52 protein-coding genes and 1 pseudogene (2 of these 53 cut by a window edge) are annotated in these 57,671 nt (G+C 52.9%); 32 read left to right on the forward strand and 21 right to left on the reverse strand.

Translation table 11 applies throughout. The features are described 5' to 3' along the window. The 11 genes from HP555_RS08535 to HP555_RS08585 form a co-directional block, all read left to right on the forward strand. On the forward strand, window positions 1–1,279 hold the 3' portion of the coding sequence (locus HP555_RS08535; RefSeq protein ID WP_199261524.1) for a sigma-54-dependent transcriptional regulator. It extends 101 nt beyond the left edge of the window; the window shows 1,279 of its 1,380 coding nt (coding positions 102–1,380); its start codon lies beyond the left edge, outside the window; the stop codon is at window positions 1,277–1,279. A 243-nt stretch (window positions 1,280–1,522) separates the two neighbouring features. Continuing rightward, on the forward strand, window positions 1,523–1,933 hold the full coding sequence (locus HP555_RS08540) for a type IV pilus modification PilV family protein (protein WP_199261526.1): 411 nt from the start codon (window positions 1,523–1,525) through the stop codon (window positions 1,931–1,933). Then, a complete protein-coding gene (locus tag HP555_RS08545; protein WP_199261528.1) occupies window positions 1,930–2,574 on the forward strand; it encodes a PilW family protein in 645 nt (214 codons plus the stop codon). Before HP555_RS08540 ends, HP555_RS08545 begins: the two co-directional genes overlap by 4 nt. Before the next feature lie 15 nt (window positions 2,575–2,589). After that, entirely contained in the window at window positions 2,590–3,237 is a 648-nt protein-coding gene (locus tag HP555_RS08550; RefSeq protein WP_199261530.1) for a hypothetical protein, read from the forward strand. A gap of 36 nt (window positions 3,238–3,273) precedes the next feature. Next, on the forward strand, window positions 3,274–10,656 hold the full coding sequence (locus HP555_RS08555) for a PilC/PilY family type IV pilus protein (RefSeq protein ID WP_199261531.1): 7,383 nt from the start codon (window positions 3,274–3,276) through the stop codon (window positions 10,654–10,656). A 15-nt stretch (window positions 10,657–10,671) separates the two neighbouring features. Then, window positions 10,672–11,109, forward strand: coding sequence for a hypothetical protein (locus tag HP555_RS08560; protein WP_199261533.1), 438 nt, complete (start codon window positions 10,672–10,674; stop codon window positions 11,107–11,109). A gap of 51 nt (window positions 11,110–11,160) precedes the next feature. Next, entirely contained in the window at window positions 11,161–11,622 is a 462-nt protein-coding gene (locus HP555_RS08565) for a GspH/FimT family pseudopilin (protein ID WP_199261535.1), read from the forward strand. 9 nt (window positions 11,623–11,631) lie between these two features. Next, window positions 11,632–11,823, forward strand: a complete 192-nt coding sequence (locus HP555_RS08570) for a hypothetical protein (protein ID WP_199261537.1) — start codon at window positions 11,632–11,634, stop codon at window positions 11,821–11,823. A 100-nt stretch (window positions 11,824–11,923) separates the two neighbouring features. After that, window positions 11,924–13,204, forward strand: a complete 1,281-nt coding sequence (gene sat, locus HP555_RS08575) for a sulfate adenylyltransferase (RefSeq protein ID WP_199261539.1) — start codon at window positions 11,924–11,926, stop codon at window positions 13,202–13,204. 132 nt (window positions 13,205–13,336) lie between these two features. After that, the gene (gene aroB / locus HP555_RS08580; protein WP_199261541.1) at window positions 13,337–14,416 is read left to right on the forward strand and encodes a 3-dehydroquinate synthase; all 1,080 of its coding nucleotides are present in this window, start codon (window positions 13,337–13,339) and stop codon (window positions 14,414–14,416) included. 243 nt (window positions 14,417–14,659) lie between these two features. Beyond that, window positions 14,660–15,901: a bifunctional nucleoside/nucleotide kinase/histidine phosphatase family protein gene (locus HP555_RS08585; RefSeq protein ID WP_199261543.1), complete on the forward strand. Its 1,242-nt coding sequence runs from the start codon at window positions 14,660–14,662 to the stop codon at window positions 15,899–15,901. Between the two features lie 31 nt (window positions 15,902–15,932). Here HP555_RS08585 and HP555_RS08590 read toward each other — a convergent pair whose 3' ends face one another. Continuing rightward, window positions 15,933–16,283 (reverse strand): hypothetical protein, encoded by a 351-nt coding sequence (locus HP555_RS08590; protein WP_199261545.1) that lies wholly within the window; start codon window positions 16,281–16,283, stop codon window positions 15,933–15,935. Between the two features lie 179 nt (window positions 16,284–16,462). Here HP555_RS08590 and HP555_RS08595 point away from each other — a divergent pair, with 179 nt between their 5' ends. From HP555_RS08595 to HP555_RS08610, 4 genes are all read left to right on the forward strand, one after another. Then, entirely contained in the window at window positions 16,463–17,593 is a 1,131-nt protein-coding gene (locus HP555_RS08595) for an SPFH domain-containing protein (RefSeq protein ID WP_199261546.1), read from the forward strand. 43 nt (window positions 17,594–17,636) lie between these two features. Continuing rightward, entirely contained in the window at window positions 17,637–18,875 is a 1,239-nt protein-coding gene (locus HP555_RS08600) for a hypothetical protein (RefSeq protein WP_199261548.1), read from the forward strand. Window positions 18,876–18,966: 91 nt separating this feature from the next. Beyond that, on the forward strand, window positions 18,967–19,488 hold the full coding sequence (locus HP555_RS08605; RefSeq protein ID WP_199261550.1) for a nucleoside deaminase: 522 nt from the start codon (window positions 18,967–18,969) through the stop codon (window positions 19,486–19,488). Continuing rightward, window positions 19,485–20,516, forward strand: coding sequence for a radical SAM protein (locus HP555_RS08610; protein ID WP_199261552.1), 1,032 nt, complete (start codon window positions 19,485–19,487; stop codon window positions 20,514–20,516). The genes HP555_RS08605 and HP555_RS08610 overlap by 4 nt, the downstream gene beginning before the upstream one ends. 282 nt (window positions 20,517–20,798) lie before the next feature. Here HP555_RS08610 and HP555_RS08615 read toward each other — a convergent pair whose 3' ends face one another. The 4 genes from HP555_RS08615 to HP555_RS08630 all read right to left on the reverse strand — a co-directional run bounded on the left by HP555_RS08615 (window position 20,799) and on the right by HP555_RS08630 (window position 23,405). After that, the gene (locus HP555_RS08615) at window positions 20,799–21,698 is read right to left on the reverse strand and encodes a DMT family transporter (RefSeq protein WP_199261554.1); all 900 of its coding nucleotides are present in this window, start codon (window positions 21,696–21,698) and stop codon (window positions 20,799–20,801) included. 37 nt (window positions 21,699–21,735) lie between these two features. Then, complete coding sequence (gene tatC / locus HP555_RS08620) at window positions 21,736–22,482, reverse strand: twin-arginine translocase subunit TatC (RefSeq protein WP_199261556.1); 747 nt, start codon at window positions 22,480–22,482, stop codon at window positions 21,736–21,738. Further along, entirely contained in the window at window positions 22,479–22,943 is a 465-nt protein-coding gene (locus HP555_RS08625; protein WP_199261558.1) for a twin-arginine translocase TatA/TatE family subunit, read from the reverse strand. Before HP555_RS08625 ends, tatC begins: the two co-directional genes overlap by 4 nt. Before the next feature lie 90 nt (window positions 22,944–23,033). Continuing rightward, window positions 23,034–23,405 carry a nitrous oxide-stimulated promoter family protein gene (locus HP555_RS08630; protein WP_199261559.1) on the reverse strand — a complete coding sequence of 124 codons (372 nt, stop codon included), beginning with the start codon at window positions 23,403–23,405 and terminating at the stop codon, window positions 23,034–23,036. 407 nt (window positions 23,406–23,812) lie between these two features. Here HP555_RS08630 and nrfH point away from each other — a divergent pair, with 407 nt between their 5' ends. The 3 genes and pseudogenes from nrfH to HP555_RS08645 all read left to right on the forward strand — a co-directional run bounded on the left by nrfH (window position 23,813) and on the right by HP555_RS08645 (window position 27,418). Next, on the forward strand, window positions 23,813–24,325 hold the full coding sequence (gene nrfH / locus HP555_RS08635; RefSeq protein WP_199261561.1) for a cytochrome c nitrite reductase small subunit: 513 nt from the start codon (window positions 23,813–23,815) through the stop codon (window positions 24,323–24,325). A 23-nt stretch (window positions 24,326–24,348) separates the two neighbouring features. Further along, window positions 24,349–25,873, forward strand: a pseudogene (gene nrfA, locus HP555_RS14390) (ammonia-forming cytochrome c nitrite reductase). A 231-nt stretch (window positions 25,874–26,104) separates the two neighbouring features. After that, window positions 26,105–27,418, forward strand: a complete 1,314-nt coding sequence (locus HP555_RS08645) for an adenylosuccinate synthase (protein ID WP_199261563.1) — start codon at window positions 26,105–26,107, stop codon at window positions 27,416–27,418. 3 nt (window positions 27,419–27,421) lie between these two features. Here the strand turns inward: HP555_RS08645 and HP555_RS08650 are convergent, their stop codons facing one another. Next, on the reverse strand, window positions 27,422–27,586 hold the full coding sequence (locus HP555_RS08650; RefSeq protein ID WP_199261565.1) for a hypothetical protein: 165 nt from the start codon (window positions 27,584–27,586) through the stop codon (window positions 27,422–27,424). Here HP555_RS08650 and rpoZ point away from each other — a divergent pair. The 8 genes from rpoZ to glyS all read left to right on the forward strand — a co-directional run bounded on the left by rpoZ (window position 27,585) and on the right by glyS (window position 34,247). Continuing rightward, complete coding sequence (rpoZ, locus tag HP555_RS08655; protein ID WP_199261567.1) at window positions 27,585–27,851, forward strand: DNA-directed RNA polymerase subunit omega; 267 nt, start codon at window positions 27,585–27,587, stop codon at window positions 27,849–27,851. The genes HP555_RS08650 and rpoZ overlap by 2 nt on opposite strands. A gap of 22 nt (window positions 27,852–27,873) precedes the next feature. Next, complete coding sequence (dnaJ, locus tag HP555_RS08660) at window positions 27,874–29,028, forward strand: molecular chaperone DnaJ (protein ID WP_199261569.1); 1,155 nt, start codon at window positions 27,874–27,876, stop codon at window positions 29,026–29,028. Then, on the forward strand, window positions 29,021–29,518 hold the full coding sequence (gene moaC / locus HP555_RS08665) for a cyclic pyranopterin monophosphate synthase MoaC (protein ID WP_199261571.1): 498 nt from the start codon (window positions 29,021–29,023) through the stop codon (window positions 29,516–29,518). Before dnaJ ends, moaC begins: the two co-directional genes overlap by 8 nt. Window positions 29,519–29,554: 36 nt before the next feature. Then, window positions 29,555–29,917: an RNA polymerase-binding protein DksA gene (dksA, locus tag HP555_RS08670; protein ID WP_199261578.1), complete on the forward strand. Its 363-nt coding sequence runs from the start codon at window positions 29,555–29,557 to the stop codon at window positions 29,915–29,917. A gap of 9 nt (window positions 29,918–29,926) precedes the next feature. Further along, window positions 29,927–30,925 carry a galactose-1-phosphate uridylyltransferase gene (galT, locus tag HP555_RS08675; protein ID WP_199261580.1) on the forward strand — a complete coding sequence of 333 codons (999 nt, stop codon included), beginning with the start codon at window positions 29,927–29,929 and terminating at the stop codon, window positions 30,923–30,925. A gap of 9 nt (window positions 30,926–30,934) precedes the next feature. Further along, entirely contained in the window at window positions 30,935–31,291 is a 357-nt protein-coding gene (locus tag HP555_RS08680; protein WP_199261582.1) for a response regulator, read from the forward strand. 67 nt (window positions 31,292–31,358) lie between these two features. After that, window positions 31,359–32,162, forward strand: a complete 804-nt coding sequence (locus HP555_RS08685; protein WP_199261584.1) for a GTP cyclohydrolase, FolE2/MptA family — start codon at window positions 31,359–31,361, stop codon at window positions 32,160–32,162. Between the two features lie 12 nt (window positions 32,163–32,174). Next, a complete protein-coding gene (gene glyS, locus HP555_RS08690) occupies window positions 32,175–34,247 on the forward strand; it encodes a glycine--tRNA ligase subunit beta (RefSeq protein WP_199261585.1) in 2,073 nt (690 codons plus the stop codon). Between the two features lie 357 nt (window positions 34,248–34,604). Here the strand turns inward: glyS and ccsB are convergent, their stop codons facing one another. The 7 genes from ccsB to HP555_RS08725 all read right to left on the reverse strand — a co-directional run bounded on the left by ccsB (window position 34,605) and on the right by HP555_RS08725 (window position 43,325). After that, a complete protein-coding gene (ccsB, locus tag HP555_RS08695) occupies window positions 34,605–35,453 on the reverse strand; it encodes a c-type cytochrome biogenesis protein CcsB (protein WP_199261587.1) in 849 nt (282 codons plus the stop codon). Window positions 35,454–35,498: 45 nt separating this feature from the next. Next, window positions 35,499–36,851 (reverse strand): cytochrome c biogenesis protein ResB, encoded by a 1,353-nt coding sequence (locus tag HP555_RS08700; protein WP_199261589.1) that lies wholly within the window; start codon window positions 36,849–36,851, stop codon window positions 35,499–35,501. 258 nt (window positions 36,852–37,109) lie between these two features. Further along, a complete protein-coding gene (locus HP555_RS08705) occupies window positions 37,110–38,369 on the reverse strand; it encodes a (Fe-S)-binding protein (protein WP_199261591.1) in 1,260 nt (419 codons plus the stop codon). A gap of 6 nt (window positions 38,370–38,375) precedes the next feature. Then, complete coding sequence (locus tag HP555_RS08710) at window positions 38,376–39,812, reverse strand: FAD-binding oxidoreductase (protein ID WP_199261593.1); 1,437 nt, start codon at window positions 39,810–39,812, stop codon at window positions 38,376–38,378. After that, on the reverse strand, window positions 39,809–41,686 hold the full coding sequence (locus HP555_RS08715; protein WP_199261595.1) for a synaptonemal complex protein 1: 1,878 nt from the start codon (window positions 41,684–41,686) through the stop codon (window positions 39,809–39,811). Before HP555_RS08715 ends, HP555_RS08710 begins: the two co-directional genes overlap by 4 nt. Before the next feature lie 49 nt (window positions 41,687–41,735). Continuing rightward, window positions 41,736–42,371: a pyridoxamine 5'-phosphate oxidase gene (pdxH, locus tag HP555_RS08720; protein WP_199261597.1), complete on the reverse strand. Its 636-nt coding sequence runs from the start codon at window positions 42,369–42,371 to the stop codon at window positions 41,736–41,738. A 90-nt stretch (window positions 42,372–42,461) separates the two neighbouring features. Next, on the reverse strand, window positions 42,462–43,325 hold the full coding sequence (locus tag HP555_RS08725) for an SIR2 family NAD-dependent protein deacylase (RefSeq protein ID WP_233249119.1): 864 nt from the start codon (window positions 43,323–43,325) through the stop codon (window positions 42,462–42,464). A 193-nt stretch (window positions 43,326–43,518) separates the two neighbouring features. On the opposite strand from HP555_RS08725, the gene HP555_RS08730 reads away from it, so the two are divergent. Beyond that, complete coding sequence (locus HP555_RS08730) at window positions 43,519–43,833, forward strand: hypothetical protein (RefSeq protein ID WP_199261599.1); 315 nt, start codon at window positions 43,519–43,521, stop codon at window positions 43,831–43,833. Between the two features lie 100 nt (window positions 43,834–43,933). Further along, window positions 43,934–44,128, forward strand: a complete 195-nt coding sequence (locus HP555_RS08735) for a hypothetical protein (RefSeq protein WP_199261600.1) — start codon at window positions 43,934–43,936, stop codon at window positions 44,126–44,128. A 5-nt stretch (window positions 44,129–44,133) separates the two neighbouring features. Here HP555_RS08735 and HP555_RS08740 read toward each other — a convergent pair whose 3' ends face one another. The 7 genes from HP555_RS08740 to cutA all read right to left on the reverse strand — a co-directional run bounded on the left by HP555_RS08740 (window position 44,134) and on the right by cutA (window position 51,842). After that, complete coding sequence (locus HP555_RS08740) at window positions 44,134–44,898, reverse strand: TerC family protein (protein WP_199261602.1); 765 nt, start codon at window positions 44,896–44,898, stop codon at window positions 44,134–44,136. A gap of 88 nt (window positions 44,899–44,986) precedes the next feature. Beyond that, on the reverse strand, window positions 44,987–46,198 hold the full coding sequence (locus HP555_RS08745) for an AI-2E family transporter (RefSeq protein WP_199261604.1): 1,212 nt from the start codon (window positions 46,196–46,198) through the stop codon (window positions 44,987–44,989). Continuing rightward, window positions 46,195–46,725, reverse strand: coding sequence for a pantetheine-phosphate adenylyltransferase (gene coaD, locus HP555_RS08750; RefSeq protein WP_199261606.1), 531 nt, complete (start codon window positions 46,723–46,725; stop codon window positions 46,195–46,197). The genes HP555_RS08745 and coaD overlap by 4 nt, the downstream gene beginning before the upstream one ends. A 576-nt stretch (window positions 46,726–47,301) precedes the next feature. Beyond that, on the reverse strand, window positions 47,302–49,326 hold the full coding sequence (locus HP555_RS08755) for a DNA topoisomerase IV subunit A (protein ID WP_199261608.1): 2,025 nt from the start codon (window positions 49,324–49,326) through the stop codon (window positions 47,302–47,304). Then, the gene (locus tag HP555_RS08760; protein WP_199261610.1) at window positions 49,323–51,155 is read right to left on the reverse strand and encodes a DNA topoisomerase IV subunit B; all 1,833 of its coding nucleotides are present in this window, start codon (window positions 51,153–51,155) and stop codon (window positions 49,323–49,325) included. The genes HP555_RS08755 and HP555_RS08760 overlap by 4 nt, the downstream gene beginning before the upstream one ends. An 11-nt stretch (window positions 51,156–51,166) precedes the next feature. Beyond that, window positions 51,167–51,442: a hypothetical protein gene (locus HP555_RS14290; protein ID WP_199261612.1), complete on the reverse strand. Its 276-nt coding sequence runs from the start codon at window positions 51,440–51,442 to the stop codon at window positions 51,167–51,169. A 61-nt stretch (window positions 51,443–51,503) separates the two neighbouring features. Then, on the reverse strand, window positions 51,504–51,842 hold the full coding sequence (gene cutA / locus HP555_RS08770) for a divalent-cation tolerance protein CutA (RefSeq protein ID WP_233249121.1): 339 nt from the start codon (window positions 51,840–51,842) through the stop codon (window positions 51,504–51,506). A 125-nt stretch (window positions 51,843–51,967) separates the two neighbouring features. Here cutA and HP555_RS08775 point away from each other — a divergent pair, with 125 nt between their 5' ends. The 4 genes from HP555_RS08775 to HP555_RS08790 are packed head-to-tail and all read left to right on the forward strand — an operon-like array spanning window position 51,968 to window position 57,287. After that, a complete protein-coding gene (locus HP555_RS08775) occupies window positions 51,968–52,768 on the forward strand; it encodes a type III pantothenate kinase (RefSeq protein WP_199261614.1) in 801 nt (266 codons plus the stop codon). Next, entirely contained in the window at window positions 52,761–53,696 is a 936-nt protein-coding gene (locus HP555_RS08780) for a S66 peptidase family protein (protein WP_199261615.1), read from the forward strand. The genes HP555_RS08775 and HP555_RS08780 overlap by 8 nt, the downstream gene beginning before the upstream one ends. Window positions 53,697–53,711: 15 nt before the next feature. After that, the gene (locus HP555_RS08785) at window positions 53,712–54,368 is read left to right on the forward strand and encodes a hypothetical protein (RefSeq protein ID WP_199261617.1); all 657 of its coding nucleotides are present in this window, start codon (window positions 53,712–53,714) and stop codon (window positions 54,366–54,368) included. Window positions 54,369–54,398: 30 nt separating this feature from the next. Then, window positions 54,399–57,287 carry a hybrid sensor histidine kinase/response regulator gene (locus HP555_RS08790; RefSeq protein ID WP_199261619.1) on the forward strand — a complete coding sequence of 963 codons (2,889 nt, stop codon included), beginning with the start codon at window positions 54,399–54,401 and terminating at the stop codon, window positions 57,285–57,287. A 19-nt stretch (window positions 57,288–57,306) separates the two neighbouring features. On the opposite strand, the gene HP555_RS08795 is transcribed toward HP555_RS08790, so the two are convergent. Continuing rightward, on the reverse strand, window positions 57,307–57,671 hold the 3' end of the coding sequence (locus tag HP555_RS08795; protein ID WP_199261621.1) for a YifB family Mg chelatase-like AAA ATPase. Its footprint extends 1,165 nt past the window's final position; only the last 365 of its 1,530 coding nucleotides appear in the window; its start codon lies beyond the right edge, outside the window; it ends in the stop codon at window positions 57,307–57,309.

A 57,671-nucleotide genomic window follows, 5' to 3' on the forward strand; every position in this document is an offset into this window, starting at 1 on the left:
GGAAAACGGGCAGGCCGGGTTGGAGGCATTGCAGCAGCAGGACTTTGATGTGGTGCTGTGCGATATTCGCATGCCGGAGATGGATGGTATGGAATTTCTGCGCCGGGCCAATGATAAGGGCATAACCGCCACCATTATCATGATGTCGGCCTTTGGGTCTATGGATACAGCGCTGGCTGCCATACGGCTTGGTGCCTATGACTACATCTCCAAACCATTCAAGCCCGATGAGATAGAGCTGACCCTGCGCAAGGCTGAAGAGCGGGAGAAACTGCGCCAGGACAATAAGGCTCTGCGTCAGGAGCTTGCCACCCTGGCCGGAGAGTGCAGTTTTGGTAAGATGGTCGGCCGCAGCAAACCCATGCAGGAGGTCTTTGCCCTGGCAACCAAGGTGGCACCGCACAGCACCACTGTACTGGTCACCGGTGAGAGCGGTACCGGCAAGGAGCTGATCGCCCAGGGGATTCATGCTCTAAGCGGCAGAAAGGGCCGGTTTGTACCGGTCAACTGCGGCGGTCTGCCGGAAAACCTGATTGAAAGCGAGTTGTTCGGCTATAAGAAAGGGGCCTTTACCGGCGCAGACCGCGACAGGCAGGGGTTGTTTCCGGCTGCGGACAAGGGCACCCTGTTTCTGGATGAGATCGGTGAGTTGCCCATTGCCCTGCAGGTGAAGCTTTTGCGGGTGCTGCAGGAAGAGGAGGTGCAGCCCATCGGTGCTGCCGTGCCGCAGAAGATCGATGTGCGCATCATTGCCGCCACAGCCAGAGACCTTGCCCGCGAGGTTGAGAAAGGGAGCTTTCGTCAGGATCTGTACTACCGGTTAAATGTTGTTCATATCCATGTGCCGCCCCTGCGCGAACGGGTGGGCGACATTCCCATGCTGAGCGAGTTTTTTCTTAAGCGATATATCCATCGGCTTAACTCGCCGGTGCAGTCCATTGCACCTGCGGCCCTGTCCTTACTTGTGCAGTACGCATGGCCGGGCAATGTACGCGAGCTGGAAAACGCCATTGAGCGGGCTGTGGTGGTGGCGGACAAGAACGTGGTGCTGCCCGAGAACCTGCCTGCTGTATTCGGCATCCATCGTCAGGATCGACGGCTGGATGACGTGTTGGGCACCTTTTCCATCAAACAGGCGCAGAGGATCATGGAACGATCGTTGATTACAAGGGCTCTGGAGGCCACCGGCGGCAATAAGTCCAGAGCGGCCGGGCTTTTAGAGATCAGTTATCCATCGTTATTGAGTAAGATAAAAGAGTTTGCAGACCCTGATGAGTGAATAAAAATTTGACAAATGTCTGTCTGCTTGCCGTATAATTATAAAAACATTTAATAGTTCGTTGTTGACGTATTGGGTCTACATCTGGTCGTGACAGAAGTGCAGTCGCGCAATGGTCACGTAAAATTAACATGTTGCGTTATTTACGAGGGGTAAGACGAAGCTGGTCTGCTTTTTGATAGAGGATCGGTGGAGGAGAGTCTTATGCGTACACTGTTTACACAACCTGCCCGGAGAACCCCTATGCCTCTGTCATCACAACAGGGCTTCAGCCTGATTGAGGTGATGGTGGCCATGGTGATTTTAGCGGTGGGTATTCTGTCGATTATCGGTATCCAGTATCACGTGGTCAACGGCAACACCCGGGGCAATGTGATGACCGAGCAGATCAACCTGGCCCAACGGGTGCTGGAGCGGTACAAGAATACCGTCAACGTTGATAAGCTGGGGAATGAGGACATGGTCGGGGTTGATGAAACCGGGGCTCCCGGCGGCCCGTACACGGTGCAGGTGCGGGTGGAGCATATGCCTGGGGTCAAGGAAACAGATGCGCAGAAGATAACGCTGACCGTGACCAAGAGCGGCGGAATAGGTGCACGCCCTGCAGGCAGTGAGCTGAAGGTGGTCACGTTGACCCGGGGGCACGGTATATGAAAGGTAGAACATCATCTTGCCACAGTGCTGGTTTTACACTGGTTGAGGTGCTGGTATCCATGGCCATTGTCGGCATCCTTGTAGCCTCTCTTGCCGGTGTGTTTGAGCGTTCGAGCAAGCTCTACACCACGCAGAATGCAGCTGCTGCCCTGCAGCAGGAGGTGCGCGCCGCCCTGGACGCCATGGCCTCTGAAGTGCGTATGGCCACCTATGATCCGAGAAAAACTAAAAAATTTGTCATTAAAAAGAACTCGGCCACAGAGTTTTCCTTTCTGACTGACTGGGATGAAGACGGCGTTCTGGGCCGGCCAGGCGATAACAGCGCCTACACGGATAACGGTGAGTGCGAGGCCCGTTCGATTCGTTTTTCCCTGAACTCCGAGTCTGTGCAGTTCAGATGCGGTGATGGCACACCCTATGTCAAGGACAGTGAAACCCTGATCGGCGAGACTGACCACCTCAAGGTGACTGCGCTGGATTTCAGCTATCGCGATAAGGACAACAACTCCACTTCCCAGCGTAAGGAGATCCGCAGCGTGGTCATCACCATCCGGGCCCAGGCGCCTGCCGGACGGGCCGGGATGATCGAACGCACGTACTCGACCATTGTCGATATCCGCAACACCGGCCCCAATGCCTGAGCCAGCGAGATAACAATGAACAGAACACAGCATGTTATTACTCAATCCCAACATATAATCCGTAACGAACAGGGGTATGTCCTGGTGATGTCCCTGCTCATGCTGGTGGTGTTGTCGATCATGGGCACTGCTGCAATGACCGTTCGCAACACCGAGGTGGCCATTGCCACCAACTCCGAAGTCATCCAGCATAACTTCTATGCCCTTGAAGCGGTCACCCTGGAAGGCAGCACCCGGTTTGAACGAACCGATATGGAGGAGTTCCTGGCAGACCTGTTAAGCGGTGCAGCAGTGGTGTGGAACAACTTTCCCTGGCTTAAGGCCAATGATCCGGATTTGCCGCCGGTTATTGATCTAAGCCGGGCAAGTAAGTGGTCGTCGGTCAGTGCAGAGCAAACGCACATCAACGACCTTAAACCTCCGGGTTTTGATGCTGCTGCCGATGATCGCATCCAGTATGCGGCACTGCAAGGCAACCTGCACTCAGACAGCAATGATTACGAGGTCTGTTCCGGTTCCGATCTCTCTGATCCGAACAAGCGCGAGGCCTGCTTCAGTGTGTACGGCAGGTATGATGTGCAGTCCGGCGCTGGTAAGGCATTCAGCGGTCGCCGGATGATGATGGTCGGTTACAAGAAAATGGTGTACCTCAACAACCTATAACAGCTGTGCAAAATGCTGATTTCAGAGGATTTTTCAATGAACTCATTAAGTAACGGGACAAAAACCATGAAGAACGCACTGCGCATGCTGCTGTTGACCACTGCCCTGTTGTTCGGGCTGACCGGTCAGCAGGCCCTGGCCCATGATTATACTATCAGTGCCAATGAACCAACGGTGGAGGAGGGTGGTACTCTGACCTTTACTGTGACCGTGCAGGATGCTGTTGATCCAAGCTTAGGTGTCAGAGATGGTGATAGAGTTGCGGTCAGCTATGGGGTCAGTGGCGGAACCGCCACCGGTGGTATTGATTTTATCTCGGTATCCGGTGGTATCCTGACCTTCGATGACATCTCTCCCACCACACAATCGTTCACGGTGACCACCAGCGACGATACCACCGTGGAAGTTGACGAGACCGTCAGGGTGGACTTCACCGTCACCCCGAGCAATGACGGCAATTTTCCCACTAACCCCACCTGCACCACCAACTGGGACGGCATTACAACCACGGTCAACGGCACCATCACTGATAACGACAGCTATCGGGTGACGTTGTTTACCGCATCTCCCCAGCCGGTTGTTGAAGGCAACGATGTGACTCTGACCGTTACCCTGAATCAGCCTGTCCTTGCCGGTCATACTGTAACCTTCACCACCGGTACTGCCCCAGGATCGGCAGAAAGTGCTGATTATGGCAGCCCTTCAGTCCCCACTTTGCAGTTTGGGCCGGATGAGCAGACAAAAACCTTTACCATCCCCATTATCCGTGATCATTTGATTGAGGGTGATGAAACATTTCAGGCAACCCTGACACCCACGAGTGACAACGTGGATGAAAATGCATTGACCCTGAGTGCATCGGTCACCATCAGAAGCCCGGATGTTGAGTACACCATCACCTTTGATACTCCCTCACTTGCAGAACCGTCTGGCACACCAGCCGCAATGGTCTTTTCCCCAACGATCACGCCGATTCCAGTGGGAGCTGATATCGGCGAGACCATCGACTGGACAACCAGTGACGGTACAGCGACGGCCGGAAGTGATTATGAGGCAGCCAGCGGTACCTTAACCCTTACCGATGCCGGGGTAAGCGGCACTGTGTCGGTGACCATCAATCCTGATCAAGAGGTTGAAGGTGATGAGACCTTCACTATTGTTCCGGCATCCAGCGGGACCCTGCCGGTGTCACTGGTTCAGTTCGCCGGTAATACCGGCACCATCACTGATAACGACAGGAGTTTTCGTGCCTCATGGAACAGTCCCGGCGGAGCAGTAACGATGACAAGTCCGTCAGAGCCCATCACCAGCGGACAGGCGGTGGTTGTCCCTGATGCGCAGGACGTGGTCTTTACAGTGAAGGCCGACCACCGGATCCAGGAGGTGAAAATTAACGGTCAGGATACATTGCCTGACTATGTCACTCCAACCATCAGCAGTGATACCGAACATACCTACACCTTCACCGCTGCCACACCGCAGCAGACAGCCCCGCATACCATTGAGGTGGTGTTTGCGCATCAGGTTGAGACAACTGCTTCAACAGGCGGCAGTGTCACTCACACTGACAGTGGGCAGTCGGTGAGTAACAGCGGCCCGGTTTCCGTGATTGCCAATCATGGGGAAGATGCGGTCTTTACATTTGCACCGGGCTCTGGTTCCTGTGTTACCCAGGTGGAGGTGGATAGTACTGCCATCGGGCCGTTTGACGGTGACAGTAACCGCACCGGGCACACCTTTCCCAGTGTGACTGCAGATCATGCCTTGGATGTTAAGTTTGGGAGCGCAACCATCACCGTGTTGCTTGGCGCGGATGATGGTGCCGACAACACAGAAGGTGATCAGGAAGTGCAGCAGCGTGGTGAATGGCGGGCCTATGTGACTGATTCGAATTACACCTACGCCACCACTGCCGTACCTTTTAAGTCCGGCGGCCGCCATGGGGAGAGCTTTTCCGTGCCCGGAGATACCGGTTCGGGCTGTGACACCCGCTATCTTGTGATTGAGTTTATCGCCGTTGACGGCTGGCGGACACCGAATCGTATCGAGTTGGATCTGAATGAGGACTTCAGTGATCAGCAGGTGACCGGCCTGTACGATAAAGACAGCTATGTGCTGACCATTGTTTCAACCAACGGCTCGGTTGTCCGCGACCCATTGGGGGTGACTGCCATTGGAGATCAACGCTACATCTATCAAGAGGGCGAAAAGGTGGATCTGAATGCAGTTGCTGATGCAGGCTGGTTTTTCCACCGTTGGAACGGAGATATTGATGGAGCAGACCCCGTGGACGCCTTCATCACGGTAACCATGGACAGGGATCGAACTGTACATGCGGTTTTTGCCATGCCCTGCCAGGATGCTGATGGAGATGGCTTTACCGCGGCCAGTGACGGCACCTGTGAGGCCAGTGCACAGGTAGACTGTGACGATGCCAACCCCAACATCTATCCCGGTGCACCGGAGATCTGCGGTGACGGCATTGACCAGGACTGTGATGGGAAAGACCTGGTCTGTGGTCCTGAAGATCAGGATAAGGATGGTGATGGGTATACTCCCCGCCAGGGCGACTGTAATGATAATGACCCCAAGGTGCATCCCGGTGCCTACGACGACCCTAACACAGCAGCTGATGAAGACTGTTTTGACGGGCCCAAGGTGAAAGGAGCTGAGGTCACCTGTGTCACTGCTTCCGACGTGCCGGCCAATGCGGCAGTCAAGCCTGCACCACCGCTTATCATGTATCTGATCGATGACTCGGGCAGTATGGACTGGGAGTTCATGACCGGCGATGACAACGGTCTGTTCCACACACCGACCACACGCGGTTATGTTTTTAGTTACAATGCAATTCAAAGGACGTATACCAGCTCCTCATACCAGCCCCTGGCTACTAAGGAGCGGAAGATGTGGCGCAGCCAGTACCATGGGTACAATAAGATCTACTTTAATCCAAATGTTACCTATACACCCTGGCCAATGTGGGAGAAGATCGTGTCGGTTCGTGCCGGCGAAACCGCCTACAATCCGCTGGCTACCGGTGCAACCTTTCCCCACACTGCCTATGCTGCCGGCTACACCCACGCCCATATGGACTATCCACGGTTTAACTCGAATATGAGCGGGTCGAACGGTTCCATGCATCATCCAGGTGGTAGTGGTGGGAATATGAGCTATGATTTTAAATTAGACGACGAGTACTTTTCGGTTTATGCAGAAGGAACGCATCAGGTAAAGGTTGAACGCCACAATCAAAGTACAGGGGAAAGCACCTATGCCGATGCCATTGGATTGTCAACGAAATCGAGCTTGTCGGGATCAGCGATTCCGGACCTGATCTTTGATAACTCAAACTCTTCTCTGTATTCTGAGCAAGGCGTCTGGTGGGATACTAGCAGAACAGACACCGTTCATGGTAACAGTGGCCGTTACACCAATGGAGTGGGAAGTGCTGCTTACTGGGATATTACAGTACCTGCCACCAAGAATTACTATGTGTATGCCTGGGTCAACGGTGACGAGGGACATGACTCAAAGGCCAGGTACACGGTTACCAGATACAACACCAGTGGTGTCATACAGACCAACACGAATACTTTTAATCAGAGAGGCACAGCCCGTTGGGTGCGCGTAAGCGATTCGCTCAGCTTCGCCGCCAATCCGGTTTCGCCGGAGAAGATAAAAGTACCCAATGCCCACTACTACACCCAGGACACAAACGGTAACACCTATCTGGTGACCATTCCCGGCTCCACCGGTAGTTACTCTCTACGCTACTACCTGTTTACGGATAAAAACAACAATAATACGGTTGATGATGGCGAGTTGAAGGAGCTGGTTGGAGATGCGATTCCAGGCAGCATTGTTCCTAAGCGGAAGGACGTGTTGGGTAACGACATCACCAATCCTGCCCAACTTGCCTACATGGTACGTCAGGACTTTGCCGACTGGTTTTCATTTTACCGCAAGCGCATCCTCACCACTAAGGCAGCCATTGGTCTGAGTGTTGAGGATATGAAGGGTGTGGAGTTGGGGTTGCACACCATTAACCGAAGCTCAAGCAAGCATCTTGTTCTGATGGAGACCGCGGACGGCGGCGACAAACTCACCTACCTGACCACAGTCTACAATCTGCGTGCTACAGGCAGCACACCGTTGCGTCGTGGTTTGTGGGAGGTGGGCAAGTACTTGCAGAAAGGTGATGATACGAAAAATGGTAGTGAATATTCCAGTTTAAAGACCAGTGATCGTCAAAAGCAGAAGAAAGATTCACAGTGTTTTTCAGCCGAGGATTCTGTCTTTGCCTGTACCGAGGCCGGCGGTGAATGTCAACGAGCCTATGTGATAGCCATGACCGATGGTTATGACAACATTACATTTACTATACCTACGGCCATAGGCGGGAACGTTGATAACAACAGCACGTATAATGCCTATTCGATTTTTCAGGATAAATCCTTTAATACTTTGGCGGATGCGGCCATGTACTTCTATGCCGCGGATCTTGATTCAGGGTTGGCTGACAGTGTGCCGGCCAAGGGCTATGACAATAACCCACGGCAGCACCTGGTAACCTATGCGGTTGCCTTTGGAGTATCCGGCACCTGGGATCCCAACCGGTTTCCTGATTGTTTGTCCTCCTGCAAGACCCCGGGTGTTGACGGGTGCCCACGACTCGATGATCTGAGAAAAGTTGACTGGACAGAGTACACCTCAACATCAGGCAGCTTTACAAACGCCTGTCCGGAGTGGCGGCAGTTTAATCCTAACTCACTAACAGCAAACCAGGCACGTTATCCGGTTGATGACCTCTACCATGCTGCAGTCAACAGTCGCGGCTCTTTTCTCAATGCCTCTGACCCGCAGGAGCTGGTGTCTGCCATGCAGACCATCAAGGATCTGATCGAAGATCAGACCGGTACCGCCTCCTCGGTATCGATCAATGCCAACAAGGTGGAGGAAGACACCCTGCTTTTCCAGACCACCTATGATTCCAGCGACTGGAGCGGTGATACCCTGGCCAAGTGCCTGGACAGCTCGGGGCTGGTGGCAAGCTGTAGCTTTGTGAGCTGTGAGCTGGGGTGCAGTACTGCCTATACCGGCTGTGTTGCCGCCTGTCCGGAGGGTGGTGGCGACTGTTTGACCACCTGCAAGGAAAACCGAGCCACCTGCATGGCAAGCTGCACCGGGCAGACCTGTGCACAGAGCCATGCCACCTGTTTGGCAGGTTGTACAGACTCCAGCTGTCAGGTTGCCTGCAACAATGCCAACAGGGTGTGCGAGCAGCATCCGCCGGAGGTGAAGTGGTCGGCTGCTCAGAAGCTGAACTCCATGAGCCCGGCAAGCCGTCAGATTATCACGGCAACAGAGGCTGGTGTGGGTGTGGCCTTCCAGTGGGATGAACTGACACCGCTGATGAAAACGCAGCTGAAAGGGAAAAACCAGCAGGCTGATGAGTATGTTCTCAACTATCTACGCGGTGATGCCACCTATGAGCGACGAAACGACAGCAGTAATTTTCGCAACTTCCGTAACCGGACAGGTAAGCTCGGTGACTTCATCAGTTCAGAACCCTATCACTACGCCAACAAGACCCTGGGAATTGACTGGGTGATCGTTGGCGGCAATGACGGCATGTTGCACGTTTTTGACGGGGAGACCGGGGTTGAAGTGTTTGCCTACGCGCCGCAGGCGGTCTTTGAAAACCTGCATCTGCTTGCCCAGGAAACCTATATGGACAACCACAAGTTTTTTGTGGATGGGTATGTCACCGTACAGGATTTGGGGAGCCGGGTGATACTGGTCGGTGGTTTAGGCAAAGGCGGTAAAGGGTACTTTGCCCTTGATCTGACCGCGGCCGCAGCCCATAAGAACGACATTGAAACCAATGCCGAGGACATTGTCCTCTGGGAGTATACCCCGGCATCGTTTCCGTCGACCGACACCATCAGAGACAACCTGGGGTACAGTTTCTCCAGGCCGCAGATTGTCAAGTCCAATGCCACTGATGCCGGGTGGATTCTGGTGTTCGGCAACGGTTATGAGAGTGAAAATATGCGGGCCGTACTCTTTACGGTTGGTTTAAGCACCGACGGTAAAATCCAGTGGACCCGGACAATCGATACAGGTGCCGGTAGTAACAATGCAGGTTTAAAGCAGTGTAACGGCCTGGCATCTCCGGCCCTGATTCATCCACAGGGCGACCGTAAAAATGATTTTGCCTATGCCGGTGATCTGCTTGGCAACCTGTGGAAGTTTGATCTGAATGCAACAGATAAAGAGGCTTGGGGTATTTATTTTGAAGACGCCTCCGGAATAAAACAGCCCCTGTTTCGGGCCCGGAGTGAGACCGGTTATAAGCAACCGATCACCATGCAACCGGTGATCACCTCGGCCTGTCCGTTAAATGCCAAGGGCTATATGATTCTGTTCGGTACCGGCCGTATCCTGGATCCGGTCACAGACTTCCCGGACCAGAGCGTTCAGACAGTGTACGGTATCTGGGACTGGTCTGCTGAATGGGCGGACAACCCGCAGCAGAAGTACCTTGGCCAGTTTGGCGCATACAACACGACGATGGGCGAGTCATGTCTGGCCGCCTGCAGCAGTACCCGTGGTGAGGAGGCCAGCCCCGGCCCTGGCAGCTGCATCTACCGGTGTGCCGGTGACGCTGACTGTATTGTCGAGTGTCAGCAGGAGCACAGCTCCTGTGTGACAAACTGCGGGGCTGTGCGCACTCTTTCCAACATGTCGAACATTGTCGGGAGTGATACCGCCAACTATGTGACCTTGCTGCGCCAGACCCAGGTATGGGCCGGTGGTATCAATTATAACAGCGATGGGAGTGTGAAAGAGACGGTTTACGGTTCCCTGAACCTGGATGTGTATGACCAGATCGCCCGGGTGATGTCTGACAACCAGATCAACTGGTACCTGCCCAAGGAAAAAGATGCTTTTGCCGGCAGCACGAACAAGACAGCCAGGCATGTGGGATGGTTTTTTGATTTGCCGGCCAACGGGGAACGGGTGGTGCGTGATATGACTGTGGCCAATGGCAAGCTGATCTTCACCAGTACCATCCCGTCGGATTCTCCCTGTGAGAGCGGAGGGATCTCCTTTCACTGGTCGGTTGATGCCTGTACCGGCAGCAGGCTGGACTCAGCTTTCTTTGATATCAACAGAGACGAGCGCATCAACAGTCATGATTACATCAACATCGGTACCGAGGCCATACCCATCTGGGTTGCTGTGTCAGCCATCGGTGTGCACGGCATCAGCCCGGCAGTGACCGTGGTGGATGTGGTAAAAAATGCCTATGAACGGCTCTATTATCCCGATCAGGATGAACTGGAGGCCATGCTTGGTAATGTGCACGGCACACCGATCATCTACTGGCGGGATTTGGAGTGGAAAGACTGATTGACCAGGAGAAGAATGATGAGACCACAACAGTGGATAGTTACAATAGTTGCCTGTGTCCTGTTGTTGGGACAGGTTGTCCTGGCACAGGCGGAGATGCGCCGGGATGGACACGGCGACACGGTGTATCCGGGTGCTGATGAGTATGAGGGGGTTTTTGTACATACTCACGGGCAATCCGATGACAGCCCGCGGACAGTTGTCATTGATGACAGCATTTTTATGGTGCACAGTGGGGCAATCTTCCGGAATGCCCACGGCGGGCCCATCTCCCTGGAGGACTTTAAGCCGCAAACCCCGGTCGGATTTTTTGCACTCGGCACTCTTTTGACAAAGATGTGGGTGCTGGGTGAACCGGCGGTGGAAAAGAAAGCTGATGACACCGCCGGTGGGACAGGCCGGAAAGAAGATGCTTCGTTTTTTCGCGATGACAAAGGTGTCTGGAGAAATTAGCAGGTTGGGCAGGAAGGCTCGAAACCTCTTTACCCGCAAAGGAAGGCAGGTATGAAACAGTCAACCAGCCGGGGCTTCACCCTGGTGGAGCTCATGGTGACCATGGCCATCATCGGCATTCTGAGTGCCATTGCCATCCCCAACATGATCGGTTGGCGGACCGAACGGATGTTGCGCGGTGCGATCAACAACCTCCAGGCCGATATGCAGCTGGCACGAATGCGGGCTATCCGGGAAGGCGAGGTGGTGGCGGTGCTCTTTGAATCGGCTACCCGTTCGTACCGGATCTTTGTGGACAAGAACAATAACTGGCTTGTGGATGCAGATGAACCGGAGCTGCGGCATGTGACATTGCCGACCAATGTGACAATATCCAAGTGTACCTTTGCCTCGAACCGTACCCGGTTTAGGCCGAACGGCATGCCGTCGGTGATCGGCACTGTTACGCTGAAGAACAAGGCCGGTGAACTTGCTCTTGTTGTCAACCGTGTGGGGAGGTTGCGTACAGAGTAGGAGAATACCGTGGTCGCCCCTGAAATATGGCATGGAAAATCAACTTTTTCACCCCTGATCACCGCTGTGACAGGGGTGTTTTTGTCTATAAATATATGGGTATCTATGCAAACGATGGGTCTCATCATTTTTGCTGATTATTTTCATGAGTTTTTTTTCTTGACTTCCGGGGTACTTCCTTATAAATATCTTGTAAACTGAATGAAGGTTCAGTTTTTTGCCCAGGGAGTAATCCGGTTTTTAACCGGAATTAAAGTAGGTTTAATATTCTCACCAGAATACAACCAGAGAGGAAAAAAGAATGAGTTCAAAATTGGTAGCACCCCACGGTGGTAAAGGTCTTGTGTGTGCCTTGCTTGAAGGTGCCGAGCGTGAAGCGGAGTTGAAAAAAGCTGCAGGCCTGAAGCAGGTAGAAGTGACTGATCGCGCCAAAGGCGACCTGATCATGATGGGTATCGGCGGTTTTTCTCCGCTCTCTGGATTTATGACCAAAGCTGACTGGAAGGGTGTTTGTGAGAATTTCCAGATGGCAGACGGTACGTTCTGGCCGGTACCGATCACCCTGGATGTTTCCACAGAAGATGCTGCCGGTATCAATGTCGGCGATGAGATTGCCCTTGTCAACAAAGGCAAGACATACGCCACCATGAAGATCACCGAGAAGTTCGAGATGACTGAAGCTGATAAACGCTGGGAGTGCGAGAAGGTCTTTAAGGGCCAGGGCGAAGAGTCAGCGGATGATAAATTCTGGGAGATCGCACCTGAAGACCACCCCGGCGTTATCATGGTAATGAACCAGAAGGAATTCAACCTGGCAGGCCCGGTTAAAGTACTGTCCGAAGGTGAGTATCCTGCCGAGTATCCCGGCATCTACCTGAAACCTGTTGAGGTTCGCGCCATGTTTGACGAGCGTGGCTGGGCAAACGTTGCCGCCCTGCAGCTGCGTAACCCCATGCACCGTTCCCATGAGTTTCTTGCCAAGATCGCCATTGAGGTGTGTGACGGTGTGCTGATTCACAGCCTGATCGGTAACCTGAAGCCTGGTGACATTCCTGCTGACACCCGTATCGAGGCCATCAAAATTCTGATTGACCACTACTTTGTGAAAGAGCATGTCATCAATGCCGGTTATCCGCTGGATATGCGCTATGCCGGTCCGCGTGAAGGTCTGCTCCATGCTACCTTCCGTCAGAACTACGGTGTCAACAACATGCTGATCGGTCGTGACCATGCCGGCGTGGGTGACTTTTACGGCCTGTTCGAAGCACAGGAGATCTTTGATCGCATTCCCAAAACCGGTGATCCCGGCAAGGATCTGCAGTGCAAGCCGATGAAGATCGACTGGACATTCTACTGCCATAAGTGCGATGGTATGGCCTCTCTGCGTACCTGCCCGCACAGTAAGGAAGATCGTGTTATCCTGTCCGGAACAAAACTCCGCAAGGCCCTGTCCGAAGGCGCCCCGGTAGTTGACCACTTTGGTCGTGACGAGGTTCTTGTTCTGCTTCGCAAGTACTACGCCGGTCTCACCGAGAAGGTTGAAGTGAAGATGCAGAGCCACGCTGCAGGTAGCGCAATGTAAGTTCTGATCGTATTGACTCCGGTTCTGAAAGGAGATGTCGCATTGGCGGCATCTCCTTTTTTTGTTACAGTAAAGGGGCTGTGAGCAGGACCGATACAGGACGATACTCGATATCAGAGGAAGGAAAAAGATATGGTGAAGCAGACGATAGAGGTTGGACTTGGTGAGCGGAGTTATCCGATCGCCATTGGTCCCGGAGTTTTGAGTCAAATCGGCGGTCTGCTGAAAACAGCGGGCATTGCCGGACGATACGGAATAATCAGTGACGATCGGGTGGCTGCACTCTATGGCAACACTGTGCTGGCGGCCCTTGTAGAAAACGGTGTGCGCGCTGATCTTTTTACCTTTCCTCACGGAGAGGCGAGCAAGTGTTTACAGACAGTGGAGGAGTTGGCCGGCAGACTTGCAGCCTCTGGTTTTGATCGTACCTCCGGACTTATTGCCCTTGGTGGTGGTGTTGTCGGCGATATCACCGGATTTCTGGCATCCATTTACATGCGCGGCATTCCCTTTGTACAGATTCCAACCAGCCTGCTCGCCCAGGTCGACAGTTCGGTGGGCGGAAAAACCGGTGTTGATCTTACTCAGGGAAAGAACCTGATCGGCACCTTTTACCAGCCGCGTGCGGTCTATATTGACACCGAGGTCTTGCAGACCCTGCCGGAAGAGGAGTTTCTGGGGGGGATGGCCGAGGTCATTAAGTACGGGGCCTCAATCGATGCTGATTTTTTCCATTGGCTGCGTGAACAGCGTGATGCGATTGTGGCGCTTGATCCTGCGGTGATTGTCCCGATGATCCGGCGTTGCTGTGAAATGAAGGCGGCAGTGGTGGAACAGGATGAACAGGAGAGCGGTCTGCGCCGGATCCTGAATTTCGGGCATACCATCGGTCATGCTGTTGAAGCGGTTTCCGGCTACGCGTTGAACCATGGTTTTGCCGTTGCCATCGGCATGCGTGCGGTTGCCGAGCTGGCGGTTCGCAGCGGCCGTGCCTCGTCAGCAACGGCTGAGCAGATTGAGGCACTGTTGCATCTCTACGGCCTGCCGGTGGCAATACCTGCTCAATACGATCGTGCAGCACTGCGGCAGTTCATGCGTGCAGACAAAAAGGCCAGCAATGGCCGCCTTGTCTTTGTACTGCCTGTTGCCCTTGGCAAGGTCGATATAACCGACCGGATCGATGAAGCAGCACTTGATGCCGTGTTGGCATAGAACCGTATCCAGCGGTCAACGGTCCTGCATACACTGGTTGGCGGCACGGTTATTGTGGAGTTGTCCTGTGCTGTCGGGCCGGTTATCGGCACGTAAGCATCCATGTTGCTCTGCTGTCTGTGACGCATCTTTTATTGTAAGAAAAGAAACGATGTCCGCAGTGCATCACCTGTTTGTGCCCAAAAGCAAAGAAGAACATTCCATTGATCTGCTGACGAACAATCCGCCGGTGAGGGAGGGGATATGAAACGAAAGCTGGTGATTGTGATGATGGGATTACCGGCCCGCGGTAAATCAACCATGGCGCGCAAACTCGGGCGCACGCTTGAACTTGACGGGGTCCGCGTACGGATCTTCAACAATGGTGAATTGCGGCGGCGTCTTGACAGCGGTACTGATACCTCTTCTGCTGCATTCTTTTCACCTGCCAACATCCAGGGGGTTGAGATGCGGGAGCGGATCGCCCAGATGAATATCGAGGCGGCACAGACGTTCTTCAGTGAAGGCGGCGAGGTTGCGATCATGGATGCCAGCAACGTGACCAGACGCCGTCGGCAGCATGTTGCCGACTCGTTTCCCGGGGTGCCGCTGTGTTATATCGAATGCCTCAACGCCGACGAAGAGGCGCTGGAGGCTAATCTGGAACGTAAGGTCCGCTTGAAGGAATTTCAGCACCTGACCCATGATCAGGCTCTGGAGAGCTTTATTCAGCGCATCCGCTCTTATGAATCGATTTACGAACCCCTTGACGCTGAGACCAACCGTATTGTTGTTGACTCCTTTGAATCCTGTATCCTGCAGGAGCACATCACCGATGTGTTGCCGTATTACGACCGGATCCGTGATATTCTCACCACCCGGGTCGTTCGCAACCTCTTTCTGGTCCGACACGGTGAAACCCTGTTTAATCAGGAGGATCGCATTGGTGGCGATTCGGATCTGACCGGCAAGGGACGTGAACAGGCAAATGCCCTGGCCGAACATTTTGCCACGGTGCGTATCCCTATTATTTTTACCAGCAACTATAAGCGGACACTGCAGACCGCCACACCGATAGCCGAGCGACAGCACCCCTGTTCAATTATTGCTCTGCCGGAATTCAATGAGATTTACGCCGGGCAGTGTGAAGGCATGACCTATGAGGAGGTTCGGCAACAGATGCCGGATGTGGCGAAAGAACGGGGCCGCAACAAGTACAGCTATGTCTATCCGGATGGAGAGGGGTACATGACCATGGAGGAACGGGTGCTGCGCGGCCTGAAAAAGGTATTTTTCCTGAACAACTACAGTGAAAATATCATGATCGTCGGTCACCGTGCGGTCAACCGGGTGATCTTATCCTGTTTTTTATCCCGCCAGGAAGAGGAGATCCCGTACATCTATATGCCGCAGGACCGTTATTATCATATCCAGATAGATCCGCATAAACGGATCTTTGAGCTCATTGCGTACCGAAGTATCGTTTCAGGCGGTATCAGCTGGTAAGGGTATTGATAAGCCGGCCGAGACGGCCGTGTCACTGCAGGGTGATGGTGTCATCCTGTGTGTACCCGTGACGAACACCGTGTTTCCTTTCCTTTTCAAGGAGATGGTTTCTGGCCTCTTCTTCAGAGATACCCATGTGTTTCGCCAGATCGTAAAGGGTATAGCAGGGATCACCGTCCGGACTGAATCCGCGCGGTTTAAGATCTGGAAACTGTTCGCTGGTTGCGTGCCCGCCGGCCTGTTGAAGGAGTTCTTTGATTTCCGGCGGTCCGTAAATCAACAGCCATTCCACTGCAGAAGCCCATATTTCACTGTCCACAGTCGGATGCGCCAGGATTGCCATGGCCGATTCCACTGTCCATTCTGACTGAAATGTCGTCATCTTGTTGTCCCTCTCTGCTTGAGAATAGCAGCGCCGGTTGTTTCAGCAGCTGTGGAGCACTGTTTCCTGCCGGATGTGCTTTTTGGCTGCAAAGATCTCTTTGTCTTTGGTACTTGGCGCTGTCTTCACTATAATACAAACAATTATGACAACAACCTCTTCTCGGCAGGAGCATCTTTATGGGGGCAGATAATGTTATTTTGCTGGAAGCCCTGGAATGGTTCGATGAGAGCGGTGAGGAGCTGCTGCATCGTGTACCGGAACAGGGATCCGGTGAAATTAAATTCGGCGCGCAACTCACCGTACGTGAGAGTCAGGCTGCGGTCCTTTTTTATAAAGGTCGGGCCTGTACTGTTTTCGGGCCGGGCCGGCATACGCTCAAAACCGGCAACATCCCTCTTCTGACCAAGATCCTCTCCGCACCTTGGGGAATGGTCAGTCCGCTCAGAGCCGAGGTGTTTTTTGTTAATCTCAAGGTATTTACCGATCTGAAATGGGGGACCCGCGACCCCATCGCCTTTCGCGACGCTGAGCTGGGTCTGGTCCGACTGCGCGCCCACGGTGTGTTTAACCTTCGCGTTGTGCAGCCGCTTTTGCTGATCAACAATCTGGCCGGAACCATGGGACGGTATACCACTGATCAGATAGAAGACTATCTGCGCGAGGTGATTGTTTCCCGGTTCAACGATTACCTGGGAAAACATCTCCACTCGCTGTTTGACCTGCCGGGTAGATTTGACGATATTGCAGACGGTTTGCAGAAGCGACTGGTACAGGACTTTACCCGTTTCGGGCTGTCTTTAGCCGGTTTTTATATTACCTCCATAACCCCGCCGACGGAAGTGCAGCAGGCCATTGACGATCGATCCAGATTGAGTGTTATTACAGATATGGACGCCTTTGTCCGGATGAAGGCCGCCATGGCCATGGAAAAGGCGGCAACAGGCGGCGGTGAGGCCGGGGCTGGTTTAGGGCTGGGATTGGGAATGATGATGCCTGCGATGCTTGGCGGCATGCAGACCGGCGGAGGTGCTGTTGCAGCCGGTGGCTCAAGGGTACAGGAGACTGTTTGTGAAGGTTGTGATAACAGAGTTCCGGCTGATGCCCGTTTTTGTCCTTACTGCGGTCATCAGCAGGTCCGCAGACACTACTGTCGCAACTGCGGCAATGATCTGAGTGCAGGAGCACAGTTTTGCCCCCGGTGCGGTTATCCTGTGGATGAGGATAGGGAGCTCATCTGCTCGCAATGTCAGAAAGTCAATGTGGCCCGGGCAAGTTTTTGCAACGGGTGCGGCGGCAAACTGGCCTGATTGGTATGGCCTGTTTTTTCATGCCGACTGAACGGTTGCTGCAATGAAATTGCTGGTTAAACAGGATTGCCCGCAGTGCGGGGCCCCGGTTGAACTGACCGAAGCAGAGTCTGTACTGTACTGCGGATCGTGCGGGATACGGAGCATGGTGCAGAGTAACAGTCCACCCCGTTATGTCCTGCCAATGGCGGGAGATGCCTCATCAGCCGGGCTGCTGCTGGCTCCCTATGTGCGGTTTAAAGGAACCATCTATCTGGTGACCGAGTCCGGAATCGATCACCGGGTGATTGATACAACCCGGGTGGCCAGCTCGGCACTGGGGTTGCCGCCGTCTTTAGGGGTGCGTCCACAGGCTATGCGCCTGCAGAGGATCGATCCTGCCGCAGAGAACCTGTTTCTCACGCAGACACTCAAGGCAAGTGCCATTTTAGAAAAAGCCGCTGCCGTGGGCAACCTCGTTCCCCAGATCGGCCAACAGTTTCTGCACCGTGCCTATATCGGCGAACATCTCAGTTATATTTACCTGCCGCTTGTTATTAAGCACTGTGGTCTGCACGACGGGGTGACAGGGGATAGACTGTGTGATCTGGTTGACTTCATCAGCGGTGATCTGGCCAATCGACGATATGATGATGGCTGGCAGGTTCGTTTTGTGGCGACACTCTGTCCGCAGTGCGGGGCCGGGCTTGAGGGAAGTAGTGACTGTCAGGTTATGACCTGTCCCAACTGTCATTCAGCCTGGGGAGTGACCCCGAAGCAGCTGGTGCGTCTTGATTGGCAGATGCAGGCCGGTGACAGCGCCACGAAACTCTTTTTACCATTCTGGAAGATATCCACCCATATTCCGGTACTTAATATTTACAGCTTTGCCGACTTTGTTGAGCGCACTAACCAGCCGTTTCTCCCCAGACCGCAATGGCGGAGCAGGGTGATGAGTGTGTGGGTGCCGGCGATTCGTTTACGACCGAAAGTGTTTCTTCTGGCCGGACGACAGGCAACACTCGGCCAGTGGCGGCTCAGACCAGTGACAGCAAAACTGCAACCGAACTTTTTTCCTGCAACCTTACCGTTTTCCGAAGCCCGGCAGGCGGTTAAGCTGATGTTGGCCGCATCCACTGCAAGCCCCAGACGCATCTTTCCGATGCTGCCCTACACCCGGCTGACAGAGATGACAGCACAACTGATCTATCTTCCCTTTACCGAACTGGGCTGTGACTGGGTGCAACCGCACACCGGCGTGACCATCGGCAAGAATATTCTGAAATTCGGTCGGACTCTCTAGTTTTGACAGCGGTCTGTTCCGGTGGTATAGGTATACCTCTGTATCACGTCTCTGGGAGCATTCTTCTCTTTTTTGCTGTCAACACCTTGTTATGATGAGCGAACACGAACAGTTCATGCGGGTTGCCCTGGATGAGGCCCGGCACGCCCTTGCTGCCGGCGAGTTTCCCGTCGGTTGTGTCATGACCATTGACAGGCGTATTGTTGCCCAGGGCAGGCGACATCACAGTCAGGGTGAGCGTTGCAATGAAATCGATCATGCGGAGATGCTGACTTTACGACAGCTGATTGCCGGGCATCCTGAACTCGACCTCAGCACCGTGACAGTCTACACAACCCTGGAGCCCTGTCTCATGTGCTATACCACCATGCTGCTGTCGGGAATCCGTACCTTTGTGTGGGCGTATGAGGATGTTATGGGAGGAGGCGTCAATCTGCCGCTCTACATGCTGAACAGCCTGTATGCACAGATGAAGGTGTATCTGTATGATCGGGTGTTGCGCCGGGAAAGTGTCCGACTTTTTCAGGAATTTTTTCGAACCGGTTCGTACTGGCAGGACAGTCTCCTGGCGAGATACACCCTGGCCCAGGATGTGGAGGCCGAACAGCCATGAACGTTGCATCGCCTGCAACGGCGCGTACAGTCGGGTTTAAACATGGGGAGCGCAACGTATTTTTTCATCTCCTCACAGCCTGTAATCTGAGCTGCCGTCACTGTTACATCAACCCTGATCAGCATGGTACCCAGACGCTTTCCTTGGAAACGGTGCGGCAGTGGTTACGACTTTTTGCCAGGTCGGAACAGGAGACAAACCTTATACTTCTGGGCGGTGAACCCACCCTGCACCCGGAGCTGCCGGCGATCATCAGGGCTGCCAAGAACCTGCGCTATGCGGTAACCGTTGATACGAACGGTTATCTTTTTCACGACCTGCTCAACCGGGTGACCCCTGATGAACTGGATTACTTGAGCTTCAGCCTTGACGGACCGGATGCGGCAACCAACGACCCGATCCGGGGAGAGGGTGTTTTTGACCGGTGTACGGCGAATATCCGCAGGGCGGTGGCTGCCGGTTTCAACACCAGCCTTATTTACACGGTTTCCAGCCTCAATGTTGAACAACTGCCCCAGATGCCGGCGTTACTGTCCGATTTGGGCGTCCACCGTTTTTTCATCCAGGTGATCGGTCTGCGAGGCAGTTCAGCAACACCGCAGTCCGAGGCAGCGACACACTGGCAGGTCGAACCGCAGCAGTGGCTGGAGATTATTCCTCAGGTAGCCGCAGAAGCAGCACAGCGGGGAATTCATGTGGTCTTTCCCAAGGTATTTCTTGACCCTGGTGAACAGTTTCAATGTGCAGGGATTGTGTCTGAAAATTATTTTATTTTCCCCAACGGTCGCGTGTATCGTTGCCCCCTGTGTGAAGATTATCCAATCCACAGTGCCGTCATCGAAAACAATCGTCTGGTCCCCTGCGATGGTCTGACTGAGGAGCGTTTCTTCCAGCTGACTATTCCAGAGGGTTGTGTCATGAACAGGCTGCTGCAACCGGGAAATATCAGTTACCATAGTGACGGTACCCCGGTGCATTGTATCTCCTGTTGTTTGCTCAAACAGGAGATATTGCCTGTCTCTTCCTGAATGCCCCAGTCGGATCGTCAAGGCAGCTTGCCGAGTAAAGCCGGTCAGGCCGATCTGTACGTTTTCTGCTCTATTCCCATCAGACACCTCGCAAGGCACAGTCCGTATCAGCGTCAATGGTTTTGAGCTGATATATTAGGCAGTTATGGACCAGTCCCCGTCCACAGAGGAGGTGCGTCCGCTCACCCCGAAGATCGCATCAGCATCCGCTTGCCCTGGATTATGGACCCTTTGCTTCGGCAAGGATAAAGGTGCGAGCCATCGGCCTGAGAGGGATTGGTGTTACCGGGACGGTTTTTTTCGGACAGCCAGCGCAACATTTGCAGCAAAGAGCAGGGCGGCGCCCAGCCATCCGGTTGCGGTAAGTGGTGGATCGGCAACCAGAAACGGACCGAGAAAGGCGGCAATGAGAATACGGCTTGAGGAGATGACCGCGCCTTCGACTGCGGTGACGTAGAGAAAACCGTAGGTTAACAGGTACTGTCCAAGAATTCCCGCAATCGAACAGGTCAGCAGAAAGAAGAGATCCAGCGGTCTGGGCAGAAAGATCGTCCCGTGGAGAAAGGGAAGAATACAGAGAGCTCCCAAACCGAACATGTAGAAGAGAATGGTCTGCGCATCGTGGAATTGTCGGCTGAGATTGAGATAGATGATCGAGACCCCGGCAAACAGACCGGAAAGAAGTCCCCAGTAGTTGTTCCAGTCCAGTGTTGTGCCTGCTGGATCGAGAATGAGCCAGATGCCCAGAGAGGCAAGGCCGACGATACCCAGCGCCACGGTATCGCGTTGATCCCGGAGTGTGATCCATGAAAAGATCGCGACAAAAACAGGATAGGTCATGTTGAGGATATTGGCACTGGCAAGCGAGGAGACATCAACTGCTTTGTAAAAACAGAGGACTGCCAGAGCATTGGTCACAGTACGGCCGAAAATATAATGGACATGGTTGCAGCTTGGCCGATGCCCCTTGAGGACAAACACTGTTCCTACCAGCACAAAGCCGAGAACAAAGCGGGCAAAGGTGTAGTAGGTGGCGCTTATGGTTACATAAGAGCGACCCCAGCTGATAATGGCTGTGGCCAGATAAAAGAAGACGGCAGAGCCGAAAACAGCCAGCCAGCCAAGGAGTTGCCGGTGTCGAGCCAGATCGGCCTGTCGGGTTTGGGAAGCGGGCACAGCCATAAAACAGAGGCAATCCTTGCAAAGAGCGGGCAGTTCTTCAGGCGGTTGAGGATGAGTTGTGCTGCTGCTTCTTCCCGCCGAAGACACGACCGGCAAGGATGCCCATCTCGTAGAGCCCGAACAGTGGAAAGGAGAGCAGCGCGGTGGCGGTTACTTCGCCGGTGGTCAGCAGAAAAGAAAGAATGACAATGGCTAAGTAAAAGGGGAGCCGTTTAGTGCGGAAATGATCGGGCTGCAGAAGGCCGGCTCGAATCGCCATGACCATGAGAAAGGGGATCTGGAAGGCAATGCCGAAGGCCAGCATCATCCTGATGGTGAAGGTCAGGTACATGCCGATCTTCAGCATGGGAACAAGGTTGGTGGAAGTGTAACTCATAAAGTAGTGCAGCATGCGCGGCAGGGCGACAAAAAAGGCAAAGAGAGTGCCCCCGGCAAACAGCAGGGTTGCCCAGAGAGTGATTGTTCGCACCATGCGTTTTTCATTGTCCAGAAGTCCGGGTGAGATGAAGAGCCAGAGTTCATACAGTAAAAAAGGAAAACTGACAGCCAGACCTGTCAGTAAAGAGAGTTTCAGATAGCTGAGAAAGGCATCGGTCAGCTTTGTGTACACCAGCTTGCCGAGCTGCGGATATGCCTCATACAGCGGCCGCATACACCAGGAGGCAATGGTATCTTTAAACAGATAGGCGATAATACTGGCCAGTGTAAGGATAAGACAGGAGCGGATAAGCCGTTTGCGCAGCTCTTGATGGTGAGGCCGGAATTGATCCAGAATGCCGATCATTGCCGATTGTCCGGCTCAGGAGCCGGTTGTTCGTCAGGTGAGTCTGAGGAGGTGGGGTCGGCTTCACTGACTTCCGGAGTGGTTTGGTCTGTTGCAGCTGTGTCGTTAAGGATCTGACTGTCAGTATGAAACTCGGCTTCGATGGCGCGCGCTTCAGGTTCCGGATCAATATCCAGAGGCTCATCGTTCGGATCAGAAGAGGTGTCTGGCTGCCATACTGAAGGATCAACACCGATCATCTTTCCTCGCAGTTCGTCGGCGGTCTTGCGCAGTTCATCCTGTACCGAGTTCAGTGACTCACTTTCTTTGGTCAGTTCTTCCCGAACCTGATGCAGTGTCTTTTTTAAATCCATCAGGCCCTTGGCCATTGATTTGGCCAGCCCGGGTAACTTGTCCGGACCAACCACAATCAGGGCAACAGCAAAGATCACAATCATTTCCGGGAGGCCGATACCAAACATGGACGATTACCGGGGGTGAGTTAAGGGAGTAGCATGTTTCAGGGAAGTAGCAACTCTACGAGATTTGCCGTAAGGTGTCAAGACGCTGCGCTATTCTCTTGACTGCGGTTTATAGAGTCCGTCGAGGAAATGACGCAGTGTTAAAAGTGGATGCAACAGGAGCATGCGTGGCCCGGAAAAGCGCATAACTTCTCTGATCTGTCTGCCCTGAGCCGGTGCATAGCAGTGGATCCGGCACTTGCCGCAGGTGGGCTTGCATTTCTGGAAAGGGCAGTGTTGCAACCGTCTGTATGCATAGTTCAGAAGGGCCTGACATTGCGGACATAACTGTGATGAGCCGCCATGATGCGCTGTACAGAATAACGAAAGCATGGCCTTTACTGTTGTGGCTTCACGTTGTAATCGTCGGGAAGAAAAATGTGTGGCTGTCGGCTGGTTGTCCGGCACTGGATGTTGTTTCATTGTTTTTCAGGAAGACGGGATAGAGATTGTAAAGTTTGCGGTGCTGAGAGACTGTAGTAGTGTTGTACTTGCATCACGTTGGTCCTGTATTTTTTTAAGGCATGCAGCAGAATAGCTGTCTGCAGCCGGCATTGACCATGACAGAAGAGGGCCAAAATCAGTCCGGGTCTGGTTAAAGTTTCTGTCTGCCACTGCTTTTAGTCCCTTTGCTCTTTATGGAAAATAGTGTAAAGAATCAGAAAATAAGAGCTAAAAGTTTTATTTCAAGGGAGCCGGATCGTTCGGCGCTAAATAGCAGAAGGAGGTGAGCAAACAGACAGACAGTGCGAGGAGGAGTGCAGGAGCACCTGCACAGAACCGGAAACACGGCAACAAGGTGAACGTTGCCGGTAAAAACAGGGTGGCCTATGAAATATCTCGCTATTTTTGCTGTGATTGTGGCTGTTGGCGTGTTTGCCAACCTTGTCCATGAGTCACAAGCACTCTCCTATCTATCGAGTGATCCTCAGGTTTGCATCAACTGCCATCCCATGAACATCCACTACGATACCTGGCAACACAGTTCCCACCGAGACAAAGCCATCTGCGTGGATTGCCACCTGCCCCGTGATAGTTTTATCAACAAGATGATCGCCAAGGCCAGAGACGGGTACAATCACTCCGTGGCCATGACCTTCAAAACGTACGGTTATAACCTGCGTGTCAGCGATGATGCGGCCAGGAGAATTCAAGAAAACTGTATCTCCTGCCACAGTGAAGTCGTCTCTGAGATGATGGCCAACAGTGCGCTCTATGATAAGGTCGCGGACAGCAGTGTGCAGATGGGGCGAAGGTGTTGGGAGTGTCATCGGGAGACACCCCATGGTAGAATGCGCAACATTACAGGATCACAGAACAATTTCACTGCCCAGGTATTTTAAGGATTTAAATCAGGAGAAAATGCATGAAAAAGTCATCAATTGTCTTCACCCTGAGTGTGTTGGCCATTGTGCCGATGGTGCTGCTGACATTGTCCATCCGGGAAAACAAGGCTGATCAGCAGGTGATAGACGCTGTGCCGGTTATTAAGGATGGTGAGACACGAGCTTCCGAGTGGGGAAAACATTATCCCCGTGAGTACGACAGCTACATGCAGACCAGAAAAAGTGATGAGATCGCCGACGTGCTTGAAGAAGATTCCGCCCTGGTGGTGATGTGGGCCGGGTATGCCTTTTCCAAGGACTATAATAAGCCGCGGGGGCATTACTATGCTATTGAAGATAACATCAACACCCTGCGGACCGGGGCACCGGTTGACGATAAAACCGGACCTCAGCCAACTGCCTGCTGGACCTGTAAGTCGCCGGATGTACCCCGTCTGATGAAGAGGGACGGTGAGCTGGAGTACTTTACAGGCAAATGGGCAAAGTATGGAGATGAGGTTGTCAACACCGTCGGTTGTGGTGATTGCCATGACAACAAAACCATGAAGTTGACCCTGACCCGTGATTACCTGAAGCGGGCACTTGATGCAGAAGGTCGGCTGAAGGTTGCCGATGTCACCCATCAGGATATGCGTTCATTAGTCTGTGCCCAGTGTCATTCCGAATACTACTTCAAGAAAACCGAATGGGAAGACAAGGGTGAGCAGAAAACAGCACTGGTTGTGACCTTTCCCTGGAACAAGGGGATCAGTGCTGAAAAAATTGAGGAGTACTATGACAGCTATGGTTTCAGCGACTGGACCCATCAGTTGAGTAAAACACCCATGCTGAAAGCGCAGCATCCGGATTATGAAACATTCACGACAGGTATCCATTACCGGAACGGGTTGAGTTGTGCTGACTGCCATATGCCCTATGTTCGGGAAGGTGGTGTTAAGTACACCAGCGGAAGGTGGTGTTAAGTACACCAGCCATAACGTCAGAAGCCCCCTTGAGACCATTGCCAACACCTGTCTGAACTGCCACAAGGGGACGGAACAGGAGTTTCGGGAACTGGTGGAGTTGAAGCTGGATCGTAAAAACGAACTCGCCAGGGCGGCAACCGATGTGCTGGCCAAGGCGCACCTTGAAGCGGCTAAGGCTTTGAGCCTTGGAGCAACCGAAGAGGAAATGAAGGCTGCACAGCAGGATATCCGTCATGGTCAGTGGCGATGGGATTTTGCTGTTGCCAGTCATGGCGGCTTTTTCCACGCTCCGGAAGAAACACTGCGGGTGCTGGCTGGAGCAATCAACAAGGGACAGAATGCTCGTTTGAAACTACGGGTTGTTCTGGCCAAGTATGGTGCTGCAGACTATGAGGCTCCGGATTTCTCCACAAAGGAAAAGGCACAGGAGCTCATCGGCTTGGATTTAAAGAAGATGGCGGAGGAAAAAAATACCTTTTTGAATACCCTGAAACAGGAGTGGTTTAAGAAGGCGGAAGAGAAAGGATTGTTTGATCCGGACTCCCGTAAAGATATGGTACTGAAAACCTCCTATAATTAATTTCAGATAACCCGTTGTTCATACCGGCTCCTCAAAGCTGCTTTTCCGGCAGTTTTGGGGAGCTCTTTTTTTAGTAGCCGCGTAGGGTTGTCACAGCGGTTCCCGAGCATCTCGTTTGACTTTCTTGTTTGTTTCTGCTACACTAAAAAGGTTGTGTGCCGGTAAAAAAGACTGAGGATTGTCGGGCTGTACCGTGGTGCCCGGAGACGCTATTTTTGAAAAGGAGAGAACATGGCCAGTGTAGTCGTGGTCGGAGCCCAGTGGGGTGATGAGGGCAAGGGGAAAATTGTTGATCTTCTCACCCAGTACGCTGATTATGTTGTCCGTTTTCAGGGCGGTAACAATGCCGGCCATACGTTGGTTGTCGATGGCAAGAAGTATGTCTTTCACATCATACCTTCAGGTATTTTGTACGAGAAGAAAACCTGTGCCATTGGTAACGGCGTTATCATCGATCCGGGTGTTTTGCTCACCGAGATGGCTGAACTTGCCGAAAAGGGGATTGTTGTTACGCCGAAACAACTGTTGATCAGTGCTAATGCGCATCTGATTATGCCCTATCACCAGCGCCTGGACGTGGCCCGCGAAAAAACTCTGGCAACCGGGAAGAAAATAGGTACCACGGGTCGAGGCATCGGGCCCTGCTATATGGACAAGATCGGGCGTGTAGGGATGAAAGTTGGTGATCTGCTTGATATGGCCCTGTTTACTGATAAGCTGCAGGCAGCTGTGGAGGAGAAAAATTTTATCCTTACCCGGCAATTTGATGCGCAACCCGTTGATTTTGACAAAATACTCTCTCAGTTTGAGGTCTATTCAGCACAGCTTGCACCGTTTATCGGGAATGTTTCCGTGGAGCTGGATCAGGCCCGTAAAAAAGGCAAGCATATCCTGTTTGAAGGAGCGCAGGGAACACAGCTTGATGTTGACCATGGCACCTATCCTTTTGTCACCTCCTCAAACACGACTGCCGGTAATGCCTGTATCGGTTCCGGTTTCGGGCCCGGCCACATCAACGAGGTCATCGGGATACTCAAGGCATATACCACCCGGGTGGGAGAAGGACCTTTTCCCACCGAACTGCCGGAAGGAGACGTGATAGGTGATGCTTTGCAGCAAAAAGGGCATGAGTATGGGGCAACGACAGGTCGACGTCGACGTTGTGGCTGGTTTGATGCTGTCGTTGCAAGTGACGCTGTCCGCTTAAACGGTTTGACCGGATTTGCAGTCACCAAACTTGATGTACTTTCCGGCCTGCAAAAAATAAAGATAGCTACTCAATATCGGGTAGATGGTGAATCATATACCTTTATGCCTGAAAATATTCGCAAGGCACAGTCAGCCAAACCTGTGTACGAGGAGATGGCAGGCTGGGAGGTTGAACTGTCCGATATTCGATCCTATGAAGATCTGCCGGAACAGGCAAAGTCTTATCTGAAGCGGGTTGAGGACCTGACAGGCGTGGCTCCGATGATTGTTTCCGTCGGACCCGATCGAGAAGAAACACTGCTGTTGCGCAATCCTTTTGCTGTTCCCGGTCAGTGATACTCACTCCAGGGACTTGTCAAATTCAGGATCATGATTATGTAAATTACCGGTCGGGTTTTTGTTGTGACTCTTGATGGTTACCTGCATCAAGGCGACAAAACGGTGCCCGGCGTTCTGCTCCCGGAGACAAATTGCTCCGGGATTTTTCATGGAGATAAACAGCATGGCTCGCATTACTGTAGAAGATTGTTTGGAAAAAGTCGGTGATGACAACAGGTTTGCTCTTATTCATCTGGCGGTGGAGCGCATTCGCCAGCATCGCAAGGGGGAACCTTTTCTGGTTACCGGTAAAAACAAAGAGGTTGTCATGACGCTTCGGGAGATTGCCGCCGGCAAGGTGACATTTGATAATATTCATGAACTCTCCAGAAAGCCCAAGGCCGAACAGGTGATTGAGCCGGAAGCCGTGGATGAAGAGGATGAAGAATAGCCTTAAGAGATTGTAACTGATCATGAGTAAAAGCTACTATGAAATTTTAGGCGTCAGTAAGGACGCGTCTGCAGAAGCGATAAAAAAGGCATATCGCAAGTTGGCGATGAAACATCATCCTGATCGTAACCAGGGTGACAGCAATAGCGAAGAGAAGTTCAAAGAAGCTGCCGAGGCCTACGAGGTGCTCAGCGATCTGCAAAAACGGCGTATTTACGATACCTATGGTAAAGAAGGGCTGCTGAACAGCGGGTATAGCGGACCCGGCAGTAGTGAAGATATCTTTTCCCATATCAACGACCTGTTCGGTGACCTGTTCGGTTTCGGAGGCGGGCGGGGAAGACGTCGCGATCCTTCTGCACCTGTGCACGGCGAAGACCTTCGTTACGATATTCGCATTTCTTTCATGGAAGCTGTGCACGGGATACATCGACAGGTTGAACTCACCAAAAAAGAAACCTGCTGGACCTGCGAAGGCAGTGGATCACGGCCCGGACACAAACCTCAGACCTGTCCCACCTGTCAGGGGCATGGTCAGGTGATGCGTTCTCAGGGGTTTTTCCAGGTGACAACCACTTGTCCTCAGTGTCACGGGCAAGGACAGATCATCACGGATCCCTGTACTGACTGCCAGGGGGAGGGTTTGATCAACCGCAGTAAAAAGGTCAGTATCCGAATTCCGGCCGGGGTTGACACCGGTTCCCGTATGCGCCTTGCCGGAGAAGGCGAGGGAGGGCGTCGTGGTGGACAGTCAGGTGATCTCTATGTGGTGATTCATGTTGATGGTCACGAACATTTTCAACGGGACGGCCAGACCATCTATCTTCGTTTTCCAGTTTCCATGGTGCAGGCTGCGCTGGGGTGTGAGGCGGAAGTACCCACCATTCATGGCAGTACAATGTTGAAGATTCCCGCTGGAACCCAATCCGGCACACGGTTTACCCTGCGCGGCGATGGAGTCGCCAGTTTGCGTGGCGGTGCTAAAGGTGACATGGTGGTTGAGGCACAGGTGAAAACCCCGACCAAACTGACCAAAGAACAAAAAGAACTGCTTCGCGAGTTTGAGAAACTGAGTAAAGAACACGAAGGGGATGGCTTTTTTTCACGGCTTTTCCATGGCCATGTCGGCAAGCAGAAAAAAAAGAACGTTGATCAGGAAAAGGTGGCAAATGCCTGAACAGTTGACCCATTTTGACGGTCATGGTAACGCTCGGATGGTTAATGTGGGTGACAAGGCGGCAACTGTTCGACGCGCGACTGCTGCAGGGGCTGTCACCATGTCACGACAGGTCTATGACATGGTTCGGCAGGGAACGGCCAAGAAAGGAGATGTTCTGGGAGTGGCTCGTATTGCCGGGATAATGGCGGCTAAAAAAGTTGACCAGTTGGTGCCTCTTTGCCACCCGCTGAACATCACCGGAGTGGATATTGCCTTCTCGTTCAGTGATGCGGATACGGCTGTTGCAATCGAGGCAACGGTATCCGTCAACGGCACGACAGGCGTGGAAATGGAAGCACTGACAGCGGTGTCAGTCGCGGCGCTCACCATCTATGACATGTGCAAAGCGGTTGATAAAACCATGGTCATCACTGACATCCGTTTACTGCACAAGAGCGGCGGCAAGAGTGGGGATTTCGTCAGGTCTTTCACCTCTGTACCACTATGAGCCGGAACACGAGAACCACCTCGTTGGAGAGTGAATATGGATGAACAAAATCTGTTGCGTTTTAAAGAGCTGCTTGAAGGGATGAAGGTCGAGATCAGCTCTGATGTGGAACAGACCTTGAATGAGATGACAAGCCAGCTGGGAAATATACCTGATCCTACTGATCGTGCCAGTATTGAGTCCGACCGCAATTTTGAATTGCGTATACGAGGGCGGGAGCTCAGACTCATGGATAAGATTGAAGAGGCACTTGCCAGGATCGATGATGGGACGTACGGGATTTGCGCCAGTTGCGGTTGTGAAATTGCCTTGAAAAGGTTGGAGGCAAGACCGGTGGCCAAGTTTTGCATTGATTGCAAGTCCCGGCAGGAACAGCAAGAAAAAGAACAGGGAAGATAGGCCGATTTTATGCCTGAATTACGAAAAGACCCGATCCTCGGTCGATGGATCATTATTGCAGAAGAGCGAGGAAAACGTCCCACCGACTTCCTGGTAGAAGAGTCCAAGGTCAAGGGGGGCTTTTGTCCCCTCTGTCCCGGGAACGAAAAAACCACTCCTGATGAGGTGCTGGTGTATGGAAGGCAGTGGGGGGACCCTAACTCTTCAGGGTGGAAACTGCGGGTGGTTCCCAACAAGTATCCGGCCCTGATTATCGAAGGTAATCTCGACAAACAGGGAGAGGGTCTTTACGACCGCATGAACGGTATCGGCGCCCATGAAGTCATCATCGAAACACCGAATCATGACGATCGTTTTACCTACTTGCCGCCGCAGGATATGCTGCTGACGTTTCTGGCTTTTCGCGATCGAATTCTTGATCTGGCGAAAGACAGTCGTTTTAACTATGTTGTGGCGTTTAAAAACTATGGGAAGGCGGCCGGAGCATCACTTGAGCATTCGCACTCCCAGTTAGTGGCCCTGCCTATTTTACCGCGGATGGTGACTGCTGAACTTGAGGGCAGTCTTTCCTATTACAAGTACAAGGACAGGTGTATTTTCTGTGATATCATTCGTCAGGAGATGCAACAGAACATTCGCCTGGTCTGTGAAAATGACCACTTTGTAACGCTGACTCCTTTTGCGCCACGTTCACCCTTTGAAATGTGGATTCTGCCCAAACGTCACCACTCCTCATTTGTGGCACAGGACGACCGTTCCCTGATCGCCCTGGCGGAAATTTTTTCTGAAACCCTGCGTCGGCTGGATGCATGTATTCCCCATGCACCCTATAACTTTGTGCTCCATACCCAACCGTTACGTTCCGGTTCGCTCGACTATTATCACTGGCATTTTGAAATTGTTCCCAAATTGACGTCCATTGCCGGTTTTGAATGGGGTACCGGATTTTATATTAATCCCATGCCACCGGAGGACACCTGCCGATTTCTTCGGGAAGTTACACTGTGAGTGATTACCATGGAAAAGAAACGAATTCTGTTGGTCGATGATGAAGAGAGTATACAGCTTCTCTACCGTGAGGAGTTTGAAGAGGAGGGATATATTGTAGACTCTGCCTTGAACGGCACTGAGGCACTGGAAAAATTCCGAGCCAATCTGCCTGATCTGGTGGTGCTGGATATCAATATGCCCGGGATGAACGGGATTGAAGTTCTGCGACAGATGAAAGAGATAAAAGCTGATATGCCCGTTATTCTGAACTCCGCCTATCAGGAGTACAAACAGGATTTCGGTAGTTGGGCTTCAGAGGCCTATGTTGTCAAATCCGCCAATATGGATGAGTTGAAGGCAACCGTTCGTAAATATCTCTCCTGAAGATGATCGGTCCGATGGCCACCGGAAGTGCCGTTTTCTGCTCATTTTTCCCACCCCGCCACTCTGCATGAAAGATATCCAGAGCCTTCACGATTCACGTCGGATTGATATCCGCAAGGTGGGCGTGAAGTCGGTCACCTATCCGATAATAGTCCTTGATAAGGCCTGCACCACACAGTCTACGCTTGCGCGGATGAACATGTATGTGAACCTGCCTCATCATTTCAAGGGGACGCACATGAGTCGTTTTATTGAGATTCTCAATCGATTTCATGGTCGATTCAATCTGAAGATGTTCCGTTCTATTCTTGAAGAGATGAAAAACAGGCTTGATGCCGAGGCTGCGCATCTGGAAATGGCTTTTCCTTACTTCTGTACAGCTGGAACAATGCAGTCGGCACCTGGCATGGAACGTTATGATTGCCGGTTGCATGGTTCGCTGGCTTCGGATTTTGATCTTGTCGTGGAGGTTGAAGTACCGGTTCGTCTTTCCTCGCAGGGATGTCATGAGAACACAGCAGATATAGCGGGTGTCTGGGGTGATGTGACGGTTGCGGTCCGAATGAAGCATTTTCTTTGGATCGAGGATCTTATTGCCCTGGTGGGTCAGGGGGTGGACTCTCAGATGGCACAGACCAGAACAGTCGAATCCATGTGCCGGTGTGTAAGCGCGGTTTTACAGAGGACGGACTCGTTTCAATGGTACAAAGTTGTTGTGAAAAATCGAACCACCGGTTATTCAACATTTGCCTCCTATGAGTGGCCGGAACAGACGCTGTCACGGTTTGATGCCGTCGAAGAGACGTGCTGCCGTGGTGAGTTTTCACCGGCAGGGTTTTTCTGCCCGCATACTCTCCCAATTAACCTCTAAAAGTTGACTGCCATGAGCGAACTTCTTTTTGAAATCGGAACAGAAGAAATTCCAGCGGGGTACATTCAACCAGCCCTTGATACGCTGGCCACTGCCGCGGCCGATAAACTGTCTGACCTGGGCCTTGCCTTTGGCACCATTCAGACCTTCGGTACCCCCAGAAGATTGACGCTTACGGTGACCGGCCTGCAGTCTCGTCAACCTGATCGTTCTGTCGAACATCTTGGTCCGTCGAAGAAGGCAGCCGTCGACGCAGAGGGGAGATGGACCCGGGCTGCGGAAGGTTTTGCCCGTTCACATGGTGTTGAACCGGATCAGTTACAGATCGTTATCACACCCAAGGGTGAGTATTTGCAGGTGGTGGAGGATGTGCAGGGACAGGAGACCGCTGTCTTGTTACCGGCACTGCTGGAATCGCTCGTTCACGGGTTGGTCTTTCCCAAGTCCATGCGTTGGGCCGATTACAATCTCACCTTTGCCCGGCCTATCCAGTGGCTGCTGGCTCTGCATGATGGAGTGGTGTTGCCGATGACCATCGGCGGTGTGACCAGCGGCAATACGACCCGTGGCCATCGGTTCATGGCTCCGCAGGCAGTTCCTGTCACTGGTATTGAGAACTACCTTCGTACGCTGGCTGAATGCTTTGTGATTGCCGAGCCGGCTGAACGTAAGGCCATGGTTGTGGAAGCGGTTAAAAAGGTTGTTGTCGCTACAGCCGGAACCAGTGCACAACCGGTTTTGCATGAGGGATTGCTGGACACAGTGACAAATCTGGTGGAGCTGCCCTGTGCTGTTTGCGGCCGTTTTGATCAGAAGTTTTTACAGCTGCCCGAAGAAGCCCTGATCACTTCCATGCGTGAGCATCAGAAGTACTTTCCGGTGGTCGATCAGGACGGCAAATTGCTTCCCCTTTTTGTGGCAGTGAATAACACCAGAGTGACAGACCAGGAACTAGCCACCAGTGGTCATGAACGGGTACTGCGAGCACGTCTTGAAGATGGCCTGTTCTTTTTTAATGAAGATCGCAAACGACCGCTGATTGATCGGTGTGCAGAGTTACACGGTATTGTTTTCCAGAATAAACTCGGGACAATGCAGGATAAAAGTGAACGTATCAGCCGCATGGCGGGTTTGCTGGCCGCTCAAATCGCACCGGAGCTCTATGACGATGCGGTGCGCGCCGCTACCTTGGCCAAGGCGGACCTGCTGACTGCCATGGTTGGAGAGTTTCCTACCTTGCAGGGGATTATGGGACGAGTTTATGCGTTGCATGATGGAGAAAAACCAACAGTTGCCCTGGCAGTTGAAGAGCATTATCTACCGCTTCGTGCCGGAGGCAAGGTTCCCCATTCTCTGCTTGGAGCCATTGTCGGTATTGCCGATCGTCTGGACACACTTGCAGGGTATTTTGCCATTGGTGAGAAGCCGACCGGCAATAAAGATGTCTTTGGTCTGAGAAGGCAGGCGATCGGCCTTATCGGCATTGTGCGTGAACGCAATCTCACCATCTCTTTACACGAGTTTGTCACCGCCGCTTTACTCGGTTATGGTGATCTTGTCAGTCAGGATGTGCAGATTGTTGATGAGGTGATTTCTTTTATTCAGCATCGTTTTGAAAATGACCTCATCGCTTCGGATTGTGCGCAGGAGGTGGTTGAGGCGGCAACTGTTGCCGGATTTGATGAACTGACCGACTGTTTAAAGCGCATCGATGCGTTAAATGAAATTTACAGACAAGGCAGTTTTCGGGTCCTGGCCGGTTCTTTTAAGCGTATTAACAATATTATCAAGGACAACAGGCAAACAGCCGTTGATGAGGCGCTGTTGACAGAGCCTGCTGAACGGGCACTGTATGCGGCCCTTGTAACTGCGCATGAAAAAGCATCACCTCTTCTTGAGCAACAGCTGTACTATCAGGCCTTGCTGGAAATGCTGATCATAAAGGAGCCTGTTGATCAGTTTTTTGATAGCGTGATGGTGATGGTTGAGGATATTGATGTCCGTCAGAACCGTTTGAATCTGCTCAGTGCTTTAAGAGCACTGGTGCTCCGGGTGGGGGATATTTCTAGGATGCATGTGGAGTAATATCTTAGTCCTTTTTTGTATCGTTAGTAAAAAACAGAAGAGAAACATCAAAGGCCGTCCATTGGACGGCCTTTGATGTTTCTCCGGTGTTTTTCACCTGTTTGTTGTGACCATCAATGCCGCCCCGGACTCTTTCGTTCCCAGGGAGAAAGGGGAGGCGGCGCGTGACAAAAACGAATGGCCGGTGGAGGTGAATCAGCACATTTTATGCAAAGTACATTTTTTTATGCAGGCACTCATCATTGGGAAAAGATTTTTAAGGCCCGCACCTCTGCCGCATGAGCCTCTGTTCAGCAAGTGCAGACTTTCATCTTTTTCCCTGTCAGGTATCAGCTGTAACCAGAAAGGTCGTGCCGATCATACAGAACCGTAACTGTGCAGTCCTGAGAGAAGAAAGTTGACACCAAAATAGGTGAAGCCGACTGCAAAGAGCCCCAGGATTGCGAGCCACGCTATTCGTTGCCCCCGCCAGCCCCGAGTAAAGCGTGCATGCAGTGTCAGAGCATAGAGAAACCAGGTGATGATCGACCAGGTTTCTTTCGGATCCCAGCTCCAATAGGTACCCCAGGCCTCATTTGCCCAGATGGCTCCGGTAATAATGCCGGCCGACAACCACAGAAAACCGAAGACGATATTTTTGTACGTGAGGGTATCGAGCACCTGTAAATTCGGCAGGGAGCTTGCTGCATTTTTCGATTGCTGTTTTGCCTCTGCAGCTGCCCTGAACAAGTACAGGACACCAAGTCCGCCGGCCACGGTGAACGCCGCATAGCCCACAAAACAGGTGACCACGTGGGCAATCAGCCAGTTTGATTGCAGAGCAGGGATCAGGGGGGTGATCTGGTCATCGATACGATTGGATAAAGAGGCATAGGCCATGGCCAGGGCTGCAAAGGGAATGACAAAGGCACCGACAACACGCGTTTTGAACCGGTATTCCAGGACTAAGTATAAACCGGCGATACACCAGGCAAAAAAGACCAGTGATTCATACATATTGGTCAGAGGGGCGTGACCGATACCCATCTGATACGATTCATGCCAGCGCAGAGCGAGTGCTGCGGTTTGAGTGGTCACACCGGCCAAGGTGACCAGCATGCCGATTTGCCCGAGTCGTTCTGTGCGAAAGATGAGTAAACCCAGATAAAAAACAGCGGCCAGAAGATAGGCGATCATGGTGATGCCGAAAAGAAGAGAACTGTCCATAATGATTTAAACGAGCATAATTTCCAGGAGAGATACGTCTTGCATTTATTTCTTTGACTCTTCAATCAGTTCAAAGAGTTTTGCTTCAAAACCCACCTTGTTTTTATTGGCCTCACCAGCGAAAAGAATACGGCTTGCCTGTCCATCTTCTTGAATGAAGACATAAATTTTCCTATGGGATAGAAAAAAAGCAACGTAGAGGCCGACAAGCATCAACAGACAACCGCTGTAGACCAGCCAGACTCCCGGGTCTTTGGTTGCCTGGAGGCCGGAGGCGTAGCGTTGACTGATCGTCAGCAGGTAGGTTCCGGAAGGCCGTTGGATGACGGTTTCCTGATCGGTGTCAACCCAGAAAACAGCAGGGTCACCCTGATTGTCAGTAAACCAGATTTTCAGCCGCCGGGTGATCTCACCCTGGCTTTCCCTGTTAATAATACCGTAGCTGACACCGGCTTCGGACCATTCCAGTTGAGTGGCAGGGACAATGACAGCGGCTGTTGCCATGTTACTCTCTTTTTTCTGCAGGATCACCCGATAATTCTGATAGGGTTGGTAGTTTGACTGATAAAATGTAACGCCTTTATAGGTTAAAGGTTTGTTCACCTCTATGTCGGCTGTCTGCACGACCTGCCCATTTTCTGCAATTGAAGCACGAGTACGGTAGGTTTTCGGCATCCCGTTGGGATAGTGTTCGATGGTGAAGGTGTCGCATCGCAGCTGAAAACCTAAACCCACCTGTTTCCCGGTTTTGAAGGTCGTGACATGATCGGTACTTTCACCCTCAGGAAGCATGATGGAGCCTTTGAAGGCAAACTGCGGGTCTCGCAGCAGTTTGCGTGCGACAACCGATGAGCCGAACAGGGCACCGACAAGAATAAGCAGAATTGAACCGTGGACGATATACACACCAAAACGCGTCCAGCCGCCTCGATCGGCAACGGTGAGATAGGATGCGCCGATGTTTTTGCTGCGAGGCTGCCAGCCCTTGTTTTTTAAGATGGTCAGGACACGACTGTTTGCGGCTTCCGGTGAGATGGGTAGCTGTATCTCTTTTTTTATCGGGAGATGCTGGAGTCGATCCGGCGAAACAGTCAGACTGTCCCGGCGGAGAATGCGGAAAACCTGGGGGATGCGTTCCATGCTGCAGACGATCAGGTTAACAGCAAAGAGGGATAAAAGGAAAAGAAACCACCAGGAATTGTACATATCGGTAATATCAAGAAGTTGGAAAAACTGGGCGGTTTTTTGTCCATACCTCTCAATATAGAAGGCGCGGGGACTGTTCTGCGGAATCAGAGTACCGATGATCGAGGTTGATGCCAGTAAAAAGAGCAGAAACAGGGCAAGCTGTACGGAGGCGAACAGGCTGGTAAAGGAATTTTTTTTAAGGGAGTTCATGAAAAAATGGTGTGCAAAGAGAGCTTAACATAGTCGCAAGGTTAGTGACAGGTTCTCCTGTGCAGGAGGGCATTCCTTCTTATCATGCCCCTGTGCATCTGGCAACCGTCAAAAGGATCCGACAGGAAAAGATGACACGATGTGGTGTTTTGGGAAAACGGGTGTCCCGGATCAGCACGGAGGTTCCTGGGGGCATCGGTGCTGAATCAGTTGCCGGCCTTCTCTGATCAGAACAGATGGCGATGGAACACAGCGTATTCATTTTGGTTGCTCGGTTAAGGCCTGGTGGATGAGCTCCAGGGTGTGTACGACCTGAATGGACAGACCTGCACGGTTGACAATATCCTGCAGTTGCAGGATGCATCCGGGACAGCTGCTGGCAATAAGGGATGCACCACTTGTTTTGATGCCGTTTAGCTTACGGTCGCCGATTGCTCGACTTACATCCGGATGGGTCACGGCAAATGTACCGCCAAGACCGCAACAGAGTCCGGCGTCTTCCATGTCAACGAACTCCACCTGGGGCAACGCCTGCAGCAGTTCGCGTGGTTCGCGGGTTACACCGGCACTGCGAAGATGACACGGGTCGTGATAGGTGACCCGGGGACGCTGTGGCCATCGCGGCAGGGCGGCAAGCCGGTCTGTGAGCCCCTGCTGGTGGAGGAATACATGGATGTCGACCAGCTCGGCGGCTGATGGCGAAAAGTCGCCGGCCGGATGTGCATGCAGCATTCCATGACAGGAGGCACAGGCAGTGAGAATGAGTTTGGTTGTATGATCGGTAAAAGCGGCAGTATTGGTCTGGTGCAGGGTTGTCAGGAGATGACTGTTGCCCGAAGAACAGGCCGGCATCCCGCAGCACCCCTGTGCTTTGGGTGTGAAGACAGAATAACCCAGGTGATGAGGCAATCTGACAAGCAGTTCTCCTACCTCAGGGTACAGGTAGGTGAGGGCACATCCGGCAAAAATACCCACCGTGTCTTTTCCGGGTTCGCCTTCCAGAAACTCCGGGATCCGGTCAAAAAGTGAACGTCGTGGAATGGGCGGCAGGCTTCGCATCTTCAGTGACTCAGGAGCAAAACGCAGACGCAGACCACTGGTTTCCGGAATCGTGGCAAACAGAAGAGGAGAGAGCAGACTGGCTCCCTTGCTGAGCGTTTTGAGCAGGGTCTTTGAACCGGTCACTGCCGCCACACCCTTACCCAGCGGTGATAGACCATGATCAGTGGTGATCTGTCGTCGTACAGCACCGACGATGGCATCAGTGGGTACCTGATTGGGACACTTCATGACACAGGAACCGCACAGCAGGCAGAGACTCATCTCTTTGCGCATCTTATCGTCGAGTTCTGCCGTACCGGCGAGAAGTGCGGCGGCAAGAACGATTTTACCGCGGGCAACCGATCCTTCCCGACCGGTTTCCATGTACACCGGACAGTGTGCCTGACAGGCGCCGCAACGTACGCACTGGTTGATTGTCTCTTGAAAGTCTTCCAGGGTTTTCAAATTGGTAGTCAACAGTATTTATGATGGGCCATGATAAACCTGAGGAGTGGTCTCAGGAAAGATCTTGCCCGGATTCATGATATTATTCGGATCAAGGGCCTGTTTGATGGCCTGCATCGTTGTCAGGGTTGCCGGATCAAGCTCCATGCCGATGTAGGCGGCCTTGGCAGTGCCAATGCCGTGTTCGCCGCTGACAGAGCCGTTGAGCTGAACCGTGGTGCGAAAGATGTCGTTTAATGCCTGGGTAACCTTTGCCTCCATGCCCGGCTGATCAAGATCCACCATGACATTGACATGGATGTTACCGTCACCGGCATGGCCGAAGTTAACGATCGGTACCCCGTACCGCTGACTGATGGCATCCAGAGCACGGATCATCTCCGGGACACGGGAACGGGGGACAACAATATCTTCGTTGAATTTGTGCGGGTTCAGTCGTCGTAAACTGGGGCTCACGCTCCGTCGCACCTTCCAGATCGCCTCTGCCTCTGCCGGGGTTTCCGCAATCCGGGTTGCCACAACATCAAGTGGTTGCACAATTTCGCCAATGGTGTGTATCTGTTCATCAAGAAAACGACGAGCACCGTCAACCTCAATGATCAGTATGGCCCGGCAGTCGGGTGGAAGATCAATCGGTGTCGCCTGGCGGACACAGTCTATGGCCGTATGGTCCATAAATTCGAGAGTGGCAGGGATGATTCTGCCGCGGATAATGGCCGAAACCGCCTGTGCCGCACCATCGATGGTTGCAAACGCCACCAGCATGGTTTTGCGGGCCTCAGGTTTAGGTAGCAGGCGGAGAATGATTTGGGTGGCGATTCCCAGAGTTCCCTCTGAGCCGACAAACAGACGAGTCAGGTCATAGCCCACCACATTTTTCATGGTTCGGCCACCGGTATGGATGATGCTTCCCGTGGGAGTCACCACCTCCAGTCCCAGGACATAATCGCGGGTAACTCCATACTTCAGACAGCGCGGCCCCCCGGCACATTCGGCGATATTACCGCCCAGGGTTGAAAAGTCTCTGGAAGCCGGATCAGGCGGATAGAACAGGCCGTACCGCTCCACCTCCCTTTGCAGATGACCGGTAACAACGCCCGGTTCCACAACCGCGATGAGGTTGTCGGTGTCGATTTCCAGGATACGGTTCATGCGCGAAAGTGCCAGGACAATACCTCCGTGCACAGGGAGGCTTCCCCCTGTAAAGCCGCTGCCCGCACCCCGGGGAATGATCGGGATCCGCTCCTGGTTGGCAAGTCGGACAATCTGACTGATCTCCTCGGTGCTGCCGGGGTGGGCGACCAGATCGGGCATGTGCTGCTGCTGGGTTGCATCAAAGGAGTAGGTAATCAAGTCTGTGGTGTCAGTGGAGGCATTGGCTGTGCCGACAATGGCGGCTACTTTTGCCAGGAGACTGTTGAGGCGGTGACTGTTTTTTGCTGAGGGAGCTGTCATGTTGTCTTGTTCCCCGGTTCGTGAACGGTGAGTTGCGGGAAAGGCAGCTCCCAGTTGTTGATGTTGCAGCAGTCCACAGCCCATTTCGTCAGGGTTCGTTCTATCTTTCGGTACGATGGGGCCTGGTTTCCCTTGAAAGCGGCTATAATGGCAATATCAAGAGAAGAGGGGCTGATCTGAAGAAAGTCTACAGCCAGACTGAGACAGTCCTCGGCATAGCCGTGTTCCTCCAGCCGACGCTGAAGAAAGGCGGTGAATGTATCCAGCACCGTGGTGGTAATGATGGCCTGCAGGGCATGGGAGAGGCCCACAACAACCTGGATGGTGAAGGTGTCTGATAAATTTGCCGGTGCTTTACTCAGAAAATCAGCTGTCCGATAGGTGATGTGACGACCTCCCGCCTCAACCACTTCCACCTGTTCATGGGAAAGAGCGGTTACCCTGGCAAACGGTTTACCGTCAAGAGCGACCCAGTCCCCCTTTTTACAGGGAAACCACGACTCATCATGGCGATAGGGCCGAGAGATCAACCCGGTCATATCAGCGATGGGGATGCGCAGGTGTATACCGAGTGTAGGGTTGTACAGTGTGCACAAGACATTGATCGCCTCCACCCGCCATGGTATCCCTTGGTACATCATCCTCTCACCCTCGCGGATCGATCCCATGTTAAGGATCATCTGCACCTGTCGCCACATCTTGGGTAGGGTCTGCCGAATTGCCCATATCAGGGCGACGGTGAAGATGATGGCTGCGCTCAGCAGGAACCAGTCTTCAGCAATGTACAGAACAAAGAGCAGACCGCTGATCGCACAGGCAATGGATAGGATCCGCAGTACGATGTCGAGTATACGGATGTGCATTGGCCGTTGTTCTTTCTTTGCTCCGGGAAGCAGAGAAAACAGCAGCTGGGTAAAGAGCCGAAAGGCGGCAAGGATACCGATAACGGTCAGAAAAGCGATAAAAAGAAACCAGCCGCGGTTGCGGAAAAACTCACGTATGGAATCTTTGGATGTTGTCAGAAAAGAGGCATCGTTATCTTCAAGCTTAGCCAGTTCCCGTTGGGCCATATCCCGCTTGCTGCTGACCCGTTTTTCCATGTTTTGCCAGGCCGGCATAAGCTCGCCAAGACCTTCTTTTACACCATGATTCTTGGCTTCAGCGGCCAGACGGCTGAGCTTACCGACAGCACGCCGTGTTGTGGCCAGCTGTTTATCGTAGTTGGCAATACTCTCTTTGAGTTCGGATTTCATCCGAGCACGTGCTGTCAGCTGTTTGAGCTCTTTGATACTTGGTTCAAGGAGTGTGGCCAGTTCATCCTTCCAGCTGAACGTTGTCTCTTTGCCGGCTAAGAAAAGTTCGGGCTCAGCTCCAGTGGCAATGCGTTCAAAATCTGTATTTATATCGGAGAGTTCTTTGTCAATCTTGTTCAACTCCTCCTGTAAACTCTCTTTTTCTGTCTTTGAGGTGCTTATTTTTTGTCTTTTTGTCAGATCAGCGATCTGTTCCTGAAGATGTTTTTGCGTCTCGACCAGAGAGGCAAGCATGTTCAGCACATCTGTCGAGCTCTCTTCGTGCGCCTGTTGGTTTAATTCTTTCAGCAAGGCCGATTCGATGGTAGCCTGCGGTGGCGATTTTTCGCGAGTTGCGGACGACTCGGCTTTGTTGGCCTCTGCAGATAAAGAGGCAGAGACAGCTGGTGAAGAGGGGTGTGTGTTTTTTTCCTGCTCACGGACGAGATGGGTTGGCAGGATCACAAGGGGACGGATAGCCGGAATAGACTGGGGTTGTGTTTGGTTTTCGGCCAGTCCGTTTGCTGTCGGCAGCGTGACGACAAGGCAGAGCAGGAGAAGATAAAAGAGACTGCTTTTCATGATATCAGGCAGGTTGGGTTGTTTTTCAGGAGTGCTGGTGCAGGTACGGTCAGGGCGCCAGCCGTTCGATGCGCCAGCCTTCTTCTTCACGTGTGTAGAGGAAGCGGTCGTGGAGTCTGCTGGTTTGCCCCTGCCAGAACTCGATGCTTGTCGGCTGCACCCGGTACCCTCCCCAGAAATCCGGGAGAGGGATTTTTCCTTGCAGAAATTTGTTTTTCATCTGCTCCAGTTCCATCATCAGTAACCGCCGGGAAGACAGGATGGAGCTTTGTCTGGAGATCCAGGCCCCGAGTTGGCTGTTGCGAGGTCTGGTGGCAAAGTATTGGGCGGATTCGGCAACACTGATCTTTGCGGCAGTGCCGGTGACTGTTACCTGGCGGGCCTGCTGTATCCAGGGAAACAGAAGGGCAACCTGACTGTTTTCGCTGATCTGCACAGCTTTGCGGCTGCCGTAGTTGGTGAAGAAGACGAATCCATTGCGATCAAACAACTTCAGCAGGACGGTACGCAGGGTTGGTTGTCCATCTGCGCCCACCGTGGAAAGGACCATGGCATTTGGTTCCGGCAGTCCGGCTGCGCAGGCCTCGTGAAACCAGTCTTCAAACTGATCGAATGGATCAGCAGCCAGTGTTTCCCGGCTAAGCACCGGATTCCTGTAGTCTTTACGCAACCCTTTGATATCCATTTTTCTCCTTATCAGTGTATCGTCGGCAAGATAAGGCGGACCAGGATTGAGGTCAACTACTTCCTGCAGGTTGCCTGTTTTGTTGCGAAGTTACCCGCCGATCATCACTTCGGTTATCGCCGGGAGTGCAGAGGCACTCGGCTGCCGGACAAAGAACCCGCGACCGTCTTGTTCGGCCAGCCGGGCAAAGGGGTTGGTTTCGATGTTCACATCGATGATTATCCCTCCGGCACGGTGCACCTCATTGGCCACCTGGTTGGGAAGGTTGGTCGCACCTGCAGTACCGACAACAATGAGCAGTGTGGTCTCCCGGGCGGCTTTAAGTGAACTGTAAAAATGGTAGTGATGTTCGTTGTAGCTTTCGTCAAACAGCAGAATATGGGGGCGTGAACGGGCTCCACAGTGCGGACAGCGAAGGAGCTCATGATCGGAGGGAGTCAGGCTCTCTTCTTTTGTTTTCGGCTGCACACCCGGAGGGATCTCGTAGATCGTATCCGTGCACTCCAGAGAACATCGCATGTGAAAGACATTGCCGTGAATCTGAAAGGTGCGGGCCGGTGTGTTGCCGGCTCTGAGATGCAGACCATCAACATTCTGCGTGATCAGCGTAAAACGGTCTCCAAAGTGATGCTCCATGTCCACCAGGGCCTGATGCCCCGGGTTCGGTTCAGCAGCTGCACAGACGCCCATCCGGTACAGATACCATTTCCACACCTCATCAGGCTGGTGGGTGAACATCCGGAAGGTTGCCATCTCCTGCGGCTGATAAACCGTTGAGCCCACTGTCCAGTATCCTTCCGGACCGCGAAAGGTGGGTATACCGCTTTCTGCGGAAATACCTGCACCGGTGAGAACGGTGATCCTTCCTGAGCCTTTTGCCACTGTTTGTAAGAGGGTATGCATTGCCTCGGGCATGTCGAATCCTCCCTTATCGCTGATGGTTATCGTCGGCATGGCGAACAGTTTTCAAATATCCTGTTGTTGCACAGTAGCTTCTATTAAGTACAGGTTGCCAACTTTTTCAAGTACATTACATTGTGGTCTGTTTCTGGCTGATCATTCTTTTGGCGGAGGACAGGGGTGGGTTTTGCCGGTTGCCTGTGCTATAGTACACATGTCATAAGACTGAAAAACGAGGAGGTGCCCAATGAATTACCGCCTGTTGTTTTTAGTTGCTCTTGTTACGTTCTGCGGTGGGTGTGTGGCCTATTCTCCTTATCCCTACTCGTATGGATATGATCCCTATGGGGCCGGTTCGTACTCGTATTCATATCCGTACTCGTCCCCGTCCGGACCCTACAGTTACGGATACGGGGTGTACACTTCCCCACCGTATCGGCCGCCGGTGTACTATGCTCCTGCATGGCCTGTTATTTATCCCAATATCTCTTTAAGTTTCGGAAGCTCTCATTACCGCCACCGGGGTGGGCCTTCCTGGCATCGTCACCGCCATCGGCGTTGATGCATTCTTTTTATCTTCCCATGCGCAGAGCTTAAGCCGCAACCATCAGGCTGCCCCAATGTGCAGACCTGTACTGGTGCGGCTGTGGAGGCTCTCATGATTGAAGCGAACGTTACCGGAGTTACAGGTCTGTCGGCTGTTGGTTGATGGCCGGTGTGGCGTCGAGCTGTGGCCCGGGGAAAGGATCAGGGCGACTGTCAGGGGGACGGTGAGAAAGGTGCTGGTGGTCGTAGAGTCCGGCTGCGCAGCCGCCCGTGCCTTCTGCTGCCGGCAGGACGTCCGTGGCCCGGTTTGAGGGGGTCAGGCCGGTGGTTCTTCTTGCCGGTCGAGTGTATCTGCCGGATACAGATGCACGGGAGCAGTGCTCTTTCGCAGCCGCAGGTTGAGCATCTCAACAACAAATGAAAAGGCCATGGCAAAGTAGAGATACCCTTTCGGCAGCTCATGACCAGTACCTTCAGCCACCAGGGCAACCCCGACCAGGACGAGAAAGGAAAGGGCAAGCATTTTAACGGTTGGGTGGCGGTCGACAAATTCGCCGATCGACCCGGCAGCAACCATCATTACGCCAATGGCAATGACGATGGCTGTGATCATCACCCACAGGTGATCGGCAAGACCGACCGCGGTGATCACCGAATCAAGAGAGAAGATAATATCAATAACAGCAATCTGCAGGATAACAAGTACCAGGTGTGATGCAAGCTGACGGGGTCCATGACGCATTTCACCGCCTTCAAGGCTGTTGTGGATCTCCACCACCGCCTTGTAGATAAGAAAGAGACCGCCGCCCAGTAGCACCAGATCACGACCGGAAACCGGATGTTGCATGATGACAAACAGCGGTGCCACCAGTCGAGCCAGCCAGACAACCGACATCAGGAGAAGAATGCGGGTTCCCAATGCGGCCAGCAGGCCGAATTGGCGGGCGGCCTTCCGGTCCTTTTCAGGCAGTTTACCGGCGAGCAGGGTAATGAAGATGATGTTGTCGATGCCAAGGACGATTTCAAGAACTGTCAGGGTGACAAGAGAGCTCCAGATGTTGATATCCCAGATCCATTCCATAAGGCGTTACTGTTGTCGGTTTGGGGAGTGCTGTTGCGTGAAAAATAAATGACGGGTTTTATCTGATGCTGTGCAGATAAGGGGCAGGTCAGGCGTCAATGGCAGGTGAGCCGGTGCTTCCCTGGCCATCGGTATCTCTGAATCGGATGGCATGCCCAAAGACATAGGTGCAAACCGGAACACCGAGAATCAGTCCCCACACACCGAAGAGTTTACCGCCAATGGTCAGGATGAAGAGAATGATGACGGAGTTGATACGCATATACGATCCGTAAATCCTCGGGTTCAGGATATACCCTTCAATCAGATGGATGATTATGATCAGCAGGATGGCCAGCAACATGGTCTGCAGGCCCTGGGTTTGCAGAGCAATCAGGCAGATGGGGATGGAGCTGATGAACACGCCGATAACCGGAAAAAAACTGCAGAAGAAAACGATCATCGACAGGAAGGCCAGATGTTCTCCTAACCCGAGCAGACTTATACCAACGGCTGTTAAGATGGAGTTGATGATCGCAATGATCAGTTGGGCTTCCAGCGCCTTGCCAAGGACCAGCGAAAAATCACGGATATTCGGGGTCACGCTCTGATAAATAAACCGGAGTTTGGTTGATTCCAGAGAATGCACGCTGGTGCCCAGGTTCGCAAGATCAAGGACAATCAGAAAGGAAAAGAGCAGGGAAAGGAGAAAGGCCGATGCCACTGAGGCTATTTTACCGCCGATGTTGCCCAGCGTCCCCAGAACATGGCTGAGATTTTGAGGGCCGCCGGGTGCGTCTGCATCACCCAGGCGAAGAAGCTGCTGCAGCATCGTGGCCGTAGGTGAGTGTTTCAATGTTCTTTTCTCAGTTTCTTCATCGCTGCTCGTACCGCTGATTTCCGGGAAAATTTCCCCTAAAAGAGGGTAGCGGGCCGTTAAGGTAAATATTTCCTGATCCACCCTGGTAAGATAGGTGGTGAACTGACTGACAAAGACCTCTGTCTGTTTTTTTACCTTTGGAACCAGAAAAATACCGGCCGCAGTTATGACACTTAAGATAACAAGGGCGACCAGCAGAACCCGGAGTATTCTGTTTTTAATGTAGGGTGCCAGCCGATTAACGCTCTGTGCCTGGATGTACGAGAAGACAAAGGTCAGGAAAAGGAGGAGGAAAAAGGACCGGAGCAGGTAGATAACGCCAAACAACATTCCCCAGACCATGAGGGCGGCAACATGCGGCAGAATCTGATTCCAGGGTTGGGGCAGGGAATGGAAGAGGGAGTTGTTCTGTTGCATTGTCACCCAGCTGGTGGTGGTCAAATTTTTTCCAGCATTTCTCTGTGAGGAAGTTGGATGTGGATTCCTCCGAACTTGCTCAGCATCTTGTAATAGACCATATCCGGAACATACTCACGGACAATCTGTTCCCAATCATCTGACCCGACCAGGCCCTTGATCAGACTGGAGCTGACCTCCACCAGATTACGGGGTGACATCATGAAGAGGGTTTGGATCTTGTCGGTCATATTCCCGTTCACGTAGCGCATGCCCCGTTCGTACGTATAATCTTTTTCATTACGAATACCTCTCAGGATGCAGTCGACACCTATTGACTCAGCATATTTGACCAGGAATTTATTTTGAAAATGGACAACTGTGATATGAGGAAATCGGGAACAGAGTTCCTCAAGCATCTCTATGCGTTCATCCAGAGTAAAACAGTACTTTTTTGCAGAATTTTCACCAATGGCAACGTAAAATCTGGAAAACAGACGTGCTCCCTGTTCAATCATCCATAAATGGCCGTTGGTCGGTGGGTCGAAGCTGCCGGCATAGATACCCTTCATAAAAGATCCTGTCGCATGGCTTGTGGGTGATCGGTATTATCGCTTTGTTCGTCACGTGGAGCATCTGTGCTACAGTGGCTCGCAGGAGATGCTGACCGTTTGCTGAGCAGTAAGAGCCGGAGCTCGACAGTGTGCTGATCCATAACGGTCTGCCGATATGACGAATGAGCGTCCTTCGATACTGCCCTGCTATAGCAAACGCCTCTATTCCGCGTCAATAATATATTGCAGATCCTGAGAGCCGGCTATATTTTCGGTGGTCTCTCCCATACATTTTAAAAAACGTACTGGGCGGAGAAAGAGTGCAAGCCGGCCCTGTTGCCGACCGGTCCTCAGACTGGACACAGCACCGGCAGGCAGGTCGCTTGATCACGGTGCAGGCCTCTTATGATTTTTGAAAAAGACCCGTCTCCGCAGGTCTTGTGCTGTCATACAGTTCCAATGGTCGGATTGCAGTCAAAAGGACGCCAGCAGACGGATCCGGGCCGTCTGTGGAGGGAGGCGGGATAGTGCATCGGTATCTTTTATTTTTTCCGGAGCAGTGGTCAGGAAAATACAGGGACGGTTGCAGTGGTGTCAGCTTTTATCCGGCTTCTTCTGGTTTGTTTCCGTCAAGCCCGGCAACTCCTGCGGAACAGGGGCCGGTTTTTTCGGTGTGCCGGTGATATCGGTGATTCTGCGCACGATCCGGTTTGTCAGTCTTTTGCCCTTGGCACCTGCTCCTTTGATCAGCACGTCATTGAAATCAAGTTCAATACTGTTGTGTTTTGCCCGTGCCGAAGGCACCAGAGCAGCCCGTATCCGCAGTCCCTCTTCCCCGTCAAGACGCAGCAGCAGGATGGTGGAGCGTTTGTCGGCCTCAAAGAGTCGATACTCGCGGTTCAGAATGAATTTGGGCATGGTGAAACGTTTGGCATAGGTCAGGTTTTCCGGTCCATGCCGGTAGATAAGGTTAAACAGCAGGTCATCCTTAACCACACCAAACCAGTACAGCTCTGAGCCGACGAACAACTTGTCCGTCACATTGACCACCTTATACAGACCGTCTTTGAAGATAAGGAGAAGTCGGTCATATTCCGAGCAGGCGCACTCCATGTCGTTCACCGTGCCTTCGGCCCTGACCTTATGACCAAGAAAGCCGGAATCCCGGTGGTAGCCAACCGTGAGATTGGAGAGGGCCGCTGCCCTGGCATCGACCTCATCAAAGCGGCGCAGTTCACTGCGGCGCGGAAACTGTTCCCCATAGCGTGTCAGCAGATCTTCCAGGTAAGCGATGGTAAAGCGGATCATATCGCTTAAGGAGTGCTGGATTTCTGCGATCTGTTTTTCAATATCCCGCAACTCTTTCTGCTGGCGGTTGATATCGTAGCGGGAGATACGGCGGATTTTGATCTCCAGAAGCCGCTCAATATCCTCAGTGGTGATTTTTCGCCGCAGTTCTTCGGTATAGGGTGCAAGGCACTGCCGGATGCTGGAGATAATCGCCTTGTAGTTTGTTTTTTCCTCGATCTCCTTGTACAATCTCTCTTCAATGAAGATCTGCTCCAGCTTGCGGGCATGCCATTTTTCTTCCATTCTGCCCAGTTCAATACGCAGCTCCTTTTCCAGATTGGCTTTGAGCAGATCAGTGTTACGTCGCAGCACCTCTTCAACTTCACGCTGACAGGGCATGTTGTCTTCAATGGTCACCAGGTTCGGTGATATGCTCATCTCGCAGTTTGTAAAGGCATACAGGGCATCGATGGTTTCCTCGGCAAGCACTCCGCGGGCCAGCTTGATCTCAACCTCAACTTTTCCGGCTGTGTAATCATTGATGGAGGCGATTTTGAGTTTGTTTGCCTTGGCCGCTTTTTCAACGGATTCGATGAGGTTTTGCGTGGTGGTTGTATAGGGGAGCTCAGTAACAACAATGGTTCGTGCGTCCAGCTGTGTCAGTCGGGCCCGACAGCGCAGTCGGCCGTTACCATGGTTGTAGTCGGATACATCGATAATGCCGCCGCGGGGAAAGTCCGGATACAGGGTGAAATCCTTGCCGCGCAGGCAGGCGATTTGCGCATGCAGGAGTTCGTTGAAGTTATGCGGCATGATCCTGGTGGCCATACCCACGGCAATACCTTCAGCACCGAGCAGCAACAGCAGCGGAATTTTGGCGGGCAGCCGCACCGGCTCCTGCATGCGGCCGTCGTAGGAGTCGACAAATTCGGTCAGATCCTTGTTGAACAGGGTTTCACGGGCCAGGGGTGACAGGCGGCACTCGATGTAACGGGGGGCTGAGGCCTGGTCGCCGGTGAAGATATTACCGAAGTTGCCCTGGCGTTCGATGAGATAGTCCTTGTTGGCCAGGTTGACCAGGGCGTCGAAAATTGATTGATCACCGTGCGGGTGGAGCTTCATGGTTTCGCCAACCACGTTTGCCACCTTATGGAATCGACCGTCATCCATGTTGGCAAGTGTCTGCAGGATCCGGCGCTGAACAGGCTTGAGACCGTCATCAGCATCAGGGATTGCACGTTCACGGATAACGTAGGAGGTATAATCAAGGAAATTGCTGTCAAACAGCTGGTGCAGTTTACCTCGCGGGGTGTCGGTGGTCTCGTTCATACCGGCCTGACGATCAGATGGTCCATGATGTACTGTTTACGCTCCGGGGTATTTTTGCCCATGTAGAAACGGAGCACCTTGCCGACCTCACTTAAGGAATCGATCCGCACCTGTTTTAAACGCATGTCCGGGCCGATGAACTGCCTGAATTCCGGCGGCGAGATTTCACCCAGCCCTTTGAAGCGGGTGGTCTCAATGGCGCGGTCGCCTTTTCCTTTGGCCTTGAGTGCCACCATGGCCTCATCTATGTCCTGATCCGTGTAGCAGTAAAATGTTTTCTGTTTGTTGCGGACACGAAAGATCGGTGTTTCCAGAATGTACACCCGTTCCTGTTTGATCAGCAATTCAAAGTAATGGAGAAAGAAGGTCAGCAACAGGTTGCGGATGTGCAGACCGTCGATGTCGGCATCAGTCGCCAGGATCACCTTATCGTAGCGCAGATTGGTCATGGACTCCTCAATGTCCAGAGCCTGCATCAGTGAGTACATCTCCTCATTTTTATAGAGGACATCCAATCGCTGATCCAGAACATTCATAGGTTTTCCCTTGAGACTGAACACCGCCTGTGTCAGGGGATCGCGGGCACTGACGATGGATCCGGCCGCAGACTGTCCTTCGGTGATGAACAGCATGTTTTCACGACCGGGTTTTGAGGGACGGCCACGGGAGGGATGGTACTTGCAGTCCTTTAACTGAGGGATTTTAAAAGCGATCTTTTTCGCTTTGGCCTTGGCATCACGTCGAACTGATTGCAGTTCCCGGCGGACCCGCTCGTTGCGCTGCACCTTGTCAACAAAGATCTCAGCAGCTTCCGGAAACTTGTAGAGATGCGTGGCCACCGCATCCTTCACGGCATTGACGATGCCGGCACGGATATCCGTGTTGCCGAGTTTGTTTTTGGTTTGAGATTCAAAGATCGGTTCCTGAACCTTGACGGCAAGGGTACCGACAATGCCGTCGCGGACATCAAGACCGCTGAATTTTTTTCCGGTAAACTCGTTGACACCCTTAAGGATGCCTTCACGAAAGGCGGAGAGATGCGTGCCGCCTTCACTGGTATAGGTGCCGTTGACAAAAGAGAAGTAGGATTCACCGTAGTCATCGGTGTGGGTGAAGGCGAATTCCAGTGTCTTGTCGGCAAAATGGATGGGCGGATAGATCCCCTCATCATTGATCTCGTGATCGAGCAGGTCAAGAAGACCATGCTTCGACAGATAGAGTGCACCATCCAGCGACAGGGTTAAACCGGCGTTGAGATAAGCGTATCGCCAGAGCCGCTGGTCGATATACTGCTGATCAAAACGGTAGTCAGGAAAGAGATCCGGGTCGGGCAGAAACTCAACCAGTGTCCCGTTTTTTTCGTTGGTTTTGCCCTCTTCCTCCCCCTGCAGCAGCCCATGGGCAAACCAGGCGGTTTTATGGCGGCCATCGCGAAAGGCAGTGACAACAAACCGGGTGGAGAGTGCGTTGACCGCCTTGGTACCGACACCGTTGAGGCCGACGGAAAACTGAAAGACTTCGGTGTTGTACTTCGCACCGGTGTTGATAACTGAGACGCACTCCACCACCTTGCCTAAAGGGATACCACGGCCGTAATCCCGTACTCTGCAGACCCCGTCGTCACCGATGTGGATATCGATCCGCTTGCCGAACCCCATGATATACTCGTCAACAGCATTGTCCACGATCTCCTTGAGCAGAATGTAGATGCCGTCGTCCGGATGGGAGCCGTCACCCAGTCGGCCGATATACATACCCGGTCGTTTACGGATATGTTCAAGGGAACTGAGCGTCTTAATTTTAGATTCGTCGTACTGATGATCGGTCATGGTACACATTTTTATCGTGCGGCTTTGCCGGCACGGATGGAGCGGGATAAAGACAGCTGACTGCCAGTATATCGAAGCGGCCGATCTCTGAGCGGGGACTTGCCGATCGTGGTCATAACAGGGACGGCCCGGGCTATTCCATCATATGGATCCGTTCGCAATCCGGGCAGATCCAGGTCGGGCCGTTGCTCATGCCCCACCTGTTTTCTGCAAAACATTCGGGGCAGATCTGAAATCCGCAGCCGCAGTTCCAGCAGAACGGTTTTTCCTGCTTGCAGCAATGACAACAAAACTCTTTTTTTCGTCGCCGACTGCGTGCTGATGTTCGGGGGCGATGTTCCATACGAATCACTCCGGGGCAGGCCGCAGTTCCTGTTCGAGCCAGTCCAGGTATTCACTGCCGCCGTCGATAACCGGCGAAGCCAGAATTTCGGGTACCTCATATGGATGCAGGGTTTTGATTGTACGGTACAGTGCGGGAAAGAGATCGCGTCGTGATTTGATCAGACAGACCTGTTCTTCCCCCTGTTCGATGACCCCTTGCCAACGGTAGACAGATGTGCAGTGACTGATCTGGACGCAGGCGGCCAGGCGGTCTTTTACAAGACGGGCGGCCAGCTGCTCAGCACTGTCTCGATCGGGTAGTGTGGTGACCACTTGTATATAGGGTGTCAACTTTTTCTCCATAAAAATAACCTATCCAGGTTGTTTCAGCCAGGTGACTCTGGATAAATCGATCAAATTAGTCTATCTTACCAGCGCTTTTTAAAAAAACAAACTTTCCGTTTTCTCATTAACCCGGGTAGGTACCTATGCTTTTTGCTGTGGATGTCGGCAACTCTCATACAGTCAGCGGGATTTTTGAAAAAGGGCGGTTGACAGGCGATTGGCGTCTGCAATCCCGCCGGGATCGTACCGCTGATGAGCTGGCAATTCGTTATCATGGACTTTTTCAGATGGCCGGCATTGACCCGAATCGGATCACCGGCTTCATTGTTGCCTCAGTGGTACCGGTTTTAGAAACGAGCTGGCTTAATTTTGCCCGCAGTTACCTCACCAAATTGCGTCAACCGCCCCTGGCGGTCACGCATACCCTTAAACTGGGGATGGAGGTGGCCACGGAAAATCCCTCTGAGGTTGGCGCCGATCGACTTGTGAACGCGGTGGCTGCCTGGGAGCGGTATCATGTTCCCCTGATTGTCATTGATTTTGGTACAGCCATTACCTTTGACTGTGTGAACAGCGTGCCGGCCTATGTCGGCGGCACGATTCATCCGGGTATCGGCATCTCTCTGGATGCCCTGGCCACCCGTACCGCCAAGCTCCCCCGGCTGGATATCGACGTCACCCCGGAACATCCCATCGGTACCACGACGGAAAAGGCCATTCACAGCGGTATGCTCTACGGTTTTGGTGGTCTGATTGACAGAATGGTGGAGGTGTTAAGCCGTCAGCTGACACCGGATCAGGACCGTGCCAGGACCATTGCCACTGGTGGCATGGCCGAATTGATCAAGCCGTATACCTATACCATCGACGAGATCGATCCGCAACTCACTCTCACCGGTCTGGAATGGATCTATCGCCTTAACTGTGCAGGGAAGAATGACTGAGCGTCTGCTTGTACCGCCCAGGCTGCGACGAGGTGATACCATCGGCCTCTTTTGCCCGGCCGGCCCGGTGCGGGATATCAGGCGACTGCACGCCGGCATTAAACTGATTAAAGAGCAGGGGTTTGAGGTTAAACTGTGTGGTGCCCATGGACCATCCAGCGGTTATCTGGCTGACAGCGACGAGCAGAGAGTCGCCGGCCTGCATCGTCTGTGGCATGATGAGGAGGTAAAGGCACTGCTGGCCATCCGCGGCGGTTATGGATGCCTGCGGATCGTTGCCCGGTTGGACTGGGATCTGCTGCGGCGGCACCCTAAGTTCCTCATCGGCTTCAGTGATGTGACCGTCTTGCTCAGCGCCCTGGGCCAGCAGGCCGGGCTTGTCACGCTCCATGGACCGATGGTGACCACATTGTCTGACAGCGGCGAAGAGGGAATACACTCTTTGTTTGGTCTGCTGACCGGACGCTTTGAAGAGCATCTCCGCTGTCAGGGGGTAGAAATTTTACGGGAAGGCATGGGGCAGGGGCGGCTGATCGGCGGTAATCTGACAACCCTGGTCCACCTGCTCGGCACCCCATGGGAAAGCAGCTGGGATGGATGTGTGCTGGTGATTGAGGATACCGGTGAGTCCATGTATCGGATTGACCGGATGCTGACCCAACTGGCCCTGGCCGGTCGCCTGGAAGGGTTGGCCGGTCTTCTGCTGGGTGAGTTTGATGGCGGCGGTGATACGACGGCTGACCTGCGATTACAGGAAGCTGTCTGGTCACGGGTGCTGGAGCTTGCTCCGGCCGGCTACCCTGTCTGGGCCGGTTTCCCTGTGGGACACGGGAAGCGGAATCTGGCTCTGCCCCTGGGGATGGAGGTTGTGATGGATTCCAGTAATGCCTCGCTTCACCTCTTAACGGGTTCGGTGGTCTTTGGCTAGGAAGATGGTGCATACATGCTGAAGCGTTTGGTTGTAACTTTTCTTGCTGCAGCAGCACTGCTGACGGGTATTCTGCTCAGTGCAGCACCGTTGTTGCTGCTCCGGTCCCAGGTGGATGCGCCGACCATGCTGATGATGTTCTGTCTGTGGATTGCCGCGGCTCTTGGTATCGGGCTTGTCCTGTTGAACAAGATGCTGAAAAGCATCTGGTTTTTTCGCGGCACAGGTGAGCCGGTTCCTCTTGATCAACTGCGACAGAAGCTGTTGGCTGTCAATGCCATGGCCTGTCCGGTGAGTGTGCTGGGAAAACGTCGCACCCTCATCTTTACCTGGCGGTACCATGATAAGCGGTGGTGCGAACTGTTGAGCCGGCTCGGCATCAGGCACCTTTATGAGCTGCGCTGTTTTTTTGATGCGGATACCCGTACGGTTCTGCTGGTTGATCGCAGCCGGACGGTGGATTTTCTCATCTGTCCGGAGCGGGTGAAGACCGGACGGCCTTGTTTACCTCTTCCTTTGCTGACAGCGCCGGCAAAGCAGCCCACCACTATCGACTGGTATGACACTGTTGCCGAGTATGAGTACCATGTTCACCGCCGTGAAATAAAGGTGCCTGTCCTGGGCACGATCCTGGCCAACGGCTGGCACGCCCGTCTGTGTCTGTGGCGATGACCGAACCGGGATGCTGAGTTGAAGCCGTCGATGCCTATGCGCCTGTTCCGCTTTTTTTCGCCGAAGAGTGCTTTTCGTTCTCTGTCTTCCGACAGGAAGAGTGCCGGCAAAGCAGCCCTGTTCTATCTGATGGCGGCAGGTGCCTGGGTTTGGCTTACCAACAGGGTCATCGATCAGTTGGTGATGGATGCACAGCGTAAGGTCTGGGGACAGGCTGCTCAGGAATGGGCACTGATTATCTTGACATCTGCGGTCCTGTTCATGCTGCTTCGGCAAAGACAAACCCGATCTGATCAGGAAAGCAATTGGTCAAGCATAGATCCATTGGATTTCAACAAGCTCGCCCAGATGGTTCCTGTTGGCAGGGCTGTTGTACGTGAGCAGATCATCATGAGCGCCAATGCCCATCTCTGCGGTTTGACCGGCTATGCACAGGAAGAACTGATCGGTATGGACAGTCACCTGCTCTATGCCGATGCCTCTGAAGCAGATCTGGAAAAAGATCTGCAGCCGAGCAGGGGACAATCCACCGGTACTGTCGCCACCAGCTGGGTCCGAAAGGATGGAGTGATAGTTCCTGTCCGTCTCCATGTGGCTCTGTTGAACCCTGATAATCCTGCCGCAGGATCTCTCTTTACCGTGACTGATATGAACGTCTCCAGGCTGATGGAGCAGGTTCTGGAGCAACAGAAAGAACTGTATCTCTTTTTTGTTCAATCAGCTGAAGACGGTATTCTGCTCTGTGACCGTACCGGCACTGTTCTTCAGGCCAATCAGACCATGTGCAACTTCCTTCGTCTTACGCAGGGCGAGCTGGTCGGTAAACAGATCACAGCATTTTTTCGGATCATGGCTGATGAAAAGGTCCGACCGTTCTGCCATGATTTTGTGCAACAGGGACAAACAGTCGAGGTTGAGTGGCTCCTGACGACCACCGGTGATGTGGAGCGATCCCTGGATGCGCGGGTCGTGGCGATGTCCGATGGCACGTACCTGGTCATCTTTCATGATGTGACCGAGCGGAAGGCCGTTGAGAAGGCCCTGCGGGAGAGTGAGAAGAAATTCACACTCGCCTTTGCAACCAGTCCCGATGCGATCATTATCAATCGCCTGGTTGATGGTGTCCTTGTTGAAACCAACAAGAGCTTTACGGCACTGACCGGATACTCCTGCGCAGAGGTTGTCGGCCTCTCACCTGTGCAACTGAATCTCTGGCGTGATCCGGCTGAGCGGGATCGTTTGATCAAACAGCTGTATGCTCAGGGGTATTGCGAAAATATGGAGGCCGGCTTTCGGCGCAAAGACGGCAGCTATGGTATCGGATCGGTGAGCTCACGATTGCTCGAACTCAACGATGTTCTGCATGTTGTGTCAATTGTTCGTGATATTACAAGACGCAAACAGACAGAGATCGATCTGGAGCGACTGAAGGTGGCCATTGAACAGGCAGGGGAGGTTGTGGTCATCACCGAGGTGGATGGCAGTATTGTGTATGCTAATCCGGCTTTTTCAGAGGTAACAGGTTATGCCAGAGAGGAGGTGCTGGGTAAAAATCCCCGGATTTTGAAAAGCGGGGAACATGACAGGACATTTTACAGGGAGCTCTGGCGTGTTATCAGTAGCGGGAATACCTGGAGCGGCCGGATAGTCAACAGGAAGAAAGACGGCTCCCTGTACACGGAAGAGGCGACGATTTCACCGATCTTTGATCAGCAGGGCAGTATTGTCAACTACGTGGCCATCAAGCGGGATATTACCGCTCAACTGCAACTGGAAGCCCAGTATCTGCACGCCCAGAAGATGGAGTCCATAGGCCGGCTTACAAGCGGGGTTGCGCACGATTTCAATAACATTTTAACGGTGATCGTCGGCTACTGCGAGATGGCCATGACCAGGGCCGATGCCGGGCTGCCGATGGCCGGAGAACTGGAAGAGATCCACAAGGCTGCGCTGCGCTCCGCAGATATTGTCCATCAGCTCCGGACCTTTTCCCGTAACCAGCCAATTGCTCCAAAGCCCATTGACCTGAACGAGACAGTGACCGGGATGCTGACCATGCTGCAGCGGTCCATCGGCGATGATATAGAGCTGATCTGGGTACCGGAAAAGGATCTGCCGATCATCAAGATGGATCCCAGCCAACTTGACCAGATCTTAGTGAATCTCTGTGTCAATGCCCGCGATGCGGTCCATGGTTCCGGTACGATCACCCTTCGCACCCGTTCTGTTGATCTGAACGCCTCTTTTTGCACCGAACGCGAGGGGATTATACCCGGCAGGTATGTGGTCGTCCAGGTGATCGATACTGGTTGTGGTATTGCGGAGGAGTTGCGGGACCAGATATTTGAGCCGTTTTTTACAACCAAGGGGTCGCTCGGTACCGGTCTGGGACTTTCCACTGTCTATGGTATTGTCAAGCAGAATAACGGGTATGTGGATGTACACGGCGAGCCGGGAAAGGGGACAACCTTTCTTGTTTACTTACCGGTACATGACAACGATCCTGTGACCGTGGAGGTGAAAGAGCGCAATGTACCGTCCCTGGGGTTCGGAGAGACGATTCTTTTGGTCGAGGATGACTCCTCGGTGCTTGCCCTTGGTCAGTTCATGCTGGAGAGTCTGGGGTATCGGGTGCTGACGGCCACAACGCCGGGTGAGGCCATGCAGCTGGCCGAACATAATGGGACCGGCTTTGATCTTCTTGTGACAGATCTCGTTCTGCCGGTCATGAGCGGTAAGGAGCTGGCGGATCGGTTAGTGGGCCGATATCCCGGTCTTAAGGTGGTTTTCATGTCCGCCTGCCCTGTTGAGGCTGCCGGTCACGACCTGGGGCTTGGCGATGATGAGTGTTTTTTGCAAAAACCTTTTTCACTGACCACCATGGCCGACAGCGTCAAATCGGCATTGACCGCAGATTGAGAACCTTCAGCGTGTTTTTTTAAAGTTCGAACTGAAGACGACGGTACTGCACCGCCTCAGCCACATGGGCTGTCTGCAAGGTTTTCGCCCCATCCAGATCAGCAATGGTCCGGGCAATCTTGAGAATCCGGTGGTAGGCACGGGCGGAAAGACCCAGACGCTGGATAGCCTGGTTGAGCAGTTCAGCTGATCCGGTATCGAGCCGGCAGAACCGTTTGACGTCTTTGCTGCTCATCTGGGCATTACAGTGGAGTGCAGCAGAGCCTGCAAATCGTTGCTGCTGGCGGGATCTGGCCTGATTGACCCTTTCTCTGATGCATGCTGACGACTCGCCGGTCGGTTGGCCGATCAGCTCTTTGACAGGAACCGAGGGCACCTCGATAT

The sequence above is a fragment of the Desulfobulbus oligotrophicus genome (assembly GCF_016446285.1).
Lineage (GTDB): Bacteria > Desulfobacterota > Desulfobulbia > Desulfobulbales > Desulfobulbaceae > Desulfobulbus > Desulfobulbus oligotrophicus.

Coding starts and splice junctions, on each gene's coding strand:
- HP555_RS08615 (WP_199261554.1), bottom strand. CDS start 21,698: ATGGCTGTGCCCGCTTCCCAAACCCGACAGGCCGATCTGGCTCGACAC.
- HP555_RS08645 (WP_199261563.1), top strand. CDS start 26,105: ATGGCCAGTGTAGTCGTGGTCGGAGCCCAGTGGGGTGATGAGGGCAAG.
- HP555_RS08700 (WP_199261589.1), bottom strand. CDS start 36,851: ATGAACTCCCTTAAAAAAAATTCCTTTACCAGCCTGTTCGCCTCCGTA.
- coaD (WP_199261606.1), bottom strand. CDS start 46,725: ATGAAGGGTATCTATGCCGGCAGCTTCGACCCACCGACCAACGGCCAT.
- moaC (WP_199261571.1), top strand. CDS start 29,021: ATGCCTGAACAGTTGACCCATTTTGACGGTCATGGTAACGCTCGGATG.
- dksA (WP_199261578.1), top strand. CDS start 29,555: ATGGATGAACAAAATCTGTTGCGTTTTAAAGAGCTGCTTGAAGGGATG.
- HP555_RS08710 (WP_199261593.1), bottom strand. CDS start 39,812: ATGACAGCTCCCTCAGCAAAAAACAGTCACCGCCTCAACAGTCTCCTG.
- HP555_RS08585 (WP_199261543.1), top strand. CDS start 14,660: ATGAAACGAAAGCTGGTGATTGTGATGATGGGATTACCGGCCCGCGGT.
- HP555_RS08680 (WP_199261582.1), top strand. CDS start 30,935: ATGGAAAAGAAACGAATTCTGTTGGTCGATGATGAAGAGAGTATACAG.
- HP555_RS08560 (WP_199261533.1), top strand. CDS start 10,672: ATGATGAGACCACAACAGTGGATAGTTACAATAGTTGCCTGTGTCCTG.
- ccsB (WP_199261587.1), bottom strand. CDS start 35,453: ATGGACAGTTCTCTTCTTTTCGGCATCACCATGATCGCCTATCTTCTG.
- HP555_RS08595 (WP_199261546.1), top strand. CDS start 16,463: ATGGGGGCAGATAATGTTATTTTGCTGGAAGCCCTGGAATGGTTCGAT.
- HP555_RS08625 (WP_199261558.1), bottom strand. CDS start 22,943: ATGTTTGGTATCGGCCTCCCGGAAATGATTGTGATCTTTGCTGTTGCC.
- HP555_RS08540 (WP_199261526.1), top strand. CDS start 1,523: ATGCCTCTGTCATCACAACAGGGCTTCAGCCTGATTGAGGTGATGGTG.
- nrfH (WP_199261561.1), top strand. CDS start 23,813: ATGAAATATCTCGCTATTTTTGCTGTGATTGTGGCTGTTGGCGTGTTT.
- pdxH (WP_199261597.1), bottom strand. CDS start 42,371: ATGGATATCAAAGGGTTGCGTAAAGACTACAGGAATCCGGTGCTTAGC.
- HP555_RS08610 (WP_199261552.1), top strand. CDS start 19,485: ATGAACGTTGCATCGCCTGCAACGGCGCGTACAGTCGGGTTTAAACAT.
- HP555_RS08545 (WP_199261528.1), top strand. CDS start 1,930: ATGAAAGGTAGAACATCATCTTGCCACAGTGCTGGTTTTACACTGGTT.
- HP555_RS08590 (WP_199261545.1), bottom strand. CDS start 16,283: ATGACGACATTTCAGTCAGAATGGACAGTGGAATCGGCCATGGCAATC.
- rpoZ (WP_199261567.1), top strand. CDS start 27,585: ATGGCTCGCATTACTGTAGAAGATTGTTTGGAAAAAGTCGGTGATGAC.
- HP555_RS08775 (WP_199261614.1), top strand. CDS start 51,968: ATGCTTTTTGCTGTGGATGTCGGCAACTCTCATACAGTCAGCGGGATT.
- HP555_RS08780 (WP_199261615.1), top strand. CDS start 52,761: ATGACTGAGCGTCTGCTTGTACCGCCCAGGCTGCGACGAGGTGATACC.
- dnaJ (WP_199261569.1), top strand. CDS start 27,874: ATGAGTAAAAGCTACTATGAAATTTTAGGCGTCAGTAAGGACGCGTCT.
- HP555_RS08630 (WP_199261559.1), bottom strand. CDS start 23,405: ATGAAACAACATCCAGTGCCGGACAACCAGCCGACAGCCACACATTTT.
- aroB (WP_199261541.1), top strand. CDS start 13,337: ATGGTGAAGCAGACGATAGAGGTTGGACTTGGTGAGCGGAGTTATCCG.
- HP555_RS08740 (WP_199261602.1), bottom strand. CDS start 44,898: ATGGAATGGATCTGGGATATCAACATCTGGAGCTCTCTTGTCACCCTG.
- HP555_RS08650 (WP_199261565.1), bottom strand. CDS start 27,586: ATGCTGTTTATCTCCATGAAAAATCCCGGAGCAATTTGTCTCCGGGAG.
- glyS (WP_199261585.1), top strand. CDS start 32,175: ATGAGCGAACTTCTTTTTGAAATCGGAACAGAAGAAATTCCAGCGGGG.
- HP555_RS08685 (WP_199261584.1), top strand. CDS start 31,359: ATGAAAGATATCCAGAGCCTTCACGATTCACGTCGGATTGATATCCGC.
- HP555_RS08715 (WP_199261595.1), bottom strand. CDS start 41,686: ATGAAAAGCAGTCTCTTTTATCTTCTCCTGCTCTGCCTTGTCGTCACG.
- HP555_RS08725 (WP_233249119.1), bottom strand. CDS start 43,325: ATGCCGACGATAACCATCAGCGATAAGGGAGGATTCGACATGCCCGAG.
- HP555_RS08565 (WP_199261535.1), top strand. CDS start 11,161: ATGAAACAGTCAACCAGCCGGGGCTTCACCCTGGTGGAGCTCATGGTG.
- HP555_RS08605 (WP_199261550.1), top strand. CDS start 18,967: ATGATGAGCGAACACGAACAGTTCATGCGGGTTGCCCTGGATGAGGCC.
- cutA (WP_233249121.1), bottom strand. CDS start 51,842: ATGGAGAAAAAGTTGACACCCTATATACAAGTGGTCACCACACTACCC.
- HP555_RS08790 (WP_199261619.1), top strand. CDS start 54,399: ATGCCTATGCGCCTGTTCCGCTTTTTTTCGCCGAAGAGTGCTTTTCGT.
- HP555_RS08785 (WP_199261617.1), top strand. CDS start 53,712: ATGCTGAAGCGTTTGGTTGTAACTTTTCTTGCTGCAGCAGCACTGCTG.
- HP555_RS08730 (WP_199261599.1), top strand. CDS start 43,519: ATGAATTACCGCCTGTTGTTTTTAGTTGCTCTTGTTACGTTCTGCGGT.
- HP555_RS08550 (WP_199261530.1), top strand. CDS start 2,590: ATGAACAGAACACAGCATGTTATTACTCAATCCCAACATATAATCCGT.
- HP555_RS08600 (WP_199261548.1), top strand. CDS start 17,637: ATGAAATTGCTGGTTAAACAGGATTGCCCGCAGTGCGGGGCCCCGGTT.
- tatC (WP_199261556.1), bottom strand. CDS start 22,482: ATGATCGGCATTCTGGATCAATTCCGGCCTCACCATCAAGAGCTGCGC.
- galT (WP_199261580.1), top strand. CDS start 29,927: ATGCCTGAATTACGAAAAGACCCGATCCTCGGTCGATGGATCATTATT.
- HP555_RS08555 (WP_199261531.1), top strand. CDS start 3,274: ATGAACTCATTAAGTAACGGGACAAAAACCATGAAGAACGCACTGCGC.
- sat (WP_199261539.1), top strand. CDS start 11,924: ATGAGTTCAAAATTGGTAGCACCCCACGGTGGTAAAGGTCTTGTGTGT.
- HP555_RS08755 (WP_199261608.1), bottom strand. CDS start 49,326: ATGAACGAGACCACCGACACCCCGCGAGGTAAACTGCACCAGCTGTTT.
- HP555_RS08760 (WP_199261610.1), bottom strand. CDS start 51,155: ATGACCGATCATCAGTACGACGAATCTAAAATTAAGACGCTCAGTTCC.